This is a genomic window from Pseudomonas sp. AU11447 (assembly GCF_001672555.2).
Classification (GTDB): domain Bacteria; phylum Pseudomonadota; class Gammaproteobacteria; order Pseudomonadales; family Pseudomonadaceae; genus Pseudomonas; species Pseudomonas nitroreducens.
Genome location: NZ_LZDG02000062.1, coordinates 1 through 57,521, shown reverse-complemented (window position 1 = coordinate 57,521; position 57,521 = coordinate 1). Strand labels below are relative to the sequence as shown.

General features: G+C 63.0%; 53 protein-coding genes and 3 pseudogenes (1 of these 56 running past the window's edge). 41 read left to right on the top strand and 15 right to left on the bottom strand.

All coding sequences use genetic code 11. The annotated features are described in order from the left end of the window. From prpC to prpF, 3 genes are all read left to right on the top strand, one after another. Positions 1-1,095: the 3' portion of a 2-methylcitrate synthase gene (gene prpC / locus A6723_RS23065; protein WP_054908357.1), read on the top strand. Its footprint begins 66 nt before the window's first position; 1,095 of the gene's 1,161 nt are visible here — the last part of the coding sequence; its start codon lies beyond the left edge, outside the window; the stop codon is at positions 1,093-1,095. Positions 1,096-1,097: 2 nt separating this feature from the next. Continuing rightward, on the top strand, positions 1,098-3,707 hold the full coding sequence (acnD, locus tag A6723_RS23060) for a Fe/S-dependent 2-methylisocitrate dehydratase AcnD (protein ID WP_054908356.1): 2,610 nt from the start codon (positions 1,098-1,100) through the stop codon (positions 3,705-3,707). 147 nt (positions 3,708-3,854) lie between these two features. Continuing rightward, a complete protein-coding gene (gene prpF / locus A6723_RS23055) occupies positions 3,855-5,042 on the top strand; it encodes a 2-methylaconitate cis-trans isomerase PrpF (RefSeq protein ID WP_054908355.1) in 1,188 nt (395 codons plus the stop codon). Positions 5,043-5,288: 246 nt separating this feature from the next. On the opposite strand, the gene A6723_RS23050 is transcribed toward prpF, so the two are convergent. From A6723_RS23050 to A6723_RS23040, 3 genes are all read right to left on the bottom strand, one after another. Next, the gene (locus A6723_RS23050) at positions 5,289-5,879 is read right to left on the bottom strand and encodes an LON peptidase substrate-binding domain-containing protein (RefSeq protein ID WP_054908354.1); all 591 of its coding nucleotides are present in this window, start codon (positions 5,877-5,879) and stop codon (positions 5,289-5,291) included. A gap of 159 nt (positions 5,880-6,038) precedes the next feature. Next, positions 6,039-6,752, bottom strand: a complete 714-nt coding sequence (locus A6723_RS23045) for an LrgB family protein (protein ID WP_082450618.1) — start codon at positions 6,750-6,752, stop codon at positions 6,039-6,041. Next, complete coding sequence (locus A6723_RS23040) at positions 6,752-7,114, bottom strand: CidA/LrgA family protein (RefSeq protein WP_045217069.1); 363 nt, start codon at positions 7,112-7,114, stop codon at positions 6,752-6,754. The genes A6723_RS23045 and A6723_RS23040 overlap by 1 nt, the downstream gene beginning before the upstream one ends. A 168-nt stretch (positions 7,115-7,282) precedes the next feature. Here A6723_RS23040 and A6723_RS23035 point away from each other — a divergent pair, with 168 nt between their 5' ends. From A6723_RS23035 to A6723_RS23025, 3 genes are all read left to right on the top strand, one after another. After that, positions 7,283-7,738 (top strand): MaoC family dehydratase, encoded by a 456-nt coding sequence (locus A6723_RS23035; RefSeq protein WP_017521697.1) that lies wholly within the window; start codon positions 7,283-7,285, stop codon positions 7,736-7,738. 93 nt (positions 7,739-7,831) lie between these two features. Further along, positions 7,832-9,562: a C13 family peptidase gene (locus A6723_RS23030; protein ID WP_054908352.1), complete on the top strand. Its 1,731-nt coding sequence runs from the start codon at positions 7,832-7,834 to the stop codon at positions 9,560-9,562. 30 nt (positions 9,563-9,592) lie between these two features. Next, positions 9,593-10,234 (top strand): oxidoreductase, encoded by a 642-nt coding sequence (locus tag A6723_RS23025; protein ID WP_054908351.1) that lies wholly within the window; start codon positions 9,593-9,595, stop codon positions 10,232-10,234. 206 nt (positions 10,235-10,440) lie between these two features. Here the strand turns inward: A6723_RS23025 and A6723_RS23020 are convergent, their stop codons facing one another. From A6723_RS23020 to A6723_RS23005, 4 genes are all read right to left on the bottom strand, one after another. Beyond that, positions 10,441-10,728 (bottom strand): YceK/YidQ family lipoprotein, encoded by a 288-nt coding sequence (locus tag A6723_RS23020; protein ID WP_024764688.1) that lies wholly within the window; start codon positions 10,726-10,728, stop codon positions 10,441-10,443. Next, on the bottom strand, positions 10,718-11,347 hold the full coding sequence (gene ubiX, locus A6723_RS23015; protein ID WP_017521701.1) for a flavin prenyltransferase UbiX: 630 nt from the start codon (positions 11,345-11,347) through the stop codon (positions 10,718-10,720). Before ubiX ends, A6723_RS23020 begins: the two co-directional genes overlap by 11 nt. Before the next feature lie 2 nt (positions 11,348-11,349). Beyond that, on the bottom strand, positions 11,350-12,702 hold the full coding sequence (gene mpl / locus A6723_RS23010; RefSeq protein ID WP_054908350.1) for a UDP-N-acetylmuramate:L-alanyl-gamma-D-glutamyl-meso-diaminopimelate ligase: 1,353 nt from the start codon (positions 12,700-12,702) through the stop codon (positions 11,350-11,352). 321 nt (positions 12,703-13,023) lie between these two features. Then, positions 13,024-14,943, bottom strand: a complete 1,920-nt coding sequence (locus A6723_RS23005; RefSeq protein ID WP_054908349.1) for a sigma-54-dependent Fis family transcriptional regulator — start codon at positions 14,941-14,943, stop codon at positions 13,024-13,026. Between the two features lie 323 nt (positions 14,944-15,266). Between A6723_RS23005 and A6723_RS23000 the strand changes: the two genes are divergently transcribed. Continuing rightward, the gene (locus tag A6723_RS23000) at positions 15,267-16,787 is read left to right on the top strand and encodes an aldehyde dehydrogenase family protein (protein ID WP_045217053.1); all 1,521 of its coding nucleotides are present in this window, start codon (positions 15,267-15,269) and stop codon (positions 16,785-16,787) included. Positions 16,788-17,008: 221 nt separating this feature from the next. Here A6723_RS23000 and A6723_RS22995 read toward each other — a convergent pair whose 3' ends face one another. After that, entirely contained in the window at positions 17,009-18,061 is a 1,053-nt protein-coding gene (locus A6723_RS22995; protein WP_054908348.1) for an AraC family transcriptional regulator, read from the bottom strand. Between the two features lie 360 nt (positions 18,062-18,421). Between A6723_RS22995 and eat the strand changes: the two genes are divergently transcribed. From eat to A6723_RS22875, 27 genes are all read left to right on the top strand, one after another. After that, the gene (eat, locus tag A6723_RS22990; protein WP_054908347.1) at positions 18,422-19,786 is read left to right on the top strand and encodes an ethanolamine permease; all 1,365 of its coding nucleotides are present in this window, start codon (positions 18,422-18,424) and stop codon (positions 19,784-19,786) included. Positions 19,787-19,797: 11 nt separating this feature from the next. After that, positions 19,798-21,192 (top strand): ethanolamine ammonia-lyase subunit EutB, encoded by a 1,395-nt coding sequence (locus A6723_RS22985; RefSeq protein WP_054908346.1) that lies wholly within the window; start codon positions 19,798-19,800, stop codon positions 21,190-21,192. A gap of 25 nt (positions 21,193-21,217) precedes the next feature. After that, positions 21,218-22,024, top strand: a complete 807-nt coding sequence (gene eutC / locus A6723_RS22980) for an ethanolamine ammonia-lyase subunit EutC (protein ID WP_054908345.1) — start codon at positions 21,218-21,220, stop codon at positions 22,022-22,024. A 168-nt stretch (positions 22,025-22,192) separates the two neighbouring features. Continuing rightward, entirely contained in the window at positions 22,193-22,705 is a 513-nt protein-coding gene (locus A6723_RS22975; RefSeq protein ID WP_054908344.1) for a GspH/FimT family pseudopilin, read from the top strand. After that, entirely contained in the window at positions 22,702-23,295 is a 594-nt protein-coding gene (pilV, locus tag A6723_RS22970; RefSeq protein ID WP_064979864.1) for a type IV pilus modification protein PilV, read from the top strand. The genes A6723_RS22975 and pilV overlap by 4 nt, the downstream gene beginning before the upstream one ends. Continuing rightward, the gene (locus A6723_RS22965; RefSeq protein ID WP_054908342.1) at positions 23,292-24,035 is read left to right on the top strand and encodes a PilW family protein; all 744 of its coding nucleotides are present in this window, start codon (positions 23,292-23,294) and stop codon (positions 24,033-24,035) included. Before pilV ends, A6723_RS22965 begins: the two co-directional genes overlap by 4 nt. Beyond that, on the top strand, positions 24,032-24,577 hold the full coding sequence (locus A6723_RS22960) for a hypothetical protein (RefSeq protein WP_054908341.1): 546 nt from the start codon (positions 24,032-24,034) through the stop codon (positions 24,575-24,577). The genes A6723_RS22965 and A6723_RS22960 overlap by 4 nt, the downstream gene beginning before the upstream one ends. Then, entirely contained in the window at positions 24,564-27,986 is a 3,423-nt protein-coding gene (locus tag A6723_RS22955; RefSeq protein ID WP_054908340.1) for a pilus assembly protein, read from the top strand. The genes A6723_RS22960 and A6723_RS22955 overlap by 14 nt, the downstream gene beginning before the upstream one ends. After that, the gene (locus tag A6723_RS22950) at positions 27,986-28,429 is read left to right on the top strand and encodes a type IV pilin protein (RefSeq protein WP_054908339.1); all 444 of its coding nucleotides are present in this window, start codon (positions 27,986-27,988) and stop codon (positions 28,427-28,429) included. The genes A6723_RS22955 and A6723_RS22950 overlap by 1 nt, the downstream gene beginning before the upstream one ends. A gap of 122 nt (positions 28,430-28,551) precedes the next feature. Continuing rightward, positions 28,552-29,016 carry an N-acetyltransferase gene (locus tag A6723_RS22945; protein ID WP_024764674.1) on the top strand — a complete coding sequence of 155 codons (465 nt, stop codon included), beginning with the start codon at positions 28,552-28,554 and terminating at the stop codon, positions 29,014-29,016. Positions 29,017-29,104: 88 nt separating this feature from the next. Continuing rightward, on the top strand, positions 29,105-29,989 hold the full coding sequence (locus tag A6723_RS22940; protein ID WP_054908338.1) for an ABC transporter substrate-binding protein: 885 nt from the start codon (positions 29,105-29,107) through the stop codon (positions 29,987-29,989). A gap of 194 nt (positions 29,990-30,183) precedes the next feature. Continuing rightward, positions 30,184-30,843 (top strand): DedA family protein, encoded by a 660-nt coding sequence (locus A6723_RS22935; RefSeq protein WP_054908337.1) that lies wholly within the window; start codon positions 30,184-30,186, stop codon positions 30,841-30,843. 7 nt (positions 30,844-30,850) lie between these two features. Then, positions 30,851-31,669, top strand: a complete 819-nt coding sequence (locus A6723_RS22930; RefSeq protein ID WP_054908336.1) for a zinc-dependent peptidase — start codon at positions 30,851-30,853, stop codon at positions 31,667-31,669. Between the two features lie 80 nt (positions 31,670-31,749). Next, a complete protein-coding gene (gene ppa / locus A6723_RS22925; RefSeq protein WP_054908335.1) occupies positions 31,750-32,280 on the top strand; it encodes an inorganic diphosphatase in 531 nt (176 codons plus the stop codon). Between the two features lie 347 nt (positions 32,281-32,627). Next, a complete protein-coding gene (locus A6723_RS22920) occupies positions 32,628-33,842 on the top strand; it encodes an integrase arm-type DNA-binding domain-containing protein (protein WP_064979863.1) in 1,215 nt (404 codons plus the stop codon). A gap of 535 nt (positions 33,843-34,377) precedes the next feature. Beyond that, a complete protein-coding gene (locus tag A6723_RS22915) occupies positions 34,378-35,658 on the top strand; it encodes an ABC-three component system protein (RefSeq protein WP_223677436.1) in 1,281 nt (426 codons plus the stop codon). Beyond that, complete coding sequence (locus A6723_RS22910) at positions 35,655-36,143, top strand: three component ABC system middle component (RefSeq protein WP_023124088.1); 489 nt, start codon at positions 35,655-35,657, stop codon at positions 36,141-36,143. The genes A6723_RS22915 and A6723_RS22910 overlap by 4 nt, the downstream gene beginning before the upstream one ends. Continuing rightward, positions 36,140-38,095 carry a DUF3732 domain-containing protein gene (locus A6723_RS22905; RefSeq protein ID WP_023124087.1) on the top strand — a complete coding sequence of 652 codons (1,956 nt, stop codon included), beginning with the start codon at positions 36,140-36,142 and terminating at the stop codon, positions 38,093-38,095. The genes A6723_RS22910 and A6723_RS22905 overlap by 4 nt, the downstream gene beginning before the upstream one ends. Before the next feature lie 274 nt (positions 38,096-38,369). Continuing rightward, the gene (locus A6723_RS31845; protein ID WP_023124086.1) at positions 38,370-39,140 is read left to right on the top strand and encodes a hypothetical protein; all 771 of its coding nucleotides are present in this window, start codon (positions 38,370-38,372) and stop codon (positions 39,138-39,140) included. Between the two features lie 92 nt (positions 39,141-39,232). After that, the gene (locus tag A6723_RS31455) at positions 39,233-39,982 is read left to right on the top strand and encodes a DUF2971 domain-containing protein (protein ID WP_023124085.1); all 750 of its coding nucleotides are present in this window, start codon (positions 39,233-39,235) and stop codon (positions 39,980-39,982) included. 252 nt (positions 39,983-40,234) lie between these two features. Next, complete coding sequence (locus A6723_RS31840) at positions 40,235-40,681, top strand: hypothetical protein (RefSeq protein WP_023124084.1); 447 nt, start codon at positions 40,235-40,237, stop codon at positions 40,679-40,681. Positions 40,682-40,903: 222 nt separating this feature from the next. Then, on the top strand, positions 40,904-41,176 hold the full coding sequence (locus A6723_RS22900) for a hypothetical protein (protein ID WP_023910465.1): 273 nt from the start codon (positions 40,904-40,906) through the stop codon (positions 41,174-41,176). Between the two features lie 101 nt (positions 41,177-41,277). Beyond that, the gene (locus tag A6723_RS22895; protein ID WP_023124082.1) at positions 41,278-42,246 is read left to right on the top strand and encodes a DUF932 domain-containing protein; all 969 of its coding nucleotides are present in this window, start codon (positions 41,278-41,280) and stop codon (positions 42,244-42,246) included. 154 nt (positions 42,247-42,400) lie between these two features. Beyond that, complete coding sequence (locus A6723_RS22890) at positions 42,401-42,802, top strand: hypothetical protein (protein ID WP_023124081.1); 402 nt, start codon at positions 42,401-42,403, stop codon at positions 42,800-42,802. Between the two features lie 127 nt (positions 42,803-42,929). Next, entirely contained in the window at positions 42,930-43,934 is a 1,005-nt protein-coding gene (locus tag A6723_RS22885; protein WP_023124080.1) for a YqaJ viral recombinase family protein, read from the top strand. Positions 43,935-44,013: 79 nt separating this feature from the next. Continuing rightward, positions 44,014-44,934 (top strand): hypothetical protein, encoded by a 921-nt coding sequence (locus A6723_RS22880; protein ID WP_023124079.1) that lies wholly within the window; start codon positions 44,014-44,016, stop codon positions 44,932-44,934. A gap of 46 nt (positions 44,935-44,980) precedes the next feature. Continuing rightward, positions 44,981-45,160, top strand: coding sequence for a hypothetical protein (locus tag A6723_RS22875; protein ID WP_023124078.1), 180 nt, complete (start codon positions 44,981-44,983; stop codon positions 45,158-45,160). Positions 45,161-45,196: 36 nt separating this feature from the next. Here A6723_RS22875 and A6723_RS22870 read toward each other — a convergent pair whose 3' ends face one another. Then, entirely contained in the window at positions 45,197-45,475 is a 279-nt protein-coding gene (locus tag A6723_RS22870) for a helix-turn-helix domain-containing protein (protein ID WP_023910463.1), read from the bottom strand. 251 nt (positions 45,476-45,726) lie between these two features. Here A6723_RS22870 and A6723_RS22865 point away from each other — a divergent pair, with 251 nt between their 5' ends. From A6723_RS22865 to A6723_RS22845, 6 genes and pseudogenes are all read left to right on the top strand, one after another. Next, positions 45,727-46,179, top strand: a complete 453-nt coding sequence (locus A6723_RS22865; protein WP_042170625.1) for a hypothetical protein — start codon at positions 45,727-45,729, stop codon at positions 46,177-46,179. Positions 46,180-46,208: 29 nt separating this feature from the next. Next, a complete protein-coding gene (locus tag A6723_RS22860; RefSeq protein ID WP_023124076.1) occupies positions 46,209-46,526 on the top strand; it encodes a hypothetical protein in 318 nt (105 codons plus the stop codon). Positions 46,527-46,696: 170 nt separating this feature from the next. Next, on the top strand, positions 46,697-49,252 hold the full coding sequence (locus tag A6723_RS22855) for an autotransporter outer membrane beta-barrel domain-containing protein (protein ID WP_023124075.1): 2,556 nt from the start codon (positions 46,697-46,699) through the stop codon (positions 49,250-49,252). Next, positions 49,252-50,106 carry a hypothetical protein gene (locus A6723_RS22850; RefSeq protein WP_023124074.1) on the top strand — a complete coding sequence of 285 codons (855 nt, stop codon included), beginning with the start codon at positions 49,252-49,254 and terminating at the stop codon, positions 50,104-50,106. The genes A6723_RS22855 and A6723_RS22850 overlap by 1 nt, the downstream gene beginning before the upstream one ends. Positions 50,107-50,276: 170 nt before the next feature. Beyond that, positions 50,277-50,534: pseudogene (locus tag A6723_RS31450) on the top strand (transposase); the annotation flags it as partial. A gap of 124 nt (positions 50,535-50,658) precedes the next feature. Further along, positions 50,659-51,450, top strand: coding sequence for an NYN domain-containing protein (locus A6723_RS22845; protein ID WP_023124072.1), 792 nt, complete (start codon positions 50,659-50,661; stop codon positions 51,448-51,450). Between the two features lie 342 nt (positions 51,451-51,792). Here A6723_RS22845 and A6723_RS22840 read toward each other — a convergent pair. The 5 genes and pseudogenes from A6723_RS22840 to A6723_RS22820 form a co-directional block, all read right to left on the bottom strand. Beyond that, a pseudogene (locus A6723_RS22840) lies at positions 51,793-52,074 on the bottom strand (LysE family transporter); the annotation flags it as partial. Positions 52,075-52,111: 37 nt separating this feature from the next. Then, positions 52,112-52,864 (bottom strand): SDR family oxidoreductase, encoded by a 753-nt coding sequence (locus A6723_RS22835; protein WP_023124070.1) that lies wholly within the window; start codon positions 52,862-52,864, stop codon positions 52,112-52,114. Positions 52,865-53,280: 416 nt separating this feature from the next. Continuing rightward, the gene (locus tag A6723_RS22830) at positions 53,281-53,691 is read right to left on the bottom strand and encodes a MerR family transcriptional regulator (protein WP_023124069.1); all 411 of its coding nucleotides are present in this window, start codon (positions 53,689-53,691) and stop codon (positions 53,281-53,283) included. 112 nt (positions 53,692-53,803) lie between these two features. Beyond that, positions 53,804-54,754, bottom strand: a complete 951-nt coding sequence (locus A6723_RS22825; protein WP_023124068.1) for an MBL fold metallo-hydrolase — start codon at positions 54,752-54,754, stop codon at positions 53,804-53,806. Positions 54,755-54,789: 35 nt separating this feature from the next. Continuing rightward, positions 54,790-55,944, bottom strand: coding sequence for an NADH:flavin oxidoreductase/NADH oxidase family protein (locus tag A6723_RS22820; protein WP_254919829.1), 1,155 nt, complete (start codon positions 55,942-55,944; stop codon positions 54,790-54,792). Between the two features lie 215 nt (positions 55,945-56,159). On the opposite strand from A6723_RS22820, the gene A6723_RS22815 reads away from it, so the two are divergent. After that, positions 56,160-56,339 (top strand): hypothetical protein, encoded by a 180-nt coding sequence (locus A6723_RS22815; RefSeq protein WP_023124066.1) that lies wholly within the window; start codon positions 56,160-56,162, stop codon positions 56,337-56,339. A 224-nt stretch (positions 56,340-56,563) separates the two neighbouring features. Here the strand turns inward: A6723_RS22815 and A6723_RS22810 are convergent. Further along, a pseudogene (locus tag A6723_RS22810) lies at positions 56,564-57,521 on the bottom strand (IS1182 family transposase); the annotation flags it as partial.

Genomic DNA, 57,521 nt, shown 5'->3' with positions numbered 1-57,521 from the left:
GCCGCTGGCAACACCGCCCTGTGCACCGTTGGCCGTACCGGCAACGACCTGCACTACCGCGGCTATGACGTCCTGGATTTCGCCAACCGTTGCGACTTCGAGGAAATCGCCCACCTGCTGGTCCACGGCAAGCTGCCCAACGTCGCCGAACTGGCTGGCTACAAGGCCAAGCTCAAGGCCCTGCGCGGCCTGCCGGCCGGCGTGAAAGCCGCCCTGGAAACCCTGCCGCCGTCGGCCCACCCGATGGACGTGATGCGCACTGCCGTATCCGTGCTCGGCTGCCTGTCGCCGGAGAAGGACGACCACAACCATCCGGGCGCCCGTGACATCGCCGACAAGTTGATGGCTTCGCTCGGTTCCGCGCTGCTCTACTGGTACCACTTCAGCCACAACGGCAAGCGCATCGACGTCGAGACCGACGACGACTCCATCGGAGGCCACTTCCTGCACCTGCTGCACGGGCAGAAGCCGCGCGAGTCCTGGGTGCGTGCCATGCACACCTCGCTGAACCTGTACGCCGAGCATGAGTTCAACGCCTCGACCTTCACCTCCCGCGTGATCGCCGGCACCGGTTCGGACATCTACTCCTGCGTCGCCGGCGCCATCGGCGCGCTGCGCGGCCCGAAACACGGCGGTGCCAACGAAGTGGCGTTCGAGATCCAGAAGCGCTACGACAACCCGGATGAAGCCGAGGCTGACATCCGTGCCCGCGTCGAGCGCAAGGAAGTGGTGATCGGCTTCGGTCACCCGGTCTACACCGTGTCCGACCCGCGCAACAAGGTGATCAAGGAAGTCGCCCACCAGCTGTCGAACGAGCAGTCGAATACCAAGATGTACGACATCGCCGAGCGCCTGGAAACTATCATGTGGGACATCAAGAAGATGTTCCCCAACCTCGATTGGTTCAGCGCCGTGAGCTACCACATGATGGGCGTGCCCACCGCGATGTTCACCCCGCTGTTCGTCATCGCCCGCACCGCCGGCTGGTCCGCCCACGTCATCGAGCAACGCATCGACGGCAAGATCATCCGCCCGAGCGCCAACTACACAGGCCCTGAAGACCTGAAGTTCGTGCCGCTCAAGGACCGTAAATAACTATGAATACCAACTACCGTAAACGCCTGCCCGGCACCGCACTGGATTACTTCGACGCCCGCGAGGCGGTCGAGGCGATCCAGGCCGGCGCCTGGGACAAACTCCCCTACACCTCCCGCGTACTGGCCGAACAGCTGGTGCGCCGCTGCGACCCACAGGACCTGACGGCTTCGCTGGAGCAGCTGGTCTACCGCAAGCGCGACCTCGACTTCCCCTGGTACCCGGCGCGCGTGGTCTGCCACGACATCCTCGGCCAGACCGCACTGGTCGACCTTGCCGGCCTGCGTGACGCCATCGCCGAGAAAGGCGGCGACCCGTCCAAGGTCAACCCGGTGGTGCCGACCCAGCTGATCGTCGACCACTCGCTGGCCGTGGAAGCCGCCGGCTTCGACCCGGACGCGTTCGAGAAGAACCGCGCCATCGAAGACCGCCGCAACGAAGATCGCTTCCACTTCATCGACTGGACCAAGACTGCGTTCAAGAACGTCGACGTGATCCCGGCCGGCAACGGCATCATGCACCAGATCAACCTGGAAAAGATGAGCCCGGTGATCCAGGCACGCGGCGGCATCGCGTTCCCTGACACCTGCGTCGGCACCGACTCGCACACTCCGCACGTGGACGCCCTCGGCGTGATCGCCATCGGCGTCGGCGGCCTCGAAGCCGAGACCGTGATGCTCGGCCACCCGTCGATGATGCGCCTGCCCGACATCGTCGGCGTCGAGCTGACCGGCAAGCGCAAACCCGGCATCACCGCCACCGACATCGTGCTGGCGATCACCGAGTTCCTGCGCAAGGAACGCGTGGTCGGCGCCTACGTCGAGTTCTTCGGCGAAGGTGCGGACAGCCTGTCCATCGGCGACCGTGCGACCATCTCCAACATGTGCCCGGAATACGGCGCCACCGCCTCGATGTTCTACATCGACGGCCAGACCATCGACTACCTCAAGCTCACCGGCCGCGAGCCCGAGCAGGTGGAGCTGGTTGAGAACTACGCGAAGACGCTCGGCCTGTGGAGCGATGCGCTGAAGACCGCCGAGTACGAGCGCGTGCTGAGCTTCGATCTGGGCAGCGTGGTACGCAACATGGCCGGCCCGTCCAACCCGCACCGCCGCCTGCCGACTTCGGCACTGGCCGAGCGCGGCATCGCCGACGAAGCCAAGCTGGAGTCCGGCCGGGTCGAGGAAGCCGAAGGCCTGATGCCCGATGGCGCGGTGATCATCGCTGCCATCACCAGTTGCACCAACACCTCCAACCCGCGCAACGTCATCGCCGCCGGCCTGGTAGCGAAGAAGGCCAACGCGCTGGGCATGGTCCGCAAGCCGTGGGTGAAGACGTCGTTCGCTCCTGGGTCGAAAGTCGCCAAGCTGTACCTGGAAGAAGCCGGCCTGCTGCCGGAGCTGGAGAAGCTCGGCTTCGGCATCGTCGCCTATGCCTGCACCACCTGTAACGGCATGTCCGGCGCGCTGGACCCGGTGATCCAGAAAGAGATCATCGACCGCGACCTGTACGCCACCGCCGTGCTCTCGGGCAACCGCAACTTCGACGGCCGTATCCACCCCTACGCCAAGCAGGCCTTCCTCGCCTCGCCGCCGCTGGTGGTCGCGTACGCCATCGCCGGCACCGTGCGCTTCGACATCGAGCAGGACCCGCTGGGCACCGACAGTCAAGGCAACCCGGTCACCCTGAAAGACCTCTGGCCGTCCGACGAAGAGATCGACGCCATCGTCGCCTCCAGCGTCAAGCCCGAGCAGTTCAAGCAGGTCTACATCCCGATGTTCGACCTGGGCAGCGTGCAGGAAGCCGAGAGCCCGCTGTACGACTGGCGCCCGATGTCCACCTACATCCGCCGCCCGCCGTATTGGGAAGGCGCGCTGGCCGGCGAACGCACGCTCAAGGGCATGCTGCCGCTGGCGATTCTGCCGGACAACATCACCACCGATCACCTGTCGCCGTCCAACGCCATCCTGCTGGACAGCGCGGCCGGTGAATACCTGGCGAAAATGGGCCTGCCGGAAGAGGACTTCAACTCCTACGCCACCCACCGCGGCGACCACCTGACCGCCCAGCGCGCCACCTTCGCCAACCCGCAGCTGGTCAACGAAATGGCCGTGGTCAACGGTGAAGTGAAGAAAGGCTCGCTGGCCCGCGTGGAACCGGAAGGCAAGGTGATGCGCATGTGGGAAGCCATCGAAACCTACATGAACCGCAAGCAGAACCTGATCATCGTCGCCGGCGCCGACTACGGCCAGGGCTCGTCCCGCGACTGGGCAGCCAAGGGCGTGCGCCTGGCCGGTGTGGAAGTGATCGTCGCCGAAGGCTTCGAGCGCATCCACCGTACCAACCTGGTGGGCATGGGCGTACTGCCGGTGGAGTTCAAGCCGGGCACCACGCGCCTGACCCTGGGCCTGGACGGCACCGAGACCTACGACATCAAGGGCGACGTTTCGCCGCGCTGCGACCTGACCCTGGTGGTCAATCGCCGCAACGGCGAAGTCGTAGAAGTCCCGGTCACCTGCCGCCTGGACACCGCCGCCGAGGTAAAGGTGTACAAGGCGGGTGGCGTACTGCAGCGCTTCGCCAAGGACTTCCTGGAAGGCGCGGTAGCGTGATGCAACAGCCGGCCCGCCTGCACGGCGGGTCGGTCCCCATCCTGTAGGAGCGAGCTTGCTCGCGAACTGCCCCCGCCGCGGGGATCGGTTCGCGAGCAAGGGCTAGGCGCCCCTCGTTCCTACAACAAGCACTCAGGATCGAATCCCATGCCCCACGTACCCCAAGTGAAGATCCCCGCCACCTACATCCGTGGCGGCACCAGCAAGGGCGTGTTCTTCCGCCTGCAGGACCTGCCCGAGCGTTGTCAGGTGCCCGGCGCGGCCCGTGACCAGCTGTTCATGCGCGTGATCGGCAGCCCCGATCCGTACAGCGCGCACATCGACGGCATGGGCGGCGCGACCTCCAGCACCAGCAAGTGCGTGATCCTGTCGAAAAGCACCCAGCCCGATCACGACGTCGACTACCTCTACGGGCAAATTTCCATCGACAAGGCCTTCGTCGACTGGAGCGGCAACTGCGGCAACCTCTCCACCGCTGCCGGCTCCTTCGCCATCCATGCCGGCCTGGTCGATCCGTCGCGCATCCCGGACAACGGCACCTGCGTGGTGCGTATCTGGCAGGCGAATATCCAGAAGACCATCATCGCCCACGTGCCGATCACCAACGGCCAGGTCCAGGAAACCGGCGACTTCGAGCTGGACGGCGTAACCTTCCCCGCCGCCGAGATCGTGTTGGAGTTTCTCGATCCGTCCGACGATGGCGACGAAGGCGGCTCGATGTTCCCCACCGGCAACCTGGTGGACGACCTGGAAGTCCCCGGCATCGGCACCTTCAAGGCGACCATGATCACCGCCGGCATCCCGACCATCTTCGTCAATGCCCAGGACATCGGCTACACCGGTGCCGAGCTGCGCGAAGCGATCAATGGCGACCCGGAGCAACTGGCACGCTTCGAGAAATTCCGCATCGCCGGCGCCCTGCGCATGGGCCTGATCAAGACCCCGGAAGAAGCCGCCACCCGCCAGCACACGCCGAAGATTGCCTTCGTTGCGCCGGCGAAAAACTACGTCACCTCCAGCGGCAAGGAAGTCCAGGCCGGCGACATCGACCTGCTGGTCCGCGCGCTATCCATGGGCAAGCTGCACCACGCCATGATGGGCACCGCAGCCGTGGCCATCGGCACCGCCGCCGCCATTCCCGGCACCCTGGTGAACCTCGCCGCCGGCGGTGGCGAACGCAGCGCCGTACGCTTCGGCCACCCCTCCGGCACCCTGCGCGTGGGCGCCGAGGCGAAGCAGGTGAACGGCGAGTGGACCGTGACCAAGGCCATCATGAGCCGCAGCTCGCGCATCCTCATGGAAGGCTGGGTAAGGGTGCCGGGCGATTCGTTCTGACTCTTCGCCAAACCCGTGAATGCACAAGGCCCGCACATGCGGGCCTTGTCGTTTCAGGTCACGTCGGAGCGGATTCATCCGCAATGGTTTTTGCGCGGCGGCGGGGCAGATCCCGGACGCCCCACCGCACGGCGATTTCTGTAGGAGCGAGCTTGCTCGCGAACAGAGTTAACCGGCGGTGACGGCGCTGGGCGGGTTCGCGAGCAAGGGCTAGGCGCCCCCCTCGATCCTACAAAAGCTGCTGCGTCAGGCGACGAAATCGCCCTGGAGTTGTTCCAGCAATACCTGGATACGCGCCAGGCGCACGGTGGGATCGTCCATCTCCAGCAACACCTGCTTCTGGTCGCGTTCGAAGGGCAGCAGGTAGGCGAGCTGGCAGGCCAGCTCCTGTTGGCCATTGACCTCGCCGCCCATCTCCAGCGCCGACACCATGGGGTGCATGGACAGCGCTTCGAGCAGCGCGGCAAGGTCGTCGTGTTCCTTGGTCAGCGGCTGGTTCGGCTGCTCGTCCAGCCATTCAACTTCAGCCACCGTCAGCTGGTCCGTCTGCACGTTTGCGGAGAGCACGCGGAAGCGCCGACCTCCTTCGACCCGAATGCCCAGCAAGCCGTTGGACTGCTGTTGCCAGTCGCAGATACGCGCCTCGCAGCCGACCAGGCTGTAGCGCTCCGGCGCATCGCCGACTTCCTCGCCCTCGACGATGGCCACCACGCCGAACCCGCCGTTCTGCTTCATGCAGCGGCCGATCATGTCCAGGTAGCGCGCCTCGAAGATCTGCAGGTCGAGGCGGCAGCCGGGGAACAGCACGGTATTGAGGGGGAAGAGCGGAAAACTCATGGGTACTCCCATTTTCGATCAGAGCCTGTTTACGATCGTGCGAGCTAGAGCCGTAGTAGGCGGCAGTGCCTGAAGAGCGGAGTTTACTGCTGTAAATGAGCATCTGAGGGCGTTTGCCAATGCCCTACGGCCGACGCGCAGCAGATCGTCAACAGGCTCTCAGGCGATCAGCGCTACCGCCAACGGTAGCAGCACAGCGGTGGCCACGCCCATCAGGCTCATCGCCAGGGCGGCGAAGGCGCCGCATTCCTCGCCCTCCTGCAAGGCGCGGGAGGTACCCACAGCGTGGGCGGTCATGCCCAGCGCCATGCCTTGCGCAGCCGGATGGTGGACGCCGAAGCGGCGCAGCAGTTCCGGGCCGAGGATGGCGCCGAGCACGCCGGTGATCAGCACGAACACCGCCGCCAGCGCCGCCACGCCGCCGATCTGGCTGGCCACCAGCATGGCGATGGGCGAGGTCACCGACTTGGGCGCCAGGCTCATCAGCAATTCGTGGTCGACGCCGAACAGCCAGCCCAGGCCGATGCCCAGCGCGGTGGCGAACAGGCCGCCGACCAGCAAGGTAATCAGCGTCGGCCAGAACAGCTGGCGGATGCGCTTGAGGTTGAGAAACAGCGGCACCGCGAGGGCGACGGTCGCGGGGCCGAGGAGGATGGTCAGCACCTTGGCGCTGTTGCTGTACTCGCTGTAGTCGATGCCGCACGCCAGCAGCACCGCGATGACGATCAGCATCGACACCAGCACCGGCTGCAGGAATACCCAGCGCGTACGCTCATAGGCGGCCAACGCCAACTGATAAGCGCCCAGGGTGACGCCAACGCAGAACAGCGGGTGGTGGATGACGGAATTCACCGCGCCTTGCCAGTCGAACATCACGCACCCTCCTTCTGCTTGCGCTGGCGGTCGATGAGCTTCTGCATCAGCCAGCCGGCGAACACGAAGGACACCAGCAGCGACAGCGCCAGCGCGCCGGCGATCGCCCAGAAGTCCGCGGCGATCTGCTTCGCGTAGGCCATAACACCGACCGCCGCCGGCACCAGCAACAGCGGCAGGTAGCGCAGCAGCGAGGCGGCCGCCTCGTTGACCGGCTTGCTCACCTCGCCGTTCCACACCAGGAAGGCGAACAGCAGCACCAGCCCAATGATCGGGCCGGGGATCATGTGCAGGATGAGAGCATTCAGGCCCGTGCCGAGCAGTTGGAACAGCACCAGCCAGGTCAGGCCGCGTAGCAACATCAGAAACATCTCCAGCGCAATATGCCGACATTATGCCCGCCCGGCGCCCGCTATGGCGCGGCATTCGCCCAAAGCATGAATGCTTGACCGCTCCAGGGCGCCATGCTGATCTACAGGCGGATTTCACGTAGGCCGTACTAGAAGAACAACGCATTCCCCGGAGGAAACATGGCATTCGTACCCGTAAGCGCACTGAAGGACTACATCGGCAAGGACCTGGGCCATTCGCAGTGGATCACCATCGATCAACAGCGCATCAACCAGTTCGCCGAGTGCACCGAGGACCACCAGTTCATCCACGTCGACCCGGAAAAGGCGAAGAAGACGCCCTTCGGCGGTACCATCGCCCACGGCTTCCTGTCGCTGTCGCTGATCCCGAAACTCTGCGAGGGCCTGCTGGTCCTGCCGGAGAACCCCAAGATGGTGGTCAACTACGGCCTGGACAGCGTGCGTTTCATTCAGCCGGTGCCGGTGGATTCGCGCGTGCGCCTGCAGGTGACCATCACCGACATCACCGAGAAGAACCCCGGCCAGTGGTTGATCAAGGCGCGCTGCACCCTGGAGATCGAAGGCCTGCCCAAGCCGGCCTACATCGCCGAATCGCTGAGCCTGTGCTTCGTCTGACGGCCCGCTCGCAGCGATGAGAAAAAAGCCCGCGACCGCGGGCTTTTTTGCGTCACACTGCCAGTGCGCCCCTCCGCCGATTCGAGCCTCCCGATGCCACGCCACCTCCTTCCCCTGAGCCTCGTCCTGTTCCTCGCTGCCTGCGGCGAGGGCGAACCACTGACGCCACCGGACGCCCGCCTGCCCGACGGCGCGCGCTACCGCGGCGAGCTGGTGAACGGTCAATTGCAGGGGCCGGGGCGGCTCGATTACAGCAACGGCGCCTGGTACGAGGGCGGCTTCGACAAGGGCCTGCAGAGCGGCCAGGGCAAGTGGAGCGACGGCAACGGTACACGCTACGAAGGTGAGTTCCGCAACGGAATATTCGAAGGGCGCGGCCGCCTGCAATATGCCGACGGCAGCGTCTACGAGGGCCAGTTCAAGCGCGGCGAGTTCGACGGCGAAGGCCGCCTCTCCCAGGGCGGCACCACCTACAGCGGCGGTTTCCGCAAGGGTCGCTACGAAGGCCTGGGCAGCCTCGAACAGGCCGACGGCACCCGCCACCAGGGTGCCTTCGCCAAGGGCGAGGCCAACGGCGAAGGCGCCCGTCGGGACAGCCTCGGCAACCAGTACAGCGGCACCTTCAGGAACGGCGTGCTGGAGGGCAAGGGCATCTTCCGCGACGACGCGGGCGACCAATACAGCGGCGAGTTCCGCAACGACCAGTTCGAGGGGACCGGGCGCTTCCAGAATGCCGACGGCGATGTCTGGTTCGGCCGCTTCAAGGCTGGCGCGCTGAGTGGGCCGGGCGAGTTCATCGGCACCGACGGCAGCCGTTACCAGGGCGAGTTCCGCTTCTGGCGCTTCGACGGCAAGGGCACGCTGACGCGCTCCGATGGCCAGGTCTACAGCGGCGGCTTCGCCCGCGGCGAGTACTCGGGCGAAGGCACCCTCACCCGCAGCGACGGCAGCCTGCAGAAAGGCGTCTGGAATGCCGGACAACTGCGCCAGGACGCCACCGGCAAGCGGCTGCCCAATCCACTGGAAGTCGGTTTGCTGGAACAGGGCGCGTTGCTGGAGAAGGAACTGGCCGCCATCCCGCCATCCACCCCGGCGATCGAACTCTATGGCGTCAGCCTCGGCGGCGACGGCAAGCAGAGCGTGTTCCTGCGCGAGGCCGACTACGTCGCCAACCTGCTCGGCGAACGCTTCGGCGCGCGCGGCGTGGTACGCCTGGTGAACCATCGCGACCACCTCGCCGACCGCCCCATGGCCACCCGCGAAACCCTGGCTCGCACCCTGCGCACCATCGCCGAACGCAGCGGCCCGGAAGACCTGGTGTTCATCTACCTGACCAGCCATGGCTCCCACGACCACCAGTTGGTGCTGGACATGCCGGGGCTCAAGCTCGACGACCTACCGGCCAGCGAACTGGCCAACCTGCTCGCCCCACTCAAGGACCGCTACAAGGTGCTGGTGATTTCCGCCTGCTACAGCGGTGGCTTCATCCCCGCGCTCAAGGACGACAAGACCCTGATCATGACCGCCGCACGCAGCGACCGGGTGTCCTTCGGCTGTTCCGAGGAGGCCGACTTCACCTACTTCGGCGACGCGCTCTTTGCCAAGGCCCTCCAGCAGACCGACGACCTCAAGCAGGCCTTCACACTGGCCAGTGCTACCGTGGCCAAGCGCGAGAAAGAGGAAGAATTCGAACCATCGGAGCCGCAACTCTGGGCGCCGAAGGCGGTCATTACTCGCTGGCAGGCCCTGCGCGCGCAGCAGTCGCACGGAGAGTTGGCGCTCGGCAATATCGATGCGCAGGCAAAACGACAGGGTGGCAACTAAGCTGGAAAGTGTGTCAGAGGGGAAACACAGATGTACTCGAAACCAACGAATATCCTGCTAGCTGGCGCCACCGGCCTGACCGGTGAACATCTGCTCGACCGCATACTCAACGAGCCCACGGTCAAGCGCGTCATCGCTCCGGCCCGAAGGAAGCTGGCGGAGCACTCGCGCCTGGAAAACCCCATCGGCCCGCTGGCCGAGCTCATCCCGCACCTGGTCCAGCCGGTGGACACGGTGTTCTGCTGCCTGGGCACCACGCTCAAGGAAGCCGGCTCCGAGGAGGCCTTCCGCAGTGTCGACTTCGACCTGCCGCTGGCCCTGGGCGAGCGCGGCCTGGCACTCGGCGCGCGGCACTACATCGTGGTCAGCGCACTGGGCGCGGACAGCAAGTCGTCGATCTTCTACAGCCGGGTCAAGGGCGAGCTGGAGGATGCCCTGCGTCAGCAAGGCTGGCCGCAGCTGACCATCGCACGGCCATCGCTGCTACTGGGTCAGCGTGAGGAAATCCGCCTCGCCGAACTGCTTGCCGCGCCCTTCGCGCGCATCCTGCCGGGCAAGCTGCACGGCATCGAAGCCATCGCCCTGGCCCGCGCGCTCTGGCGCCTGGCGCTGGAAACCGGCAAGGGTAGCCGCGTCGTCGAATCGGACGAGTTGCGCAAGCTGGGCAAGTAACCCCACAACCGCAGGGCGTAAAACGCTTTTGTAGGATGGGTGGAGCGGAGCGATACCCATGCAGCCGTCATCGTGATTGATGGGTATCGCTTCGCTCCACCCATCCTACGAGGTCTCTCTCTGAACGCTCATCACGGCAGCCAGGTCTGTCGGACGGATAGCCTGGACCAGGTTATCCGCCACTCCTCGCCCCTACCTGAACGGACTCAGTTCCCGCCCCACACCTGCAGGCCAACCCCCAGTTCCGCGGCGATCGACAGCGGCAGCAGCAAGGTGTCCAGCAGCGCGCTGCCCGGCAGGTCGAGGCCGGGATAGGCCGGTGCGTCGGTGCCGAAATGATCCTTCGGGCAGCAGCCGCCATTCAGCGAATACCAGTCCAGCCGGGTGCCGGCGTAGATCAGCGGGTCGCCGGGACGGCTGTCGTTGAGGGTCTTCACGGTGGCGCAACCGCCCAGTTGCAACAGCAGCAGGGCGGCGAGGAGCTTATTCGTCACTGACAAGATGGTGTTCGCCCCAGCGCGGCAGCATGTCCTGGGGGATGCCCAGTTGATTGAGGATGCGCGCGACGACGAAGTCGATCAGGTCGTCCACCGTCTGCGGCTGGTGATAGAAGCCCGGAGCGGCCGGCAGGATCACCGCGCCCATATTGGACAGCTTGAGCATGTTCTCCAGGTGGATGCTGGAGAACGGTGCCTCGCGCGGCACCAGGATCAGTTGGCGGCGCTCCTTCAGCGCCACGTCGGCGGCGCGTTCGATCAGGTTGTTGCAGGCGCCGGTGGCGATGGCCGAGAGCGTCCCCGTCGAGCAGGGCACCACCACCATCGCGCTGGGCGCGCCGGAGCCGGAAGCCACCGGGGCCATCCAGTCTTCCTTGCCGTAGACGCGAATCTGCCCCGGCGCGGCGCCGGTGTACTCGCTGAGGAAGGCCTGCATCGCCTGCGGCTTGCTCGGCAGGGTCACGTCGGTCTCGGTGGCCACCACCAGTTGCGCGGCCTTGGAGATGAGGAAGTGCACCTCGCGGTCTTCCTGCACCAGGCAGTCGAGCAGGCGCAGGCCGTACTGGGCGCCGGAGGCGCCGGTCATGGCAAGAGTGACGCGTTCGGCTCCCGCCATGCTCAGCCCTCCAGCGCCTGGGCCAGCTTGCCGTGCAGGCCGCCGAAACCGCCGTTGCTCATGACCACCACCTGGGTGCCCGGCGTGGCGATGGCCTTCACACCCTCGATGATGGCGTCCAGCGAATCGCACACTTGCGTGGGCACGGTGGAGCCGGCCACGGTGGCGGCCAGGTCCCAGCCGAGGTTCGGCGGCGCGTACCAGAACACGTTGTCAGCCTGCACCACGGACTCCGGCAGGCCGTCGCGGTGGGCGCCAAGCTTCATGGAATTGGAGCGCGGCTCGACCACGGCAATGACCTTCGCATCACCGACGCGCTTGCGCAGGCCATCGAGAGTAGTGGCGATGGCGGTCGGGTGGTGGGCGAAGTCGTCGTAGATGGTCACGCCTTTGACCTCGGCGACCTTCTCCATGCGCCGCTTGACGCTCTTGAAGGCCGACAGCGCGGCGCAGCCCAGCTCCGGCACCACACCGACATGACGGGCCGCCGCGAGGCAGGCCAGGGCGTTGGCGACGTTGTGCTGGCCGGTCAGTTCCCAGTCCACGGTGCCCTGGGGTTTGCCGTCGAAGAGGACCTCGAAGTGCGAACCGTCTTCGCTGAGCAGGCGCGCCTGCCACTGGCCGCCTTCGCCGGTGGTTTGTACCGGCGTCCAGCAACCCATGTCGATCACGCGCTTGAGCGCGGTTTCGGAGGTGGGGTGGATGACCAGGCCTTCACCGGGAATGGTCCGCACCAGGTGGTGGAACTGCCGCTCGATGGCGGCGAGGTCGGGGAAGATGTCCGCGTGGTCGAATTCCAGGTTGTTGAGGATCGCCGTGCGCGGGTGGTAGTGAACGAACTTCGAGCGCTTGTCGAAGAAGGCGCTGTCGTACTCGTCGGCCTCGACCACGAAGAACGGCGTGCCGCCCAGGCGCGCGGAGACGCCGAAGTTCTGCGGCACACCGCCGATCAGGAAGCCCGGGCTCATGCCGGCATGTTCCAGCACCCAGGCCAGCATGCTGCTGGTGGTGGTCTTGCCGTGGGTGCCGGCGGCCGCCAGGACCCAGCGGCCCTGCAGCACGTGGTCGGCCAGCCACTGCGGGCCGGAAACGTAGGGCAGGCCCTTGTTCAGGACGTATTCCACGGCAGGGTTGCCGCGCGACAGCGCGTTGCCGACTACCACCAGGTCCGGGGCCGGCTCCAGGTGCGCGGGGTCGTAGCCCTGCATCAGCTCGATGCCCTGGGCTTGCAGCTGGGTGCTCATGGGCGGGTAGACGTTGGCGTCGGAACCGGTCACGCGGTGGCCCAGCTCCTTGGCCAGGACGGCCAGCGAGCCCATGAAGGTGCCGCAGATGCCGAGGATGTGGATATGCATGCAGACTCCTGCAATCAAGCCTTTCCAGGCGCTTCGAATGGCCGGCAGAGTAGCACAGCGCGCCCCCGCGCGGCCCGCCGCCGGGGCATCAGACGACGAGGTGGGGAGGCGGTTCCCGGTGGGTGGTGAAGCGAGTCACTTTCCGATATCGAGGGGCGCAGATCAAAGGATGAGGAAAAGCAGCAGTCATTTCCCGGGATAGCCGTTCCCGTGCATCCCCCTCACCCCAGCCCTCTCCCTCAGGGAGAGGGAGCTGGCCGCGCCGGCTGACACCACAGTTTCATCCTGCACCGAACGGTCCCCTCTCCCTCGGGGAGAGGGCTAGGGTGAGGGGCTCCTGCGGCTCAGGCCATGGCGATTGAGCTTGCGGTACAGCGTGTTGCGGCTGATGCCGAGCTGCTGCGCGGCGCGGCTGACGTGCCAGCGCTGCGCTTCCAGCACCGCCAGCAGTGCGTCGCGCTCGGCGGCGCCGAGGGTGTCGCCGCCGTCCTCGCTCACCGGTACCGCGACAAGAACGGGAACCGAAGTACGGCGCAGGTCCGGCGGCAGGTCCGCCATCTGGATGCGTCCGCCCTCGCACAGCGCACAGAGCGTGCGCAACACGTTGCGCAGCTGGCGCACGTTGCCCGGCCAGGGGAAGTCCAGCAGGTGCCGGCGCACGTCGTCGTCCAGCCGTACCGAGCGGCCCTTGCTCTCCTCAGCCAGCAAATGATCGAGCAACGCACCGCGGTCTTCGCGCTCGCGCAGCGGCGGCAATGCGACGACCAAACCATTGAGGCGATAGTAGAGGTCTTCACGGAACTGCCCAGCGGCCACCAGCGCTTCCAGGTCACGGTGGCTGGCGCTGATCAGGCGGATATCGACGTCCTGCGGCTCGCCGCCGATGGGCACTACCTGGCGCTCCTCCAGCACGCGCAGCAGGCGTGTCTGCAACGCCAGCGGCATGTCGCCGATCTCGTCGAGGAACAGCGTGCCGCCGTCGGCCTGCTGCAACTTGCCGCGCATGCCTTCCTTGCGCGCGCCGGTGAAGCTGCCGCCGCGGTAGCCGAACAACTCGCTCTCGATCAGGGTCTCGGGGATCGCCGCGCAGTTCAGCGCGACGAAAGCCTTGCCGGCACGTTCGCCACCCAGGTGTACGGCGCGGGCGAAAGCTTCCTTGCCGGTGCCGGTCTCGCCCTGCAGCAGCAGCGGCACGTCGTGGGCATAGACCTTCAGCGCCCGGCGGAAATCATGGGCCAGTTGCGGATCGTCGATGCACAGCCCTTTCGCCAGCGGCGCACGCGGCAGCACCGGCGCGGCGGCGATGGGACGCTGGCCGCGCAGCAGCGCATAGAGAGTGCGGCCAGCGTGGGTGCGCAGCGGCCAACTGGCATTGGGCTGCGGGTCGGCGCGGCTGAACAGGTCGTCCAGCCGGCAATCGAAGAATTGCTCCAGGGAGCGGCCAATGAGACTGTCACGGCGGCTGCCGAGCAGGTTGATCGCGCTCTGGTTTGCCGCGCGGATTCGCCCGTCAGCGCCGAAGGCCAGCAGGCCTTCGCTGAACAGGCCGAGGCCGTCCGGCTGCAGGTGGAAGCGCAGCAGCCACTGGTCCTCGAAATGCCGCAGGAAGTAGCAGCTCTCGATGGCCTTGGCCGACAGGTTGACCAGCGCCATGGTGTGGAACTGGCTCTGCCGCGACACGTCGCGGCGCGCGGAAGAAACGTCGAGCACCGCCAGCAACTCGCCCTGCGGGTCGAACACCGGGCTGGCCGAGCAGGTCAGCCCGGTGTGGCGGCTGCGGAAATGTTCGTCCTGGTGAATGGTCAGCGCCTGGCGCTCCACCAGGCAGGTGCCTATACCGTTGGTGCCCTCGCGCGCCTCGCTCCAGTCGGCGCCGAGCCACAGCCCGGCCTGCTCGAAGGTGCGGCGCTCGGCGGCTTCACTCACGCAATTGAGAATGACGCCACGGGAGTCCGTGAGCAGCACCGCATGGCCGGCGCCGGAGAGCTGCTGGTGCAGGCTGTTCATCTCGCCGCTGGCGATTTCCAGCACCTGGCGATGGTGCTCGCGGACTTCGAGCATGCGCGCATGTTCCAGCACCGTCGGCGCCATGGGTTGCGCCGGGTCGAGGTGGTACTGCTCCAGGCAGCGCATCCAGGAGCGGGCGATGGACGGGTCCGCACCGGGCGCTCCGGCGTGGGCCTTGCCCTCGGCCACGGTCATGACCTGGCGGGCGTGGCGGCTCAAATCGTTGGCGCGCATTCTTGTTGTTCTCCGCTTGGGGGACGGGGAGGCAGCCCCGGATTCCTGCGACTGTTTGTCAGACAATTCGTCGGAATGCAGGACAGCATCCCCCACGCGCCCAACCAATGCAACGCTTGTCCGACCGTCAGGTCACGACTGTCACGAATACGGGACAAAGTGTCACCCAGCCCTGTGCCAGGGGCGTTACAGGGCGATTTCCGGCGCCCGGCTCGATTCGCCGCAACCCAAGCGGCGCGGGGCTTTCACTGGCATGGCCCGGCCCTTGCTCTACGCTTGTTCAACGTCCTCCCCAACAAGCACAAGACCCAGGAGATCCGACCATGCGTTATGCCCATCCCGGTAGCGAAGGCGCCATCGTTTCGTTCAAGGCGCGCTACGGCAACTACATCGGCGGCGAGTTCGTCCCGCCGGTGAAGGGTCAGTACTTCACCAACACCTCGCCGGTGAATGGCCAGCCCATCGCCGAATTCCCCCGCTCCACCGCCGAAGACATCGACAAGGCGCTGGACGCCGCCCATGCCGCCGCCGACGCCTGGGGCCGCACCTCGGTGCAGGACCGCTCGCTGGTGCTGCTGAAGATCGCCGACCGCATCGAACAGAACCTGGAACTGCTGGCTGTCACCGAAACCTGGGACAACGGCAAGCCGGTGCGCGAAACCCTCAACGCCGACATCCCGCTGGCTGCGGACCACTTCCGCTACTTCGCCGGCTGCATCCGCGCACAGGAAGGCAGCGCCGCCGAGATCAACGACAGCACCGTCGCGTACCACATCCATGAACCGCTGGGCGTGGTCGGGCAGATCATCCCGTGGAACTTCCCGCTACTGATGGCCGCGTGGAAACTCGCCCCGGCGCTGGCCGCCGGCAACTGCATCGTGCTCAAGCCGGCCGAGCAGACCCCGCTGGGCATCTGCGTGCTGATGGAGCTGATCGGCGACCTGCTGCCCAAGGGCGTACTCAACGTCGTCCAGGGCTTCGGCAAGGAGGCAGGTGAAGCGCTGGCCACCAGCAAGCGCATCGCCAAGATCGCCTTCACCGGCTCGACCCCGGTGGGCTCGCACATCCTCAAGTGCGCCGCCGAGAACATCATTCCGTCCACCGTGGAGTTGGGCGGCAAGAGCCCGAACATCTACTTCGAAGACATCATGCAGGCCGAGCCGACCTTCATCGAGAAGGCCGCCGAAGGCCTGGTGCTGGCCTTCTTCAACCAGGGCGAGGTGTGCACCTGCCCGTCCCGCGCACTGGTGCAGGAGTCCATCTACCCGCAGTTCATGGACGTGGTGATGAAGAAGGTGAAGGCGATCAAGCGCGGCGACCCGCTGGACACCGACACCATGGTCGGCGCCCAGGCCTCGCAGCAGCAGTACGAGAAGATTCTTTCCTACCTCGATATCGCCCAGCAGGAAGGCGCTCAGATCCTGGTCGGCGGCTCGGTCGAGAAGCTCGACGGCAACCTGTCCACCGGCTATTACATCCAGCCGACGCTGCTCAAGGGCAGCAACAAGATGCGCGTGTTCCAGGAGGAAATCTTCGGGCCGGTGGTCGGTGTGACCACCTTCAAGGACGAAGCCGAAGCACTGGCGATTGCCAACGACACCGAGTACGGCCTGGGCGCCGGCGTCTGGACCCGCGACATCAACCGCGCGTATCGCATGGGCCGCGGCATCAAGGCCGGCCGCGTATGGACCAACTGCTACCACCTGTACCCGGCGCACGCCGCCTTCGGTGGCTACAAGAAATCCGGCGTGGGCCGCGAGACCCACAAGATGATGCTCGACCACTACCAGCAGACCAAGAACCTGCTGGTGAGCTACGACATCAACCCGCTGGGCTTCTTCTGATTGCGCGCAGCTGATTGACCCCGCCCGGCTCGCCGGGCGGCCTCCCCCGAATCGATCTTTGCGCGGCCCACGGGCCGCGCTTTTTTATGCCTGAAAAGCGCGCCGGACGAATGCTTTTCGTAGGAGCGAGCTTGCTCGCGAACCCGCCCGGCACCTGAGCCGCCGGACAATCCGTTCGCGAGCAAGAGCTAGGCGCCCCCCTCGCTCCTACAAGGAAAAGGTCAGCTTGCGTCACTTCGCCACTGCCGCGGGCTCACGCCAAACCAGCGGCGGAAGGCGCGGGAGAAGGCGCTGGTCTCGGAGTAGCCGAGCAACGGCGCCAGCTCGGAAATCGGCCGTTGCGGCTGGCGCAGGTAGTGCAGTGCCAGTTCGCGGCGGGTGTTTTCCACCAGTTGGCTGAAGCTCAGCCCAGCCTCGCGCAGGCGCCGCTGCAGGCCCGCGGTGGTGAGCTCCAGCTGCTCGGCGATCAGTTCCAGCGAGGGCTCGCCGTCACTGAGAGCCAGGCGAATCTGCGTGCCGGCGTCTTCCACCAGATTGGGCGCGCCGCCCTGCTCGCCCAGTCGGCGGATCACGTCCTGCACCAGGAACAGCAGGTTGGCGTCGCGCTCGGGCATCTGCCGGCCATAGAGGTCGCGCTTGGGAATCAGCATCGAGTTGCAGCCGCGCTGGAACAGCACCGGCGCGTCGAACACCCGGCCATGCTCCTGCCAGCCTTCGGGCCGTGCATGCTCGAAGCTCACCGCACGCGGCGCCCATTCGGCGCCGAGCGCATGGCGCATCAGGTTCAGCGCCATGCCCAGGGTCAGCTCGGCGTCCTGGCGGCGGTCGAGGATCGCGCCGTGGCGGACCTGGTAGTCGAAGCGATAGCACTCGCCGCAATCCACCAGGCGGATCAGCGTGTCGTGCTGGTGATAGGGGAAGGCGGCGGCGAAGTTCTTCAGCGCGTCTTCCAGCGTCTCCGAGCACAGCCCGACGTAGCCCAGCAGGCCCAGTTCGCGCGGGCGGAACTGCTCGCCGTAGCGCAGCCCGAAGTTGTCACAGCCCGACTGCCGCGCTGCTTCTTCCAGCACCTGGCAATAGTTGGTCAGCGCCAGGCTCAGGGTGGGATGCAGCAGGCGCTCGGGGTCGATGCCGGCGCGGCCGAAGACGCGGTCGATGTCCCCGCCCTGGTCGCCGATGAAACGACCCAGGCCGCTGGCGGCAGCAGACAGCACGCCGATATTGCTGGCCAGGGGCAGGCTAAGGCCGGACGGAGAAAACAGAGGCTGGCTCATGTCGGTTACCGATCTTGTTTTGAGACGCGCAAGGCACATGGCTCCCGGAAAGAAGGGAACGAATAAACAAAGCAATTCCCGTGCCTCGCCATGCATTACCGATCAGCCGGACACGGCGCCACGCCTGGCCTGCAGCTGCCACAGCAGAGGGCAGATGCGAGGAATTGGGCACCAGAAACGGGCACCGGGCGCCGTGTGGGGCAATGGGTAACAGCCAGTTGACCCTGCGCGGCGAAAGCCGGTTCCAGCGGTCAAGTCTTGCGCGGCAGTGCGCCACTACCATCGAGGCTCAGGTATCCGTCCACGCCCCTGCGGCCCGCCATCTGCGGCCTACCCCTTGCGGAGAGAGGAATAACAACAATGAGCGCATCACAACTCAAACCAACGCTGGGCACCCTGCACCTCTGGGGGCTCGCCGTGGGCCTGGTGATCTCCGGCGAGTACTTCGGCTGGAGCTACGGCTGGGCCGCCGCCGGCACCCTGGGCTTCCTCGTCACCACGCTGATTGTCGCGGTGATGTACACCTGCTTCATCTTCAGTTACACCGAGCTGACCACCGCCATTCCCCATGCCGGCGGCCCCTTCGCCTATAGCCTGCGGGCGTTCGGCAAGACCGGCGGGATGATCGCCGGCATCGCCACACTGATCGAGTTCGTCTTCGCCCCGCCGGCCATCGCCATGGCCATCGGCGCCTACCTCAACGTGCAGTTCCCCGGCCTCGATCCGAAGTGGGCCGCCACCGGCGCCTACGTGATCTTCATGACCCTGAACATCCTCGGCGTGAGCATCGCCGCCACCTTCGAACTGGTGGTGACGGTGCTGGCGGTAGCCGAGCTGCTGGTGTTCATGGGCGTGGTGGCGCCGGGCTTCAGCTTCAGCAACTTCGTGCTCAATGGCTGGGCCGGCTCGGACGTGTTCGGCGCCCCGGCCATGGCCGGCATCTTCGCCGCCATTCCGTTCGCCATCTGGTTCTTCCTCGCCATCGAGGGCGCAGCCATGGCCGCCGAGGAAGCGAAGGACCCGAAACGCACCATCCCGCGCGCCTACATCGCCGGCATCCTGACCCTGGTGACGCTGGCCATCGGCGTGATGATCTTCGCCGGCGGCGTGGGCGACTGGCGCGCACTGTCGAACATCAACGACCCGCTGCCGCAGGCGATGAAAGCCGTGGTCGGCAACAACTCCACCTGGATGCACATGCTGGTGTGGATCGGCCTGTTCGGCCTGGTGGCGAGCTTCCACGGGATCATCCTTGGCTACTCGCGGCAGTTCTTCGCCCTCGCCCGTGCCGGCTTCCTGCCCCGCGGGCTGGCCAAGCTGTCGCGCTTCCAGACGCCGCACCGCGCCATCCTCGCCGGCGGCGCCGTGGGCATCGCGGCGATCTTCAGCGACAGCCTGATCAGCCTGCAGGGCATGACCCTGACCGCGGCGATGATCACCATGAGCGTGTTCGGCGCCATCGTCATGTACATCATGAGCATGTTCAGCCTGTTCAAGCTGCGCCGCAGCGAGCCGGACCTGGAGCGCAGCTTCCGCGCACCGGGCTACCCGGTGGTGCCGGCCATCGCGCTGGTGCTGGCGCTGGTCTGCCTAGCCGCGATGCTCTGGTTCAACAGCGTCATCGCCTCGGTGTTCCTGGTGCTGATGATCGGCGGCTGCTCCTGCTGCAGCATCGTCATCAGCCTCAATCGCGGCACCGACGCGTCGTTCGCCAGCCAGGGTTGAGAGAGGTCGGCATGTCCGGATTCGCCCACAGTATCGGTGGCCAGACCTGGCGCTTCGACAGCCTGCGCGAGGTGATGGCCAAGGCCAGCCCGGCGCGCTCCGGCGACCGCCTCGCCGGGGTCGCCGCGGGCAGCGACGCCGAGCGCGTCGCTGCGCAGATGGCGCTGGCCGACATCCCGCTCAAGCACTTCCTCGACGAAGCGCTGATCCCCTACGAGAGCGACGAAGTCACCCGGCTGATCATCGATACCCATGATCGTGAAGCCTTCGCCCCGGTCAGCCACCTCACGGTGGGTGGCCTGCGCGACTGGCTGCTCGGCGATGCCGCCGACGAAGCCAGCCTGCGTGCCCTGGCGCCGGGGCTGACGCCGGAAATGGCGGCGGCAGTGTCGAAGATCATGCGCGTGCAGGACCTGGTGCTGGTCGCGCAGAAGGTCCGCGTGGTCACCCGCTTCCGCAACACCATGGGCTTGCGTGGGCGCATGTCCACGCGGCTGCAACCCAACCACCCCACGGACGACCCGGCCGGCATCGCCGCCAGCGTGCTCGATGGCCTGCTCTACGGCAACGGTGACGCCATGCTCGGCATCAACCCGGCCACCGACAGCCTGCAATCGATCTGCACGCTGCTGGAGATGCTCGACGCGATCATCCAGCGCTACGAGATTCCCACCCAGTCCTGCGTGCTCACCCACGTCACCAGCTCCATCGAGGCGATCAACCGCGGCGCGCCGCTGGACCTGGTGTTCCAGTCCATCGCCGGTACCGAAGCGGCCAACGCCAGCTTCGGCGTGAGCCTGTCGATCCTGAAGGAAGGCTACGAGGCCGGGCTGTCGCAGAAACGCGGCACCCTGGGCGACAACCTCATGTACTTCGAGACCGGCCAGGGCAGCGCGCTGTCCGCCAACGCCCACCACGGCGTCGACCAGCAGACCTGCGAGACCCGCGCCTACGCGGTGGCGCGGCACTTCAAGCCGTTCCTGGTGAACACCGTGGTCGGCTTCATCGGCCCGGAGTACCTGTACAACGGCAAGCAGATCATCCGCGCCGGGCTGGAGGATCATTTCTGCGCCAAGCTGCTCGGCGTGCCCATGGGCTGCGACATCTGCTACACCAACCACGCCGAGGCCGACCAGGACGACATGGACATGCTCCTGACCCTGCTGGGCGTGGCCGGCATCAACTTCATCATGGGCATCCCCGGCTCCGACGACGTGATGCTCAACTACCAGACCACCTCCTTCCACGACGCGCTCTATGCGCGCCAGACGCTGGGCCTGAGGCCGGCGCCGGAGTTCGAGGCGTGGCTTGCGCGCATGGAAATCCTCCGCCAGCAGGACGGCCGCGTGCACATGGCCAACCAGCTTCCCGGCGCCTTCCGCCACGCGCTTGCGCAACTGTCCTGAGGGCCGCTCGCCTGAGGAGTTTTCGATGAGCGACAGCTTCACCCCCAACCCCTGGCAGGAGCTGCGCCGGCTGACCTCCGCGCGCATCGCCCTGGGCCGCGCCGGCACCAGCCTGCCGACCGGCGCGCAGCTGGATTTCCAGTTCGCCCACGCCCAGGCGCGCGACGCCGTGCACCTGCCCTTCGACCGCGATGGCCTTGCCGCGCAACTGGCCGAACGCGGCCGCGAGACGTTGCTGCTGCACAGCGCCGCCGCCGACCGCGACACCTATCTGCAACGCCCCGATCTCGGCCGCCGCCTGAACGAAGATTCGGTAGATATCCTGCGCCGCCATGCCGACCGCCATCCGCAAGGCTACGACCTCGCCGTGGTGATCGCCGACGGCCTTTCCTCGCTGGCCGTGCAGCGCCACAGCCTGCCCTTCCTCGAACGCATGGAGGAACAGGCGCGCAACGAAGGCTGGAGCCTGTCGCCGATCGCACTGGTGCAACAGGGCCGCGTCGCCGTCGCGGATGAAGTGGCCGAGTTGCTGCGGGCGAAGATGGTGGTGATCCTGATCGGCGAGCGCCCCGGCCTGTCATCACCGGACAGCCTCGGCCTGTACTTCACCTGGGCACCAAAGGTCGGCCTGAACGACGCCTACCGCAACTGCATCTCCAACGTGCGCCTGGAGGGATTGAGCTACGGCCTGGCCACACACCGCCTGCTCTACCTGATGCGCGAGGCGTGCCGCCGGCAGCTGTCGGGAGTGAACCTGAAGGACGAGGCGCAGCTGCCCGCGCTGGAAGGAGACGACGCGCCGTCACGGGGTAATTTCCTGCTCGGTGGCTGAGCAGGAAGGCTCTGCCGTGAACGCGACCACATGCCGCGCAGGTGATCGCCGTCTTTAAGAATCGTCTTAAATCGCCCCTCCCGCTCATCGCGATAAAAACCTCGCCATCAAGGACCGTGCACTGGCACGGAAGGCTGCGCCCGGCGCACCCCAGTCGATGGCGAGAACATGGATTCACCCCGTAGTGCTACCTTCACCCGGCTTGCGAGCCAACGCGGCATCACCCTGGTCGAGACCCTGGTGACCATCGCGATCCTGGCGATCCTGCTGGGTATCGCAGTGCCCTCCTTCGACCTGCTGATCAATCGCAACCGCGCCCAGAGCGGCGGCAAGCAACTGATCGCCCTGCTGCAATATGCCCGCGCGCAGGCGCAGATCAGCCACCAGGAAATCAGCGTCACACCGCAAGCGAGTGGCGACTGGACTTCGATGCTGGTGGTGTCCCAGCGACGTGGCGGCGACCTGGCTGGCAGCCAGGCCATCGAACTGCGGCGCGCCCAGCTGGACGACTCGGCCAAGGTGCAGGTCCAGACCAGCACCAGCGCCGCGCGGGTGGTCTTCGACGGCAACGGCATCGCCGAATCCGGCCTCGACTACCCGCTGGTCTTCACCCTTGCTTCCGGCAGCTACAGCAGCAAGGTCTGCCTGCAACGCAGCGGGGCAGTCTGGGTATGCGAATGAAGCCAGTGCGCGGCGAACGGGGCTTCTACCTGATCGAGGTCATGGTCGCGGTGATGCTCACCAGCGTGGCGCTGCTGGGCATGCTGGCCCTGCAGGCGCGCAGCATCAGCTACGCCCACGACAGCCAGCAGCGGCAGAACGCGATCCTCCTCGCTGCCGATCTCGCCCGCAGCATGCAGGCCAATCGCGAAGGGCTGGTCCGCAACGGCAAGCTCAAGGGCGATGCGGCATTCCTGGTAGCCAAGGGCAGCGCCTTCCCCAGCCTGGGCAGCGGCGAATCCTGCGTCACCAGCGGGCTCGGCACGAGCGACAGGATTCGTCGCGAGCTGGCCTGCTGGACGGCGCAGGTGCAGCGCCGGCTCGTCACCGACGACGAACTGCTCAAGGACTCCACCTTCATCTGCGCCACCCGCGACGGCAAATCCTGCGCCAGCGGCGCCGAACAACCGCTGCTGCTGATCCAGCTCGCCTGGCACAGCCGCAACTGCCGCAGCGGCAGCCCGACCGTTGCCGAGGACGCCGACTCCGCCTGCCTGAGCGCGGACGCTGACGGTGGCGTCGAGCGCTATCGACTGAGTTTCCAGCCATGAACGCCAGCACACAGAAAGGCCTGTCACTGATCGAGCTCATGGTGGCGCTGGCGCTCGGCACCCTGGTGCTGTTCACCGTGCTGCAGATCTACCTGTCGGGCAGCGACCACGCCGCCTTCAACAATGCCCAGCAGCAGAACCAGAGCCGCGCGCGCTTCATCCTCGACCTGCTGCAGAACGAGGCCGGGCATGCCGGTTACGTCGCCTGGCAACGCCATGCCGTGGCGCAGGACGCCACGCAATTCGACTTCATCCTCGATCGCGACGGCCCCTTCCCTTCGCTGACCGACAGCCGTACCGGCTGCAGCTTTGGCACTGGCAAGGCCAGCAGCGTCGACGCCGACGGCAAGGGTCTGTGCCTGCGCTACCAGCGCTCGCAGCGGGTCGATGCGCAGTTCCTGCAGGATTGCAGCGGTGGCGCGCTCTACAGCGATGCCGATAGCGGCACGCCGCAGGTACTGGTGAGTCACCTGCACTTCTCCGGCGGCGAACTGCGCTGCAAGACCAACAACAGCGCTTCGGCCGGCGAGGTAGTACTCGCCACGGGCATCCACGACCTGCGTTTCGTCGACGCCTCGCTCAACCAGGTCCGTGTCGGCCTGGTGCTGACCTCGACCCGCCCGCTGCTGCCGGAGAACTGCAGCTATCCGGACCCGCTCGGCGACCAGCAGAAAGACACCGGCACGCGCGGGCTGTGCAGTGCCTTCGCGCAGACGCTCTACCTGAGGAACCAGCCATGAACCGGCAACGCGGCCAGACCCTGCTGATCGCCCTGATCCTGCTGCTCGGCCTGAGCATCCTGACCCTGGGCAACCTGCGCAGCGGCCTGCTGCTGGACAACAGCCTCGCCGACGCCCGCGACTACCAGGCAGCGCTGGGCGGCGCCACCTCGGCCGTCAACGAGGCGCTGTACCGTAGCCGCCACAGCCCAAGCATGGCGGTGGGCACGCTCGACGACTGCATCGATACCGCGCAGGACCAGCAGCAGGTGCTGCTCTGCGACCGTCTCTGGCTGAACCCTTCCGACTCGGCCAGCAGCGCCCTCATCACCAAGGCACGCACCTACCGCGGCAACGACCTCGCCAGCCCGGACGAGCTGGACGAACTCAGCCGCGCGCCACGCTGGTACGTGGCCGCCCAGTGCGAAAGCCGCTCCTCCAGCGCCATGGCCGACTGCCTGGCCGGCAGCGGCACCCTGCTGCTGCAGGTGAACGCCCTTGCCACCGGCATTACCGACCAGGCCCAGGTGCGCCTGCAGGAGTACGCCCGTGTGCAGCGCTGAGAACCTCCTGCGCGGCGCACTGCTGGGCGCCGCCCTGCTCGCCGCCGCCAACGCGCTGGCGGCCACCCCGAGCCAGGCGCCGCTGTTCCTGGTCGAGGGCGTCTCGCCGAACCTGATCGTCACCCTCGACGACTCCGGCAGCATGACCAGTGCCTACACGCCCGACGGCATGAGCTCCTACACCATCGCCAACCGCTCCTCGTCGTACAACCCGATGTACTACAACCCGGCGATCACCTACGACGCGCCCTGGAAAGTCACCTTCAGTGGTGGGCGCCTCACCAGCGAGCGCTACACCACCAGTTTCGACAAGGCCTTCTACGACGGTTTCCTCACCATCCAGACCAACACGCTGGACCTGAACAGGAACACCGGCAACGGCTACAGCCAGAACGCCACGCAGGCGGTCAACAGCACCGATGCCTACCAGCGCTACGCCCACTACTACCAGTTCGACACCGCCTGCCCGCACGCGCGCAACGTGGCGACCAGCACCCTGAGCGCGGTGCAGAACTGCGCGGCCGACTCCTCCTACACCAGCGCCAGCGCCTGCACGCGGACCTGCTTCACCCCCAAATGGGTGACCAGCACCGCCGAGCAGCAGAACTACGCCAACTGGTTTTCCTTCTACCGTACCCGCCAGCTCGCCACGCGCACCGCGGCGAACCTGGCCCTGTTCGATCTGCCCGAGCATATCCGGGTCACCTGGCAGGGCCTGAACAACTGCTACAGCAGCAGCTTCAACCTGAATTCCACCGCCTGTGGCAACCAGACCCTCGCCTCCTTCACCGGCCAGCACAAGGCCGAATTCTTCAATTTCTCCGCGCGCCTGGCAGCCAGTGGCGGCACGCCGCTGGGTACGGCGCAGAACCGGGTCAACAGCTACCTCTCCAGCACGACGGCCTACAACCCCTATGCCCGCGTGCCGGGCGCCACGCGCGACGTGAAGACCGAGTACGCCTGTCGTCCCACCTACCACCTGCTGATGACCGATGGCTTCGGCGACGGCTCCGGCGGCAGCAATGCCGACGGCACCCCGCGCACCCTGCCCGACGGCAAGGCCTTCGCCGGCACCGCGCCTTATTACGACAAGTGGTCCAACACCCTCGCCGACAACATCTTCCTCGGCTGGGCAACCGATGCGCGCACCGACCTGGACAACAAGGTCCCGCCGCGCTATCGCGACGGCAACGATTACTGGAACCCGAAGAACGATCCGGCCACCTGGCAGCACGTCACCACCTATACCGTCGGCCTGGGGCTCGGCCCGACGCTGAAATACCTGCAATGGGGCGGCGATACCTACTCGGGCTCCTACCCGCAGTTGCTCGACGGCAGCAAGAGCTGGCCGAACCCAAGCGGCAGCACCAGCATCGATGGCATGACAGTGACCGCCAACGAAGGCAAGGTGGCGGCGCTGTGGCACGGTGCGCTGAACTCCCGCGGCGAATTCTTCAGCGCCGACTCCACCAGCGAACTGGTGCAGGCCTTCCAGGCCATCGTCAGCAGCATCTCCACCAACCAGCTGGCGGTCGCCGCGGCAGGGGCCAGCTCGACCTCGCTGAGCACCGACACCCACCTCTACCGCGCCAGCTACCAGCCCACCGACTGGAGCGGCGACATCCTGCAATACCGCCTCGACGCCGACGGCAACGCCCAGGCCAATACCGCGCTGTCCTTCCGCAACCAGCTCGACCAGCGCTCCCCCGCCAGCCGCAGCCTCTACATCAACACGCGCCCCGATCGCCCGAGTGGAAACCTCCAGGCCTTTGCCTGGGGCAACCTCGCGGCCTCCCAGCAGGAGCAGCTGGACAGGGCGCCCGGCACCCAGACCCGAGACAACCTCGGGGCACGCCGCGTTGCCTGGCTGAGCGGCGACCGCAGCGACGAAGACGCCACCTTCCGTGCACGCAACCACCTGCTGGGCGACATCATCTACTCCTCACCGGTGGTCGTCGGTGCGCCCGCCAGTGTCACCTACTACCTGGAGAAGGCCACGGGCGCCAGCGGCTACGACGCCTTCCGCCAGGACCACGCCGACCGCGAACGGCGCATCTACGTCGGCGCCAACGACGGCATGCTACACGCCTTCGACGAGACCGGCCGGGAGCGCTGGGCGTTCATCCCCGCGGCAGTGGTCGACAAGCTCAACTACCTGCCGGCGAAGAACTACGCAGGACGCTCGGAAGAGGAAAACACCAACAACCTGCATCGCTTCTTCGTCGACGGCAGTGCCGTCACCCAGGACGTCTACTTCGACGGTGCCTGGCACAGCGTGCTGGTCATGGCGCCCGGGCGGGGCGGGCGCGGCCTGTTCGCCCTGGACATCACCGATCCGGACACCCCCAGGCTGCTCTGGGAGCACAGCGCCAGCGCCGCCAGCCGCGACGGCAAGACCATCGACTTCGGCTACCTGCTGGAGCGCCCGGTCATCACCCACTCCGACGGCGAGCCCTACGTGCTCACCGGCAATGGCTACGACGCGGGCAAGGGCTATTCGCTGTCGATCCGCCTGGCCGACGGCCGGATCGATGCCGCCAGCCACGCCTCCGGCGGCGACGGTGACGTCGCCAGCACGGTCGCCTGGACCCAGGCCGCCAGCCCCGGAGAACTCGCCCAGCGCTATTACGGCAGCCTTCAGGGCAACCTGTATCGCCAAGGCGGCATCGATGCCAAGGCAAGCCTGCTGGCCAGCCTCGCCAGCGCACGGGGCCAGGCTGTGAGCGCGGCGCCGGAAGTCACCCAGCACCCACGCGGCGGGCAGCTGGTGCTGGCCGGCACGGGCAAGTACTTCGAAGGCAGCGACAAGGAAGGCCCGGCCACCGCGCAATCGCTCTATGGGTTCTGGGACCAGACCGACTACCTCGCCCACGTCGATGGCGCCGGCGATCCTGCCACCCTGACCAGACTGGGCGACCTGCAGAAGCAGACGCTCACCGAGGAAACCGTCAGCCACAGCGGCGGCAGCACTCTGGTCCGGCAACTGAGCAGCGCCAGCGTGAGCTGGGACAGCAGCGGTAAACGTGGTGTCGGCATCCGTGGCTGGTACTTCGATCTGGCCGACAGCGAGATGATCCTCGACCAGCCCTTCATGCTCGGCGACGTACTCTTCGTCACCGTCAGCAAGCCCAATGCCGACCCCTGCAGCGCCGGGATCACCTACTGGTTGCTGGCAGTCGACCCGAAGACCGGCGGCGCGCTGGACTTCAATGTCTTCGACCTGGCCGGCGACGGCTCCTTCAGTGAGCGTGCCAGCGGCATCCGGATCGACGGTCCGGTGACGCGCGTCGGCGGCAACCTCTACACCCCCGACGGCAGCCGTCTGCCCGTGCAGCTCTTCGACCCGGTCAACCAGGGCCGCTTCAACTGGCAGATCCTGAATTTCAACCTGCCCACGGGGTATCCCTGATGTCCGCACGCACGCTCGCAAGCCGCGCGCGAGGCTTCACGCTGATCGAGCTGATGGTGGTGGTCTGCATCCTCGCGCTGCTGGCCGGCATCGCCATCCCCAACTATCGCCAGTACGTCCTGCGCGCCAATCGCAGCGAGGCCCAGACACTGCTGCGCGACGCCGCCGCACAGCAGGAGCGCTACCTGGCGCAATACAGCAAGTACACCGATGCCGCGACCCGGCTGGCCTTCGGTTACCCGCTGGTCGATGGCAAACGCCTGTCGCCGCACCAGCTTTATGAACTGCAGGCCGAGTTCATCGACGGCAACACCCGCAGCTACCGCCTGACTGCCCTGCGCCGGGGCGCCCAGGCCGGTGACAGCGAATGCGGCGACTTCACCCTCGACCACCAGGGCCAGCGCGGCACCAGCGCCGGCAGCGTGGATAGCTGCTGGCGCTGATCAAACGCTCGCTTGGATTGCGCTTTCCACAAATTCTGGTGCAGCATCGGACCAATGGCTATTCGCTGGCATAGCCCCTGCATTGCCATACCAGCCCACCCACCTCCCGCCGAGGCCCGCTTATGCGCATCGTGCAAGCCACGCTCGACCACCTCGATCTGCTCGCTCCGTTGTTCGTCAAATACCGCGAGTTCTACGGCATGCTCCCCTACCCCGAGTCCTCGCGGAAATTCCTCGAGAAGCGCCTGCGCCGCAAGGAATCGGTGATCTACCTGGCCCTGCCGGACGACGACGACAACAAGCTGCTGGGCTTCTGCCAGCTCTACCCGAGCTTCTCCTCGCTGTCGCTCAAGCGCGTGTGGATCCTCAACGACATCTACGTCGCCGAAGAGGCGCGCCGCCAGCTGGTCGCCGACCACCTGCTGCAGACCGCCCGGCAGATGGCCCGCGAGACCCAGGCCGTGCGCATGCGCGTGTCCACCAGCGTCAACAACGAAGTGGCGCAGAAGGTCTACGAGTCCATCGGCTTCCGCGAGGACAGCGAGTTCAAGAACTACATCCTGCCGATCAGCGACGACCTCAACTGAGGCACGCAACGGCCCGCTGGCGGCGGCGGGCCCGGCACACTAAAGTGCCATCATCGGAATTGCCGCGGCCTCCGCATGAAGGGATCCCATGCGTATTTCCCTGCTCGTTCTGCGCACCGCCTGCTTCTGCCTGGGCCTTGCGGGCGCCATCGCCCAGGCCCAGACGTTGCGTGTCGCCACCCTGGAGTGGGCGCCCTACGTCGGTAGCGACCTGCCGGGCAATGGGCTGGCCAGCCGCATCCTCAACGAAGCCCTGGCGCTCAATGGTGACAAGGCCGAACTGGTGTTCCTGCCCTGGCAGCGGGCGCTCAACGAAACCCGCGAGGGCCGCTTCGACGCGCTGATGCCGGCGTACCTGTCGCCCGACCGCAGCCAGGATTTCTACACCTCGATGCCGCTGCTGGACTCCCAGCTCGGCTTCTTCCGCCGTCGCGACCGCGCCCTGCCGATCAACCCCCGCGACCTCGACACCCTGCGCCCCTACCGCATCGGCGTGGTGCGCGGCTACGTCAACCAGGAGAGCTTCGACAGCGCCGACTTCCTCAACAAGGACGTGGTCAGCAGCGACTGGCAGAACCTGGAAAAACTCCTGCGCGGGCGTATCGACCTGGCCGTGGTGGACCGCTACACCGGCTACCAGTTGCTCAGCCAGAACGCCCCGGCGCTGCGCGAGCAGCTGGAGTTCGTCGACCCGCCGCTGGAGGTCAAGCCGCTCTACGTGCTGGTGCCGAAAAAGCGCGCCGAAGGCGAAGCCCTCGCCGCCAGCCTCGACCGCGGCCTGCGCACCCTGCGCCGCAGCGGGCGCCTGCAGCAGCTGATTGCCGAGGCACGCCTGGAAACCGCGATGAACACCCGTGAAGTCGCCGTACACCCGCTGGCCGAGCAATTGCCAGCCGCCGGCGAGCAGAACGGCGCGGCGTTGACACCCCGGGCGGCGCCCGCCCTGTTGAGCTGGCAGGCAAGCCTGCTCTGACGCAGTGTCCAGCGCTCCCGCGGTATTTGTCACAAGGCGTTGCGGCGCCTGCAGCGACAGGATTTTCACGCAGAAGCTGTAATATCCTCCCGCGGGTCTCCGTCGCAGGATTCGACAGAGAGCGCCCCCGGCAGCCAGGTCGCGCCTTATAATGGTCGGCCCGGCCGTTCACCTCGTTGTCAAACAGGCTTCTCATGGAATTCAACCCGATCGACCTGATTCTCCACCTCGACAGCTACCTGTCGCTGGCGGTAGCCAACTATGGCACCTGGATCTACGCCATCCTCTTCCTGGTGATCTTCTGCGAGACCGGCCTGGTGGTGACGCCCTTCCTGCCGGGCGACTCGCTGCTGTTCATCGCTGGCGCCATCTGCGCCGCTGGCGGCATGGACCCGTGGCTGCTCGGCGGCCTGCTGCTGCTCGCGGCAATCAGCGGCGACAGCACCAACTACGTGATCGGTCGAACACTGGGCAAGCGCCTGTTCAGCAACCCGAACTCGAAGGTCTTCCGCCGCGACTACCTGGACCAGACCCACGCCTTCTACGAGCGCCACGGCGGCAAGACCGTGACCCTGGCGCGCTTCCTGCCCATCGTGCGCACCTTCGCGCCCTTCGTCGCCGGCATGGCCTACATGCCCTACGCGCGCTTCCTGTTCTTCAGCGTGGCCGGCAGCATCGCCTGGGTCGGCGGCCTGGTGACCCTGGGCTTCTTCTTCGGCAACGTGCCCTTCATCAAGCAGAACCTCTCGGTGATGATCATCGCCATCATCGCCTTCTCCCTGGTGCCCATGCTGATCGGCTTCATCCGCCACAAGATGCGCCCATCGGCCAAGGCCCAGCCAGGCGAGCACTGATCCGCCCATGTGGTCGTTCAGCGCCTGGCGCCGCCGGCGCTTCCTCGCCCGCTATCCGCTCGACGCCCAGCTCTGGGAGCAGGTGCGGCGGCAGTTGCCGATCCTCGACGGCCTGAGCGAAGAGGAACTGCGCCGGCTCGGCGAGCGGGCGCTGCTGTTCCTGCGCGACAAGCGCCTCTCGCCGCTACCCGGCATCGAACTGGACGACTACCGCCGCCTGCTGCTCGCCACCCAGGCCGAGCTGCCGCTGCTGCACCTGCCGGACCTGAACTGGTACAGCGGCTTCCATGAACTGGTGCTCTACCCCGACGACTTCGTCAGCCCACAGAAACACCGCGACCCCGCTGGCGTCATGCACGAATTCGACGACGAGCGTGCCGGCGAAACCTCCCTGCAAGGCCCGGTGATCCTCGCCTGGCCCGGCGTGGAGAGCGGCGGTGGCTGGGACGCCTACAACCTGGTGATCCACGAACTGGCGCACAAGCTCGATATGCTCAACGGCGACGCCAACGGCCTGCCGCCACTGCACCGTGACATGCGCGTCACCGACTGGGCCGCCGCCATGCAGGCCGCCTACGACGACATGAACCGCCAGCTCGACCGCGATCCGCAGGCGCACACCGCCATCGACCCATACGCGGCCGAGAATCCTGCCGAGTTCTTCGCCGTCACCAGCGAGTACTTCTTTACCGCTCCGGACCTCCTTCAGGCTGCCTATCCCAAAGTCTATGAACAGCTTTCGCTGTTCTACCGGCAAGATCCGCTCTCGCGCCTGCACCGGCTGCAAGCCGAGCACCCCGAATATCAGGAAACTCGGGCGCACTAGGCGATGTCTGTGGCTTGGACACGGCAATCTGCCTATAATCCGCCGCACTTTTTCGGCCCGACCACTATCTGGAGTCGTCCATGAGCTACAGCAGCATCCCGGCTGGCAAAGACCTGCCGAACGACATTTACGTCGCCATCGAGATCCCGGCCAACCACGCGCCGATCAAGTACGAAATCGACAAGGACACCGACTGCCTGTTCGTCGACCGTTTCATGGCCACCCCGATGTTCTACCCGGCCAACTACGGCTTCATCCCGAACACCCTGGCCGACGACAGTGACCCCCTGGACGTGCTGGTCGTGACCCCGTATCCGGTCGCTCCGGGCTCCGTCATTCGCGCCCGTCCGGTTGGCGTGCTGAACATGAGCGACGAAGCCGGCGGCGACGCCAAGCTGATCGCCGTACCGCACGACAAGCTGACCGTCCTGTACAAGGACGTGAAGGAATACACCGACCTGCCGGCCCTGCTGCTGGAGCAGATCAAGCACTTCTTCGAGAACTACAAGGATCTCGAGAAGGGCAAGTGGGTGAAGGTCGAAGGCTGGGGCGACGCCGCCCAGGCCCACGACTACATCACCAAGGCCGTCGCCGCCTTCCAGGCCAAGTGATGGTCGCGGGGTAGCCCCCGCCGCGAAGAAGCCCCGCCACTGCGGGGCTTTTTTGTGACCGGGATTAGGCTTTTCGTCCCGACTTTGCTACCATGCGCGCCCCGCACGCAGTCCCCTGCGTTGCCACAGAATCAAGGCGGCCCGCCCTACCAGAAGTAAGGTTGGACCACCCCCTGAAAGCCGGCCACAAGCCGGCTTTTTTAATGCCCGCAGAAATCCACCAATGTCCGTCAAGCCCTAGAAAATCAAGGGCTTTAGACGTACCATCTATCTCTCAACGTCCACCAATAATCGATAGAATCTCCCGCCAAAGTGTGGGTGAGAGTGTGGGTAGATAGGGAGTCTGTATGGGTAAGCTAACGACCAAGACCATCGAATCCTTGGCTAGGACTGCAGAACCTGGAAAAACCAACGATGGCGATGGGCTCTACTTCCAGGTAGCCAAAGGCGGCTCTTCGAGCTGGATCTTTCGTTACAAGCTGGACGGGCGAAGCCGTGAAATGGGACTCGGCCCCTTCCCGGTCATTACCCTCAGCCAAGCGCGGCAACTCGCAGCGGATCAGCGAAAACTTCTCGCAACCGGGATCGATCCCCTAGCCGCCCGAGATGCAGAACGAGAAGCGAAGCGAGAGGCTGAGCGCCAAGCTGCAGCGCGTCGTACCACGTTCGAAGATCTTGCCCGCGATCATCAACAGGCCCATGGAGCCACCTGGTCTGAGAAATGGCGTAAGGGCTGGCTGCGGAAGCTGGAGCTATACGCATTCCCCATCATCGGGAAGCTATCGGCTGACGACATCCAAACCGATCACATGCTGAGCGTCTTGCGGCCGATTTGGTCGACAAAAACACGCACCGCCGATGAAGTGCGCGGACAAATTGAGCAAGTGCTAGATGCAGCAAAGGCCCGCCGCCTTCGCGGCGGTGACAATCCCGCCCGCTGGCGCGGCCATCTGGAAAACCTCCTCAGCAAAGCTGAAAAGAAGAAAGCTCGGCAACGCCAACACTTCCCAGCCATGCATTGGCGTGACTTGCCGAAGCTGATGAGCAAGTTGGCTCAAGACTCCAGTCGGGATGCGGTAGTCGCACGCCTGCTGATCCTAACTGGGGCTCGCTCCCACATGATCCGCTTTGCGCAATGGCCCGAGATGGACTTTGCAGCTGGGACATGGGCGCTTCCGGCCGAACGCATGAAGATGAGAAAGCCATTCGTCATTCCCTTACCTTCTCAGGCTGCGGATATGCTGCAAAGCCTACCTCGTACGAATTCGCCGTATCTGTTCCCAGGGAAAGGCAAGAGCGGTGCCATACATGCCAATGCCATACGCAACCTCCTGCATAAGCTAGGGCACGCAGACATTACTCGGCATGGCTTTCGCTCCACATTCCGCGACTGGGCCAACGAGAACACTCACTACCCGCGAGAGGTATGCGAGTTCGCGCTCGCTCATGACGAACGGGATCAGACCGAAGCCGCTTACTCTCGCTCAGACTTTCTAGAGAAACGCAGGGCACTAATGGCTGATTGGGCCGAATTCTGTACAAGCCACAAGCTGCAGGCATAACTACCAAACGTCACCGGCAGCAATCGGTAAATTTCACATCCGAGATTATGAGTCAACCGGCAGGGCTGTTGCAGCGCATCGCGCCGGGCGTAGGCTCGGAAATGGTCGGCCAGCTTGTCACACGCGATGGCCTGTGCCCCTTGGCGGTCAGCAGCTGCTCGACGTAGAGGATCTGACGAGCGCTGTACCCCCTTGACCTCTGCACTAGGTGACAGCGCAGGAACGCCCACAGTTCGAGCCAAGAGCATAGAGGAACTCACCGATAGGCCGTAGCGCCGCCGACCATGCCACACAACAGCGAGTACGCCTCGACGGCTACAAGTGGGGAAAGCACAAAACTAGTGCTGCCCACCAGTTGCGGCCTGCCGCTGGCTGTCAGCGCCCATAACTTCCTTTGCGATGCCGTGCATTACCTCGACTGACTTGTCGGGGCATTTTGCTATTATTCGGTAACGGACAGGCGCAGGGCATCGGGTCTGCTGCCGTACTCACTGGGAGTCGGAACTAGAGGGCATGGGGCATAAGAAGCAATGCCATGGCCCGCCACAATGCCAGGTACGCTCCCGACAATTTGCACAAAAAGGAATTTGGCATGGCCGGGACATCTACCGACAAATTTTCGGCCGGTGAGCAGGGGCTGGGATACATCTACCAGGCGCGTCTTGCTCTTCTACAACTGCTCCAATTGCCGGAAGACACCGCCATCTTCCTGGAAAAGGACGATGATCTTGATTTCGTCGACGGCCAGGGTGGGAAGTCCTTGGCCTCACTTAAGCACAAAGCGATCGGGGACAGACTGACCGACTTGTCGGCTGACTTCTGGAAGTCCGTCAACATCTGGTTAGTGCGATATAAACGTGACGGCCGCGTTGCATCGAACCTGCAGTTCTTCCTCTTCACCACCGGCGAGGTGTCGACTGACTCATTCCTGTCCCGTCTTCTCCCCAGTCAGCTCACCACCCCCGACGATGACGAAACTCTGACCGAACTAGCCCAAAAGGCACTTTCGGCATCGAAATCGAAACTCATCACGCCGATTGCCGCGGCGTTCGAGGAGCTGAATGATGCCGAGAAGCAGGATTTCCTCGAACGTATCCTGATCCTCGATAGCAGCCCGCGCATCGGCGACATTCCCGTGCTCATAAGGGACAAGTACATGCGAAGCATCCGGCGTGAGTACCGCGAGTTCGTCTTCGAGCGACTGGAAGGTTGGTGGACCGATGTCGTGATCAAGCATCTCACCGGTGATAGGCCTGAAGGAATTTTTGGCTACGAAGTATCTGACAAGCTCTCGAACTTCGCCGAGGAGTACAAGGCAGATAACCTGCCTATCACCTTCCGCGGAAAACTCCCTTCCGAAGACATCGACATTGATACTGATCCGCGCCTATTCGTGGCACAACTGCGCGAGATAGGCATTTCCGCTAATCGAATCAGGAATGCAATTTTGGATTATTACCGGGCGTTCGAACAACGATCGGCCTGGGCACGCGAGAGCCTGCTTGTGTTGGGAGAGGTCGAGGAATACGAAGATCGCTTGGCCGATGAGTGGGACCGCTACAAGGATGTCATTTTCGAGAGCCTGGAAGACGACAGTGCCGAGGATGCGCTTCGCCAAGCCGGCGCTGAACTTTACAACTGGGCGGAATTTGAAACCGCAAAGATCGACTCCCTGCGCATTCGTGCACGGGTCACGGAACCCTACGTCCTTCGTGGAAGCTTCCACATTCTCGCCGACAGCACTCCCCAACCCAGAGTCTACTGGCACCCCAGATTCCTCGACCGTCTCGGCGACGTACTGGAGGCGGCATCGTGAAGCGATGGGATCAGCGCCCTTTCGAGGTTCGAAACCTGTTCAACCCTGCATTCTGTGGCTTAGTCATGTTTCGCGCCTTGGCTGGCTACGAAGAAGAGGACGACCGCGGCATGCCCTTCTCGCTGTCGCTTCTCGTGCTGCCCCTAAGCCTGCACAAGGACTCGCGAGAGGTGATCGCTAGCAGCCCACGCAGCTATCTGCTCAAGACCACAGAGAAGAACCAGCAAATCATGGTGGGATTTGCCGACCGGGTCACGCAGATGCTTCCCTACGCCTTCGAGGGGTTCGGTCTATTGATGGAAAGGGGCTGCATCGCCGTCGCGAATGACGGACGCATTCAGACCATCCCCAAGAAGGTGCGCAAGGTCGTCGATGGAACTGCCGAAACTGTCGCCTGCCAAAAAGTGGCGCGCGTCGTAGGAAAGGAATTCGCACGTATCGCTGACCGGGCGACCGTTTACACGACTTTCGGGATTCGCCCATGAAGATCAGATCCATCCACATTTACAGCCATGATGGCCAACGTCGTGACCTCACATTCAAGGTGGACGGACTCAACGTCATCACCGGTCGCTCCTCCACTGGCAAATCTGCGCTTTCAGAGATCATCGAATACTGCATGGGACGATCTTCGTTCAACGTCCCCGAGGGTATCATTCGCGACAAGGTGGCCTGGTTCGCCGTTATCTACCAGTTCGAGAAGGAGCAGTTGCTGGTTGCCAAACCAACCCCTTCTGGCAGCGGCGCAAGTTGCAGTACGGCGATGCTGCGCAGAGGTGTGCAATTGCAAGCACCTGAGTTCAAGGACTTGGCGGTCAACACCGACGACGAAAGCATCGTCGAATTGTTGTCGCGCCTGCTCGGAATTCCCGAGAACCGTACCGAAGTCGCGCTGGAGCATAGTCGCAACAGCTACGACGCTAACGTTAAGCACACGTTCTATTACCTGTTCCAGAAACAGGGGTTGGTCGCCAACAAAGACCAACTTTTCTACCGGCAGAACGAGCAGTTCCAACCGCAGGCCATCCGTGACACGTTACCGATCCTGCTCGGAGTCTCTTCCAGCGACCGCTACGAACTGGAGTCCAAGTTGCGCTTGGCGCAACGGGATCTGAGGGTTAACCAGAAGAAACTGGAACTGGCACGCGATGCCGTCGACACATCGCATGTGCAGGCGATCGGCCTCTACTCGGAAGCCAAAACAGTCGGGGTCCTCGGCACTACAGATGAGATTCTCAATGCAGACGGGATCATAGAGGTATTGAGGTCTGCGTTGTCATGGAAGCCCGAAACGATACCTGACGACGACAGCAGCCGGGTTTCGATTCTGGAAGAGAAGCTCGTTCAGTTGCGCCGTAATCGCCGGGATGCCCAGGGGAGGATCGATGCAGCTCGGCAGTTCGCCAAACGCTCAGGCGGCTACGAAAACGAGGCCGCCGAACAGATAGACCGCCTGGCGTCGATCAAAGCCCTGCCGAAGAATCCAGACAGCGGCGAATGGCAATGGCCATTCAGCGAACAAAATCTGGCACTAGAATCCCCGGTTGCCGTTGTCCTGCTCAACGAACTGGAATCGCTCGACAAGGAGTTGCGCGTCGCAACCGGCCAACGTCCTAAGCTTGATGCCTACTTGACCGAACTGGCCGGTACCGTGGACGAGATAAAGGATGAGATCAAGCAGACGGAGGCGGAGCTGTCCGCGGCGATCTCGGCTAACGAATTTCTCGCCAAGATGGGCTCGCGCAACAATGCCGCTGCACGCGTGGTCGGCCGTATCAGCCTGTTCTTGGAAACGCTTCTCCCAAATGAGGATCTTGCCAATCTGGAAGCCGAGAGTCGCCGCCTCAGCAACAAGGTCAAGCAGCTTGAGGAGCAAATCGGGGCGGATGACAGCAACGAGCGCCTGACATCGATCCTCAACAACATCTCCGCACAGATGTCACGATACATCCAGAAGTTCGACGCCGAGTTCGGTCCTTATCCCGCGCGGCTATATCTACCTCAATTGACAATCATCTTTGATCGGCCCGAGCGCCCAGTGCCAATGGGCAGGACCGGCGGTGGCGAAAACCATCTCGCGTACCATCTGTCGGCGCTACTCGCCCTGCATCTATTCGCGGCGCAGAACAATCGACCAATCCCGCGCTTCCTACTGATCGACCAACCAACACAGGTTTACTTCCCCTCTGAGCAGGTTTACCAAGATGCCGATGGTTCAGTGCAGAAGACGGAAGCCGACGCCGACCTTGATGCGGTACGCCGTCTATTCGAACTGTTGCTGAAGTTCACCCAAGAAGAGGTTCCCGGCTTCCAACTAATTGTTACTGAGCATGCGAACCTGCGCGAACAGTGGTTCCAGGACGCGTTGGTTGAAGAACCATGGACTAAGCCACCCGCACTAGTTCCCGAAAATTGGCCGTCAGAACCGGTGAATTGATCTAGCAAGCATCATACGACTAGAGGTGTAGGAGGTGTAAGTAGATGTGTTTTATCGACTACTGGTACCAACTTCTGCTCGGTTCTAACCGATAGGTATTCGCCGATAGTGATCGTCCGTGAGCAGCAGCCCCGACCAGGCAGTGTAAAACCAAGTTCCCGAATCGATGGGTTCAAGGAATCATGTATGACAGGGAAAGTTATACAACAGAAGTGGCTGAAGCATTCCGCCACTTCTGCAGCCTATTTATAGTTAACATTCAGAAGGAGCTGCAATGCCTCAACTTGTACGAAATGCTCGCGCCTACCTACTTTCTCTAGAGGTCTCCGATGCTCAGATTGACTCTCAACTTACACATTGGAAGGAACTACGGCAGGACTCCCTAGAGGGCATTTATCGGTCACTTCTAGCCCACGCCAAAAACAGGCGGGGAATGCCTAATACGATAGGAGACATCTCACGTCTGAAGGGCATATTTTTCAACTTCGATCCACTTAAGGTAATTTCACACTACAGCAGTCATACGGACATACTTAACGAAATAATCAAGAAGAAAATCCCAACTTCTGGCACCATAGATATCCAAAACAACAAAAGCCACTGGGTAGTTTATGCAAAGTCCGCATTGGCATCCGGAAAATTTCTTAGCCGCTTCCAAACCGCTCAAGACTTTCATGACTTCGTCCAATCATTTTATGTCAACGAATACTCCCGCCTGGCACTACCACTACTTCTAAAAGAGGAAATCTTTGGCTTTGGGTTCGCACTGGCCTGTGACTTCCTTAAAGAAAGTGGGCATAGCGGCTTCATCAAACCTGACACTCATGTCAATGACATCTGTCGAGCAGCCAATATAACATGCTCCCCAACAGATTTTGGTGTATTCAAGGACGCAATTAAATACTGCGAGAAGCACGACCTCGTCCCGTACGAATTTGATAAGTTAATTTGGCTTGTCGGCAGCGGAAATTTTTACCTCCATAACTTAAAGGTACCTGCAAGCAAGAGCGAGTTCATATCAAAATGGCTTCAGCGTAAAGCTTAATAATGCGCCACTGCCGTTTACTCCGTTAGCTGGACAGACAAAACCTGCGTTTTTGCCCGCCAGTTTAATTTTTATGCTTGCGAGAAAATTCATTGAAACACCCAGAAATCAAAAGCCTCTACAAATACAGAGCATTTAATGAGTTCTCTCTCCAGATGCTTATCACTGAGACCGCCTGGTTTGCAAAGCCAAGTTCATTCAATGACCCCTTCGACTGCGGAATACTCATTGATGAAGAGAGAATGGAGGAAAGCATACAGACTGCAATCACAGAGGCATATGCAAGAAATGGAGTGAGAGAAGAGGAGATCCCTCGACACGAGCTAGAGATTAAGCAAGAAGACAAAGAAGCTTTCTATAGTTATAGAAACTCTGTAAATATTACAATACAGAACACAGGCATATTTAGCCTAAGCGAAGTAAATAACGATGTTCTAATGTGGGCTCACTACGCCGATAGCCACAAGGGATTTTGCATTGAGTACTCGAGATCTCCTGATAATATTTTAGGAAAAACAGCAGAGCCGGTACTTTACCAGGAGGAACTACCTTCACTATCCGCATCCGCTGTAACAAGCCGCAACGGAAGTGGCATTAACAGCTTATGGCTCACAAAGTCCTCCCACTGGCGCTATGAAAGAGAATGGAGAATATTAAGCCACAAGGGCGGAAATTCACACGAATTCCCATGCAGAATAGCCTCTATAATTTTGGGCTTAAACATGAACAGAGAAAATAGATACACAATACGTCGAATCATGAAAAACAGAGGAGTTATATTTAAAGAAGCACTGAGAGAGAAGAGCAAATTCGGCCTAATAATTTCTGAAGCACAAACATAAATAATGTACTTTCTCTCCGAACAGCCAAAAGCTGCGTATTTGTCTGCCAGTTAGATTGGTTGCTAGTGACTTCCTCTAGCCGGACTCTTCTTTTCACAACAAGCCGAAACGAGCCGACAGTGGTAGTTTGTCATCCTCAGCTAAGCGCCCCGGCGCAACACTGCTTTTGGCTACTACATGCACACAAAGAAATTATAAAATAGTTAGAAGTAAAAATATCACTCAACCGCAGGCATTGCTAAGGAGTCGCCCATGAGCCTTGATGATTTCTTCTTAAGAGTCGATGAAAAGCTTGAAACAGCCAAGAAAAATGAAACCTTGCTAAAAGCATCCATAGATAAGAATCTTAAAACACTCAAAGAAGCTGTGACTCGAGTCGGCCCCTTGGCAGAAAATTACGCAGCCAGGCTGCAAGAGCGCGGACTTAAAGCCGACATCCAAAAGTCAGATGAAAGCATAACACTCAGCTTAACCTACAGAAATGGCAGCTATCAAACTATCACTCTTGGTGGATCTTCAAGAGAGAACCTCATCGGAATAACTGTCAAACACGTCGATAACAACGGAGAGATTGCCATATCACTAGATGACTCTCGCTCCTACGACTCAGAGAACTGGGAAGATGGAATTTACGAAAAACAATTAAGAAAATTCATCGAAGACTTTATCTCCTACGCAGAGAGTCATGGTGGATTTTAATCGCTTGGACATCTCAAACCATTCAAAATGTAAACACAAGGCGGGCTAAAACCCGCCCCTTACCCGAAATCTACAACGGGTTGTCTACATCACAGCAATTCGATTCGAAAAAACCTCAGTCCTACATCACTGCCATGACATACCCACCATGGAGGCCATCCAGCCATGTCATTGCAGTGTCCTCGTTGTAACTCGCCCAAAATCGCCTCGCTGCATCCCGCCATGAAGATCGGAGCCTTGGTCGGCACGGTCGGTGGAGCCGCACGTGGAGCATCCGCGGCCCTTGCCGGCGGTCAGGCCGGCGCGGCAGTGGGCGCCCTCGCCGGCCCGCTGGGCATCACCCTCGGCTCGTTGTCCGGCGCCATTCTCGGTGGCCTTGCCGGTGGTGTCGGCGGTTGTGCGCTCGGCGCCCAGCTCGGCGACCAGTTGGATCGCCACGTGCTCGCCAACAACCTCTGCCTGATCTGCGGGCATCGCTTCAACCTGCCGACCTGATCGGTTTCGCGCGTCTTCTCCCCCTTCCCTTTTCAACCCTTTCGCCGGTGCTGCGCCTCGCGCAGCGCTTTATGCCGGCTATTGCTCACAGGAAACTCATCATGGCTCATCTCATCGAACGTATGGCCTATGTCGGCGAAGCCCCCTGGCATGGTCTGGGCAGCCGACTCTCCCCGAAACAGCCGCTGGAAGTCTGGCAGCGGGAAGCCGGCATGGACTGGCAGATCCAGGAAAGCCCCGTCCACTTCAAAGCCGACGCGGTCGGCCATCTGGGCAGCATTCACTCCTTCCCCGAACAGAAAGTGCTCTACCGCTCCGATACCAAGGCACCACTCTCGGTGGTGTCCCAGCGCTACCAGGTGGTGCAGCCGCGGGAGGTGCTGGAGTTCTACCGCGACCTCACTCAGGTCTCCGGCTACGAGCTGGAAACCGCCGGCGTACTCAAAGGTGGCCGCAAGTTCTGGGCACTGGCGCGTACCGGGCAGAATACCTCGCTGAAAGGCAACGACCTGGTCAATGGCTACCTGCTGTTGGCCACCTCCTGCGACGGCACCCTGGCCACTACAGCGACGCCAACCACCGTGCGGGTGGTATGCAACAACACCCTGACCATCGCTGTCGATGGTGCTACCCGGGCAATCAAGGTGCCGCACAGCACGCGCTTCGACGCCCAGGCGGTCAAGAAGCACCTGGGTATCGCCGTCTCGCAATGGGACGAGTTCATGCACCGCATGCGTCATCTGGCGGAGCGCAAGGTGCAGTGGCACGAGGCGATGGGCTATTTCATGCAGGTGCTCTGCGATGCCCAACCCAACAATCCGTTGCCAGATGCCCTGCCGAACGAACGCGCGCTGCGTCGGGTACAAAGCCTGTACGAAGGCCGCGGTCGTGGCTCGCAGTTGGAAGCCGCCAACGGTACTGCCTGGGGCCTGCTCAATGCCGTCACCGAGTACGTCGACCACGAACGCCGTGCCCGTAGCAACGAGTACCGCATGGACTCGGCCTGGTTCGGCCAGGGGGCCGTGATCAAGCAACGCGCCCTGGATACGGCCCTGCAGTTGGTGGCCTGACGGCCGTTCCCTCCTCTCGTTATCTCTCTTTGCCCAAGCGGCTCTGCGACGACAGCGGTAGCTCGCTGGTACCGCGGCCCTGGGCGTTCTCTTCCACCCGCCGGGGTTCCGCTCCTGTGGAGTGGGCTCCGGTATTTCATTGGAGGCCTCTCTCATGGGCTGGCTGTTCTCATCCCGTACCCGGGCAGAGCTGATCCGGGACCTGACTCAACCTGAAGACCAAGTTCGCGCCCACGTTCGCGTTATTGCCCACACCCTGCAGGGCAATATGCTGTGGTCGGTCACCGAAGTGACAGCGAAAACTGAAGGCGTTTACCCAGACCTCGCTCCCGGCGAGTCCATGCGCTACATCCGCTGTGATCTGCTGCAACGCCGTGGCGGTGAGTGGGGGTACAAAGCCATGGACGAGTCCATGGCGCCGTACTACTACAGCTGCCCACTGCGCTATCTCGATATGGCCAAGGAACTCTCGCCCGCCTGGCGCGAGAAGGTTCGTGCTCATCACGCACAGCGATGTCAGTTGGCGACCGCCCTGGCGGGTGGTGCAGCCCGATAAGTGGGCGTGATCGCAGCGCCGCCTGGATGCGGTCCTCCCGTTGATGGCCTGACGGCCACCTACTCCCTCACCCGATGCCCGACTGGCTTTGCCGGCCGGGCATTTTTTATGTCCGGAGAAAAACTTCATGACACACACCCATCCCGCGCCCAACAGGGCACGGCAGCGCCCGGCCCTGCGCCTGGTCGGCACCAAGGAGCTGTCCCGTGATGACTGGCTGGCCGTGCGCAAGCACGGTATCGGCAGTTCGGACGCCGCGGCTGCGGTTGGCCTCAACCCCTACAAGTCGCAGTTGGAGCTGTGGCTGGAAAAGACCGGCCGCGATGCCGGGTTGCCCAAAATCGATTCAAACGACGAGGAAAGCCCGACCTACTGGGGCAACATCCTCGAGCCCATCGTCGCCAGCCACTATGCCCGGCGCACTGGCAACCGGGTGCGGCGGATCAATGCCGTGCTGCAGCACCCTGATTCCAAGTTGGACTGGATGCTGGCCAACATCGACCGTGAGGTGATCGGCGCCAGCGACGTACAGATCCTCGAATGCAAGACCGCCGGCATCAATGGCGCCCGTCTCTGGAAGGAAGGTGTGCCGGTGTACGTGCAGTTGCAGGTGATGCACCAGTTGGCGGTCACCGGCAAGCAGGCGGCTGACGTAGCCGTGCTGCTCGGTGGCCAGCACCTGGAGATCCATCGCATCGAGCGCGACGAGGAGCTCATCGGCCGACTGATCGATCTGGAGCGCGACTTCTGGGGCTACGTGCAACGCGATACGCCACCGCCGCCGGATGGTTCCGACTCGGCGGAGCAAGCCCTGCGCTGCCTGTACCCTGAGGACCAGGGTCACACCCTGGACTTCACCCAGGATCCGCTGTTGTCGGCCGCCTTCGATGAGCTGCAGACGGTACGCGCCAGCCTGGAGCTGCAGAGCAAGCGCGAAGCCGAACTGAAGCAGCAACTGCAGCAGGCCATGGGCGATGCCAGCCGGGCCTTGTTCACCAACGGCACGGTGTCCTGGCGCAAGGCCAAGGACAGCATGGTGCTCGATGTGCCGCGGCTGCTCAAGGAAAAGCCCTACCTGCTGGTGCGCTACCCCACCACCAAGCTCGGCAGCCGGCGCTTCCTGATCACCTGATTTCGATTCCTCCCTTGACCACCTCGGCGTCTCCCCTGCGCCGGGGTGGTCTTTTTTATTCATCTACTGGAGAACCACCATGCTCAAAGGCTTGGCCATTACCCCGCCGGTGCTCGGAAGGATTTCCATCGGCAAGGTCGTCGAGAAGAACGGCAAGCGCCTGCCGGAGAAAGACGATCAATTCACCATCACCTCGCAGGTGCAACTACGCGATGGCTGGGTGGCCCATCCCATCAACGAGGAATTGCGCAAAGCCCAGGAGGGCAAGATTCGGCGCATTCCGATCCGCCTGCTGTTCAACGCACCGGAGCTGAACTTTCGCGCGGAGTATTGCTTGTTCGATCGACAGACTGGGCGACCGGTCTGCGTCGGCAATGGGGAGACCTGCAAGCGTCGAGGCCAGGACGGTATCGCGTCGTTGCCGTGCCCATCACCGGATGCCTGCCCACTGGCCAAGGGCGGCGCGTGCAAACCCTACGGGCGCCTCAATGTCGCCATTGGCGATGAGGATCCGCTAGGGAGCTTCGTGTTCCGTACCACCGGCTTCAACAGCATCCGCACCCTCGCGGCCCGGTTGCAGTACCTGCAGGCGATTTCCGGCAACCGCCTGGCGTGCCTGCCGCTGGAACTGCGCCTACGTGGCAAGTCCACCCGGCAAAGCCATGGCTCGCCAATCTTCTATGTCGACATCACGGTGCGTAGCGGGTTGTCGATGGAAGAAGCGCTGCTGCAAGCCCGGGAGCTCGATGAAGCACGTCAGGCCTCTGGCTTCGACCAGGTGGCGCTGGACGCCACGGCGCGGCTGGGCTTTGCCAATGGCGCTTTCGAGGACAGTGACGAAGAAACGGGGGCCATCGCTGAAGAGTTCTTCCCGGAGCCTGCTCCTGAATCGCCCCCTTCAACTGCTCCTGCAGCAGAACCGCTCACCACGCCGAAACCCACCCTGTCGACGCTGCTGAAGGCCCGTGCCGAAGCTCAGGCCCAACACGCCGCGGAGTGACATCCGCGGCATCCCCCACCACTCAACCTACGAGGAGCATCGCGCCATGAACCTGGTGCGCTTCATTGGTTTGCTGTTCGTGTTCATCGGCGTGCTGGCCAGCTGTGCGGTAGCTGTTGCGCTGCTGGTACTCATGCTGCGTTTCTGGCCAGTGCTCATCACGCTTGGACTAACCGTACTGCTGCTTCAACGCTTCATTCGCAGGACCGGAATTTCACCTGATTGAAACAACATGACAGGAGCCGAAAAACCACTTACCCGGTCAGTCCTTTCTCGAATCCTTTCTTTTCATATCTGTCGCAACAGCTCGTAAAAGCTGAACCGGGTCTTGACCCGACTGGATGGCGACGACGCGGGCAAAGAGCTCAATCGATGACATGCCTAGTGCATCTGCCATCTGCTCGAACGTCGTCAGCGTCGCCTCTTGCTTGCCTGACTCCAAGCGGCTGACGTGTGCCTGATGTCCCAAATCGACTTGAGCCAGATACCTCTGACTCCTCAATTCTTTCAGACATAAGGCGAAAGCGACCTTCAGCTCCATCGCGGATCTCTTCGCTTAAAGATGAAGATAATCCTTGAAGAGCTCGAAAGTGGTATGATCACATAGTCATGTCACTCGAGAATAAATCTCAAAAACAGATTAACCCAATAACCCTCCTTCGCTAATCAGACATTACGCAAGGAAGCTGTATGCGAGACGCACACGCCACGAAAGCACGTAGTTCTACGAAGAGATCAGCACCAACACTCATCAGGCCTAAATCTCATTCACGAGAGACCTCCGTCATGAAAATGATCAGAGCGCTAGCCCTGCTGTTTGCCTTTGCCATCAACGCCATGGCCACCTGTATTGCACATGCGGGCACGGCCGAATGGACCTCCAGCTACACCCAGGGCGTGGAGGAGCACTTGGTCGACGACGGCCACGGCAACCAGTTGAACATCACCTGCCCGGACGATGACGAAAGCCCCGTCTCCGCCTACGCCACCCTCGCCGGCAAGCGCTACTCCTCCGAAAAAGATGGCTTCGACGTCATCGTCGACGGCACCACCTTCAGCAATCCCTTCTACACCGACTGCGAAGCCTGCAGCTCCAGCTTCCTGGGTTTCTGGGCCGCGCTGCGCAAGGCCCGCACCCTGCAGCTCAGTGCCGGTGGCCAGACGGTGACGCTTCCGACCCAGAACCTTCCCCAGGTTCTCCAGCCCCTGACCAGCAAGAAAAACCTCTGCCGCTCCGCCTGGTAATCACCAGCTCTTTCACAGGAATCCGTTCAATGAAGAAGTACATCCCCCTACTGCTTATGGCTGTGGCGCTGTCCGGCTGCGGCGCGGAACCACCCATCACCGTGGAGCTGGGGCACAACCCCTATTGGGGATCGCCTCAGTTGCAGATCACCGCCAAGAAAGACGCCGTCACGATCAACAGCGTGACCATCAACCGTGGCAACTGCAAAGCCAACGCCTATGAAGTCCTGCCCTACCAGGTGCCGTTCGGTGACGTCCTGAAGGTCGACTCGCGCTACTGCCAGAAGATCATTGAGGCGTCGATCTCCACCAGCGAGGGTGATTACGACTTCAGCTTCGGCAACTAGTCCCACCCTCCGCTAACCCCACTCGGAATACCCAACTCCGCCCACGGCCATCACTTGGCCGTGGGCGGAGCAGGGACCCTTTTGTTTTTTGAAAACCCAGGAGCTGCCCATCGAGACACACCCCAAAAGAACAAAGCACCACGGCCATACACACTCAAGGATCTGAACTCATGACACCGACGTACCGCAAAACCCTTCTCGCCCTGGCCATTTCCGCCAGTGCCCTGCCCCTAGCGGCGCACGCTTTGACGCTGACCAACAGCGGCCTGGACAGTGAAGGCAACACCTACACCGACAGCACCGAGGTGACCGGGGCCTTCACGGGCAGCGACCAGCCTCTTCGTTTCTACAGCGATACCTTCAACCACGACCTGGTGCTCAATGCGCAGGTGCAGGCCACCGGCGATGACCTCAATGGCGTCGACCTGTCCTACGCGGGTGACGACGACAATCCCTCGTCCATCGGCGCGCCAACCGAGGTGTTCAGCAACCTGCAGAACAAGGGCAGCATCACGGTGAAGGGCGCTGGCGTCACTGGCCTGCTGATCGATCCGGCCATCATCCACGGCAACCTGGTCAATGAAGGCACCCTGCAGGTGACCGGCGGTGTGCTCGAGGGCGATGGCATTCGCGGCCTCAAGTTCGCCGGCCAGTCGGTGTTGCAGGGCGACCTGATCAACGCCGCCAGCGGCAAGATCCTCGCCGATGGCGACGAGGCCACCGGCATCCAGCTCAAGGGCGGCACCATCGGCGGCAAGCTGATCAACAACGGCCTGATCCAGGTCAGCGGTACCGAATCGACGGGCGTTCTCGCCACCTATGACGACGACATGGGTGGTCCGGATCGCGTGGACCTCGGCAGGATCGAGAACCACGGTAGCATCGTGGCCAGCGGCGATGATGCAACCGCGTTGCGTCTCGACGGTGTGAACTTTGCCAGCGCGCCGGTTCAGGTTCTCAACACCGGCACTATTCAGGCTGACGATGCTGCCATCGAGGTCGGTGCCTTCGACATCGACGGCGCGAATGCCAGCAATACCCTGGTCATCCAGAACAACGGCAACCTGATTTCCAAGGACGAAGCCATCGATGCCTCCCAGGCCAGTGGCGGCGTGCACCTGGTGTGGAATGCCGGCAGCATCACTGGCAACCTGATCGACCTGTCCCACATCGACGTGAATGGCGACGTGACCTTCAATGGCACCGACGCCAGCACCGATGGTGCGAACATCCGCCTGAAGGACGCCGGTTGGCTGGATGTCGGGAGTGGCAGCACACCGGCACACCTGGAATTCGGTCAGCCGCACACCACGATCCAGGGCAACCTGGACGTGGCCGGCAACTCGTCGCTGGGGCTCAACCTGAGTTCGGCCACGGATCCGAACAAGGCCGTGGTTGCGGTCTCCGGCAGGGCGGAATTCGCCAAGGGCTCGCAGATCCAGCTGGCGGCCCAGGGCAGCGACTTCAAAGCCCAGGGCACGACCTACACCCTGGTCCAGGCCGGCACCCTGCAAGATGACGGCGTCAGCGTAACCAGCCGTTCGGCCCTGCTGAACGTCGACACTGTCAGCAGTGGCGATAACCAGATCCTGGCCAAGGTCAGCACCAAGGACCAGGACGAAGTCGGCGACGTGATCGGCCAGATCGGTGGCTCGGCCAACGCCCAACGTGCGGGCGCGGCCTTCAGCCAAGTGGTGACCGGGCTGGCGCAGAGCAATCCCAACGATCCGGTGTTCCAAGCCTACGTGAATGCCTCGCAGGATCCGGTGACGCTGAAGCAGTTGACGGAGCAGTTGGCCCCCGAGGTGAACGGTGGTGCGACCCAGGCGGCCACCAGTGGGCAAACGCTGATGAGCAACGTCACCGGCAATCGCACCAGCAGCCTACGCGGTGCATCCTCGGGCGATGTGCTGCAGAACACCGGTATCTGGGCCCAGGCGTTGTACAGCGATGCCAACCAGGACCTGCGTGACGGCCTGGCCGGCTTCAACGCCTACAGCCGCGGCATCGCTCTCGGCGCCGATGGCAAGCTCACCGACCAGTTGACCCTGGGCGTGGCCTACAGTTTCCTGCATACCAGCGTGAACAGCGACAACGGCAACACCACCGATGTGGATGGCAATGCGTTGACCTTGTACAGCGGTTTCGAACAGGGCAACTACTTCGTCGACGCAAACCTGAGCTATGGCTTCAACGACAACGAGAGCAAGCGCCGTATCGCCGGCACTACGGCCAAGGGCGATTACGACAGCCAGGTGCTGGGGGCCAATGTGGTGGGGGGCTACACCTACCACCTGAACGAGCAGTTCCTGGTCGAGCCGCGCCTGGCCGCCCGCTACGCCCGCGTCGATATCGATGGCTACCACGAGAAAGGCTCGTCGGCAGCGCTCAAGGTGGATAGCCAACGCTACGAAGTGGCGGAACTCGGTGCTGGTGTGCGTGTAGCCGGTGATTTCCCGGTCGGCAACGGCAGCCTGCAGCCGCAGGCCAAGCTGATGGCCTACCATGACTTCGCCGCGGACGAAGCCCAGAGCACCTCGACCTTCGTACTGGGTGGCACGCCCTTCGTGAGCCAAGGCGCCAAGGCCGTGCGCAACAGCTACGAAGCCGGCATCGGTGCGGACTACCATCTGGGTGCGGTCACGGTTGGTGTCAGCTACGACTACACCGGCAAGACCGACTTCAATGCCGACACCTTCACCGCCAAGGTCCGTTACGACTTCTGATGAACCTCTACCTTTCCGGCCCACCTCTGTGGGTCGGTTTTCTTCGAGTACTGCCGGCGCTGCTGCTCAGCGCCCTCCTCGCCGGCTGCCAGTCACCCCGCGAAGCGCTGCAGCAGTTGGCTGATGAGCATGGGCGGAAACTAGAGATCCTGCCGGGGCAACCGTTCCCGCTCGCCATACTGGTACCGCAGGGCACAGCGAAAACAGCTCGCCTGCGCGTTTACTTGGAAGGCGATGGCCATGCCTGGGCCACAGCAACACAGCCCAGCCGGGATCCGAGTCCGCACAATCTGCTGGTGGCGCGGCTGGCCGTGGACGATCCGACGCCAAATGCCTACCTGGCGCGGTCTTGCCAGTTCGCCACCGCACCGGCCTGTGAACCCTCGCTCTGGACCAATAGGCGGTTTTCCCAGGAGGTCGTCACCAGCCTCAGCCAGGCCCTGGACCAGTTGAAGCAGCGTTACGGCAACCGAGAGTTCGAGCTAGTGGGGTATTCGGGAGGTGCAGCGCTGGCGCTGCTGCTGGCAGCCCTGCGGGAGGATGTGGCGCAGGTACAGACCGTTGCTGGCAACATCAGCCCACGGCTTTGGGCGCAAATGAAAGAGCTTTCGCCCCTCAACGGTTCGCTGGATCCGTTGGACTATCGGGATCAACTGGCAGCAATACCGCAGCGACATCTGGTAGGCGAGGCAGATGACGTAATCCCAGCATCGCTAGCCACAACCTACCTAGTACGACTACTTCCATACGCCTGTAGCCAAGTTGTAGTCTCCTCGGCTACAGATCATCAGCAAGGCTGGGAGACCGCTTGGAGAAAATGGCGGGGTGAGCCGCTACATTGCAATAGTAATTGATCCCACAGCCACAAGCCGCCTGTGACTAGGGGGTCCCCCCTAGCAGACGAACAATGGTCAACATAACCAGAAGCGGCCTGTCGAGACAGGCTGAAATCGGCCCAGGCTGTGTAAAAACGTGGCCAGCGCCCTTGCTATGCTGCCGGTGGTTTTCGTAGCGGGGGCACTCCATGAAGCGTTTCATCCAGGGCGAATGTCGAGGTCAAACCACGCTACTGCCCGAGAGCCTGGATGACTACGTCGCGGACACCAACCCGGTTCGAGTAGTCGATGTGTTCGTCGATGAACTAGAACTCGGCCGTTTGGGCTTTGGTGGTGTGGTTCCCGCCGAAACTGGCCGCCCTGCGTACCACCCTGCCGTCCTGCTGAAGATCTATATCTACGGCTACCTCAATCGCATCCAATCCAGTCGTCGGCTTGAGCGCGAGCCGTTCTGAGCTAGGCATGAGCACTCCGGACGTTGCCCGGGGGCTCGCTCATGTGGTTCAGTGCCTAGGTCGTCAGCGCTAACGGTCAGATGGCTTAGCGACCTTAGAAGAAGAGGAGACAGGGATGAATTCAGGTCACGGAGATGTGGATGCGAGGGTCGCGGTGCTCGTGGATTGCGACAACGTATCTCCAGACATCTTGGAGCACGCTTTGCGCGTAGCAGCGCAGTATGGCCGCGTCGTATTGCGACGTGGTTATGGTAACCAAGCGACTCTCGGAAGCCGATGGCAGGACGCTCTCGTTCAGCAGGCTTTCACGCCTTGTTTGCAGTATCAGTATGCCGCGGGCAAGAACACGTCAGACATCGCGCTAGCCCTGGATGCCATGGAGGCACTCTTTGATGAGCGCGCGGACACGTTCTGCTTGGTTACGAGCGACTCCGACTTCGCTTACCTGTGCCGCAAACTGAGAGAAAGGGGGGCGGTCGTTTGCGTTGTTGGGGAATTGAAAACGCCGGCTGCCTTGCGCAATGCTAGCGACCATTTCTCCCAATGGAACCGCCCGGAGCAAGCGCAGGATGCCTCGAATGATGCGGTTGTCGCAGCGGCGGCACCGAAAAAGGCAGAGCCTCCAAAATCTCCCGTGAAGCTTCGGCCTAGGTTTGTCGTTGAGGCTGTGTCGCTGATGGCGAGCAATACGAGTGATGGCAAGGTCTCGATGGGCTCGTTAGGTAGTTACCTGAAGCGGACGGACTCGGCGTTTTCCCCGAAGACGTATGGGCACTCTGGCCTGCTGGATATGATCAAGACCTATGACTTGCTGGTATCAATTCAGGAGCCAGGTGGGCACTACTCTGTGATGCTTGCGCCGAAGGCAGAGCCGCAGAGTGAGGAGCACGAGGCGACGGGAAGCTAGCTCTTTGGCCGCCGGTAAGCACCCGGGGCCTTCACACTAACGCTTCGTACAGACGCGCCCTTGCTTGGGTGCGTCCTAGAATTCATCTGCCATTACGAGCCGGTACGGCGGGGAATAGGCTCGTTGTTCAACGTAGCGGGCGGCCATATTCAGCATGTCTTCAAAGTCGATTCCTTTCGCTGTTTCGAGGGCTTCGCGAAATCAACCGCTAGCGGCCAGCGGTGAATTCTCAGCAGCGAAACCAGCCAGGAAAACGAAAGGGCCGGCCAACCCGAACCGGCCCCTCACCGACAGATGCTTGCATCAGGTTTACCAGATGCCGGTATGCCCGCTAGCGTGCACCTAGCGCATTGCCGCCAGCTTGATGCCAAATCCCAGCCGGCAAGCTCCAGCCCAACGCTCCAGCAAATTGGCGGCACGCGGATTGGCCCGCATGCGCTCGGTCAGTTTGTGGGTCAGCAGAACGGCCGCCAGGCCATAGAGGAAGGTCACCACCGCCACAGTCACCGCCATGAACGCAAAGGTCACCAAGCCCTGGTGCCTCACCGGTTCAATGAACAGCGGCAAAAATGCCATGTAGAACAGGATCGCCTTGGGGTTCAGTAGCGTGATCACCATGGTCTTGGGGCAGGTCCAAATACCTCGAACACGCCCATAAGACTCAGTTCATCCTGGCAACCCACCACAGCGGCAGAACCTTCATAACGATCGCCATCGCCGTCCACGGCCAGGCAGGCACGCAAGCACTGCTCGGTGCCCGCTCAATGGTCTTTGCCAACGCCTTGCAATCGACTTCCTCGCTGACAGCGAAAGGCAGCGACCTCGCTCCAGCATTCAGCTCCGTGCGGATGTAACCGGGGAACAGCGTGCTCACCTTGATCGGCGTGCCAAGGAGCTCGGCGCGAATCCCCTCGCCCAAATGAGCGAGCGCGGCCTTGCTGGCGGCATAGGTTGTCAGGTGCTTGGGCAGACCACGCATGGCACTCATGGACGAGATAAGCACCAGATGGCCCGCATTCTGCCGGCGAAATATCTCGACGGCAGCCTCGCATTGCGCCAGGGCGGCAATGAAGTTGGTTTCGGCGGTACGCCTGTTGGCCTCGAAATGGCCGGTACCGATGCGCTTGCCCTCCCCCACGCCAGCATTGACGACGATGCGATCGAGACCGCCGAATCGCTCGGCGAAGTGACGGAACACCCGGAACACCTCTGGATGGTCGTTGACGTCCAGCGCCTCGACCTCGACTCGCACGCCGAATGTCTTCGTCAGTTCGTCCGCCAGTTCGAGCAGCCGCTCGGTCCGTCGGGCGCACAGGGCCAGACTGTAGCCACGAGCGGCGAACTCCCGTGCCATACCGGCGCCCAGACCGGAACTGGCGCCGGTGATCAGTACGATCTTGGATGGTTTCTGCATATTCCCCTCTGTATCTGTCGAGTCACGCCGAATCACTTTCACGCCCGGCTTTTGCTGCTGCAGCCGATCAGTTGCAGGCAGCGCCAATAAGGGAGCAACCAGGTAGCACAGCCCTCGTGCCTTTCGTCAACAGGCTGCCGATCGCACTCCGATAAATCATTTCCGCCCCCCTGCACTCTGTTAATCGGCGCAACAAAGGTAAGCGAGCGCACGGCCTACGACCTGGTAGGCACCAGAGCGCCCGACCACATCGCCTTCCTAACCAGCAACTAGCCGGAGATCCGCGCACGCTGCCGACAACACGGGGGACCAGCGAGCTCGTGGTGCCCGAATTGGGGTTGCTACAAGTATTCCTGGTCATCCCTTCAGGTCTGACCGTCAAACTCAACTTCCCGGCCAGCGAGGCCAACCGCTGACTAGGCGGATCGCCGCAACGTGTCCATCACTTGCTCGGCATTGGCCGAACAGGGCCGGTCGGCAGGCTTGCTCTCCGTGTGCCGGATCACCGTCAGTAACCGTGCCCGGTTCTGCCGCAGTTTGCGTTGCAGCGCCTCGATCTCCGCCACCTTGTGGCGAAGGGTCGAGAGCAGCTCCTCGCGGTTCCAGTTGGCGAAATCGGGTGTCGGCAGCAGGTGGCGGATCTCGCCGAGGGAAAAACCGGACTGCTGGGCGCTGGTGATGATCTCCAGCAACTGCACCGCCTGTGCCGGGTAGTCCCGATAGCCGTTGCCCTGACGCCTGACCTGGCGGATCAGCCCCTGGGCCTCGTAGAAGCGAATCTTCGATGGCGTCAGGCCGGTGCGGCGCGACAGTTCACCGATTCTCATGGGCTGTCATCTCCAGTAGGCAGTGCAGCACGGGCCCGTGCTGCGATTTCCGAAAAATACGCCGGCCACCACGGATCAGGAGGCCCCCAGCGGTCGAAGGACGCAGGGCCTATCAAGGCTGCGTGGATACCTCGGCGGACGTCGTCGAAACAGCAAGGAACCTAGGCAGGGTCGAGGTCACGCGGCGATCGTGCGAGGGCACTATCACCAGGCGCGGATTTGCCGCCTGCAACTGATGCAGCTTGCCGAGGTTGGCGCGTACCGTCTCCGGGTCCTCGTCGACCATGCGCCGAGACAGCCAGGGGCGTTCCGCCGGGATGTCCACGCCCTCGTGCTGCCAGGCCTGGTCGCCGATCAGGGCGTAGTCATGCTGCGCGGTGCGCACGAAGGCCACCACCGAACCCGGCGTGTGGCCGGCGATCGGCACTATCACCACCGAGCCGTCACCGAACACATCGTGGCTGGCCGGGAAACCGGCGTAGGCAGGCCCGTCGAAGTCGTACACCTGGTAGTTCAGCGGCTCAAAGCTGCGCATCAGCGCGGTCGCCTCGCCGCCGTTGGCGATGAACTCCCGCTCGGTACGGTTGACGAAGACCGGTACGCCCTTGAGGTCCTCGACGGCGCCGATGTGGTCCCAGTGGTTATGGGTGATGAACAGCCCGAGGAGCTGGCCGGGCGTGATCCCCGCAGCCTGCAGCTGGTCGGCGAGCGGCGTCTGCGCATGCACCTTGGCCAAGGTGCGCATCAGCCAGGGCACGGTCTTCATATGCTCGGCCAGGTTCCGGCCGAAACCGCCCTCGAACACGATGATCCCCCTGGGATGGCGGATGACGAAGCAGTCCATGCCGAACGGCAGCTGCTTGATCTCGCCGCCGCGATAGGCCAGTAGCGCGTTCGAATCCATGGTGCCGGTCTCCGCCACCGAAATGTCGACCGTGGTGGCGGGCACGGGCGGCAGCAGCGCACCGGCCTGCGCAGGCAGCGGAAGCTTCTGCGGGGTGAAGGTCCAGCCCAGGGCAAGCAAGGCGACGACCAAGGCCGCCAGCAATGTCTTCTTGATCATGCAGTTCTCTACCTTGTTGTTGTGATTGCTTGGATCTAGCCGCGCGCCATCCACTTGCGGTACTGGCGGGTGCGTCGGGCGACGTCCAGGCGCTCCAGGACCAGCGCCAGCAATGGCGATACCGAGGGTTTCGGCGAACGGCCCAGGCTGATGGCACGCATCTGGTACTTGATACTGGCCATGTAGGCGCGGGCCGCCAGCAGCTTGTGCTTCCAGCGGATCGGCGGCAGCTGCGCCTCGACCTCCTGGACGCGCTGCCAGCTCAACGGCAACCGCGGCGCCAGCGCCAGCGCCGAAGCCATGCCGGCCATGGCCATGCCGCCAGCAAGCACCCGCTCCGCCACCTCGCGCCGGTGGATGCCGCCGGTGACCATCAGCGGCATGCGCGCCGAAGACACCATTTCCCTGGCGAACTCCAGGAAGTACGCCTCGCGCGCCAGGGTCCGACCGTCCCGCGAGTCGCCCTGCATGGCCGGCGCCTCGTAGCTGCCACCGGACAACTCCACCAAGTCCACTGGCAGCTCGTTGAGCATCTGCAGTACCTGGCGCGCATCGCGAACGTCGAACCCGCCACGCTGGAAGTCGGCGGAGTTCAGCTTCACCGCGACGCAGAACTGCGGCGACACCTGCGCGCGCACCGAGCGGATCACCTCCAGTAGCAGGCGAGCACGGTTCTCCTGGGAACCGCCCCAGCGATCCTTGCGGCGGTTGCTCAGCGGCGAGAGGAATTGGCTGAGCAGGTAGCCGTGCGCGGCGTGGATCTGCACACCGGTGAAGCCGGCCTGTTCTGCCATCACTGCAGTACGAGTGAAGCGATGCACGACATCGTCTATATCCGCCTCGCTCATCTCCCGCGGCATCTGGAACATTCGCGACAAGGCACCGAGTTCCAGCGCAACCGCCGACGGCGCCATGGTCGGCTGGCCCATGCTGGCCAGCATCTGCCGGCCGGGATGGTTGATCTGCAGCCAGAATTGCGCCCCTCGGCTACGCCCCGAACTGGCCCACTGACGGAACCGCTCCAATTGCCGGTCGTTTTCCAATACCACACCGCCGGGACCAGTCAGTGCGCGGCGATCGATCATGACGTTGCCACTGAGGATCAGGCCTACACCGCCATCGGCCCAGGTTTGGTACAGACGCAGCAGTTCATCTGAACCCATGTTTTCCCCCTGCTCCACCGCGCAGATGTAGCCTGTCTCGTGCTGGAAAACCGGATCGTATTCCCGAGCCCGGATCAACCTATCCAGGTCCTCGAATACCTCCTCTACCGTCAAGCGAGCACGTGCTGCCTCCCGGTAGTACAGATCCGCCCCACATCACGGTGCATCGTGACGAGGTCTATCAGCGCATCCAAGCAAGCCCCCAGCAATCTTCCTGATTGCCATCTCAAAGGAGCTCCACCATGGGCCTGCTGAGATTTCTGGGTCTGTTGTATGTGCTGCTTAGCATCTTCGCCGGCAGCGCCGCCGTAGTTGCGTTGGGGATTCTTGCGGTGCGCTTTTGGCCGCTGATGCTGGTAATCGTAACGACTCTCGCCGTGTTTCAGATGGCGTCTAAGCGCCTGCGCGCGTCTCGGCCTTAGGTCGTCATAAGCAGGAGCCCGACGGGCTCCTGCTCCATTTTTTTTTTTTGATCGGCAGGCAGCTTCCGGCCCAGACCGTGTAAAAACGCAGTGGGCAATGGATAGCTGGTTATTGGATTTTTTTAGCGGCGCCCAGAGGCCCCCGTGCGCTTCTGGCGTGTCGATCCGAGTCATTCAGCTGATTTGGGCAAGTGCGGCTTCCGCGATGCTGTACAACGAGGTCATCGGGCCGCCGCTGTCGCCCCCGAAGTCAGTGTCTTGGGTACGAGAACAGTGATTCCAGCTTCCTGGCACGCCAGGATTTCTTCGCCTTTGAAATACCCTCTGTCGGCGACCGCTGAGAGTGCCTCGACACCCATGGCTGCTCGCGCTTGCTTGGCCATCGAGCTCAGTTGGTCTCGATCGACGCCGTCGTTCGTGACCTCGTGGGTCACGATCAGGTGGTGCGTCGCGTCGACTGCTGCCTGCACGTTGTAGCCGACCATTCCCGTGCCACGCGTCTTCATTGAACGGGCGTCGGGATCGGTCAGCGAGAGCTGTTTATCCGGTGTTTCGTTGAGCTGAACCTCGATTTCCTTGAGCTCCTGCATCTTGGCTTTCAAGGTCTCGATCTTGTCGCGGAGGCGTTCGGCTTTGACCTGAGCAACGGCAGGCTCCTGACGATCTGCAGTGTCCAGCGCAGTGAGGTAGCGGCTGATGCTGGACTCGATCTCCTCCATCCGACGTTTCAGCTTGGCACTGGTGAAGTTACGGTCACGATTGTTGACTGCCTTGAACTTGCTGCCGTCGATGGCCACCAGCGCTTCGGCGAACAAACCGAGTTGCTGGCACAGCACCACGAACTGTCGGCAGACGCCGCGGATGGCCTTGCCGTTGTCCTTGCGAAAATTGGCGATGGTCTTGAAGTCCGGTGTCAGACGTCCGATCAGCCACATCAATTCGACGTTGCGCTGAGCCTCACGCTCAAGCCGGCGACTGGATTGGATGCGATTGAGGTAGCCGTAGATATAGAGCTTCAGCAGAACGCTGGGATGGTAAGCGGGGCGACCGGTTTCTGCCGGGACGATACCGTCGAAGCCCAGCCTACCGAGGTCAAGTTCATCGACGAACACATCGACTACTCGAACCGGGTTGGTGTCCGCGACGTAGTCATCCAGGCTCTCGGGCAGTAGCGTGGTTTGA

Coding starts and splice junctions, on each gene's coding strand:
- A6723_RS31840 (WP_023124084.1), top strand. CDS start 40,235: ATGAGCCTTGATGATTTCTTCTTAAGAGTCGATGAAAAGCTTGAAACA.
- A6723_RS31845 (WP_023124086.1), top strand. CDS start 38,370: ATGCCTCAACTTGTACGAAATGCTCGCGCCTACCTACTTTCTCTAGAG.
- A6723_RS22885 (WP_023124080.1), top strand. CDS start 42,930: ATGACACACACCCATCCCGCGCCCAACAGGGCACGGCAGCGCCCGGCC.
- A6723_RS22825 (WP_023124068.1), bottom strand. CDS start 54,754: ATGATCAAGAAGACATTGCTGGCGGCCTTGGTCGTCGCCTTGCTTGCC.
- A6723_RS22815 (WP_023124066.1), top strand. CDS start 56,160: ATGGGCCTGCTGAGATTTCTGGGTCTGTTGTATGTGCTGCTTAGCATC.
- A6723_RS22860 (WP_023124076.1), top strand. CDS start 46,209: ATGAAGAAGTACATCCCCCTACTGCTTATGGCTGTGGCGCTGTCCGGC.
- A6723_RS23000 (WP_045217053.1), top strand. CDS start 15,267: ATGCGTTATGCCCATCCCGGTAGCGAAGGCGCCATCGTTTCGTTCAAG.
- A6723_RS22920 (WP_064979863.1), top strand. CDS start 32,628: ATGGGTAAGCTAACGACCAAGACCATCGAATCCTTGGCTAGGACTGCA.
- prpF (WP_054908355.1), top strand. CDS start 3,855: ATGCCCCACGTACCCCAAGTGAAGATCCCCGCCACCTACATCCGTGGC.
- A6723_RS22830 (WP_023124069.1), bottom strand. CDS start 53,691: ATGAGAATCGGTGAACTGTCGCGCCGCACCGGCCTGACGCCATCGAAG.
- A6723_RS22850 (WP_023124074.1), top strand. CDS start 49,252: ATGAACCTCTACCTTTCCGGCCCACCTCTGTGGGTCGGTTTTCTTCGA.
- A6723_RS23035 (WP_017521697.1), top strand. CDS start 7,283: ATGGCATTCGTACCCGTAAGCGCACTGAAGGACTACATCGGCAAGGAC.
- A6723_RS22930 (WP_054908336.1), top strand. CDS start 30,851: ATGTGGTCGTTCAGCGCCTGGCGCCGCCGGCGCTTCCTCGCCCGCTAT.
- A6723_RS22890 (WP_023124081.1), top strand. CDS start 42,401: ATGGGCTGGCTGTTCTCATCCCGTACCCGGGCAGAGCTGATCCGGGAC.
- A6723_RS22875 (WP_023124078.1), top strand. CDS start 44,981: ATGAACCTGGTGCGCTTCATTGGTTTGCTGTTCGTGTTCATCGGCGTG.
- A6723_RS22915 (WP_223677436.1), top strand. CDS start 34,378: ATGGCCCGCCACAATGCCAGGTACGCTCCCGACAATTTGCACAAAAAG.
- A6723_RS22940 (WP_054908338.1), top strand. CDS start 29,105: ATGCGTATTTCCCTGCTCGTTCTGCGCACCGCCTGCTTCTGCCTGGGC.
- A6723_RS22895 (WP_023124082.1), top strand. CDS start 41,278: ATGGCTCATCTCATCGAACGTATGGCCTATGTCGGCGAAGCCCCCTGG.
- A6723_RS23005 (WP_054908349.1), bottom strand. CDS start 14,943: ATGCGCGCCAACGATTTGAGCCGCCACGCCCGCCAGGTCATGACCGTG.
- A6723_RS22950 (WP_054908339.1), top strand. CDS start 27,986: ATGTCCGCACGCACGCTCGCAAGCCGCGCGCGAGGCTTCACGCTGATC.
- A6723_RS22905 (WP_023124087.1), top strand. CDS start 36,140: ATGAAGATCAGATCCATCCACATTTACAGCCATGATGGCCAACGTCGT.
- A6723_RS23030 (WP_054908352.1), top strand. CDS start 7,832: ATGCCACGCCACCTCCTTCCCCTGAGCCTCGTCCTGTTCCTCGCTGCC.
- A6723_RS22985 (WP_054908346.1), top strand. CDS start 19,798: ATGTCCGGATTCGCCCACAGTATCGGTGGCCAGACCTGGCGCTTCGAC.
- A6723_RS22975 (WP_054908344.1), top strand. CDS start 22,193: ATGGATTCACCCCGTAGTGCTACCTTCACCCGGCTTGCGAGCCAACGC.
- A6723_RS22995 (WP_054908348.1), bottom strand. CDS start 18,061: ATGAGCCAGCCTCTGTTTTCTCCGTCCGGCCTTAGCCTGCCCCTGGCC.
- A6723_RS23025 (WP_054908351.1), top strand. CDS start 9,593: ATGTACTCGAAACCAACGAATATCCTGCTAGCTGGCGCCACCGGCCTG.
- ubiX (WP_017521701.1), bottom strand. CDS start 11,347: ATGGCGGGAGCCGAACGCGTCACTCTTGCCATGACCGGCGCCTCCGGC.
- A6723_RS22960 (WP_054908341.1), top strand. CDS start 24,032: ATGAACCGGCAACGCGGCCAGACCCTGCTGATCGCCCTGATCCTGCTG.
- eutC (WP_054908345.1), top strand. CDS start 21,218: ATGAGCGACAGCTTCACCCCCAACCCCTGGCAGGAGCTGCGCCGGCTG.
- A6723_RS23045 (WP_082450618.1), bottom strand. CDS start 6,752: ATGTTCGACTGGCAAGGCGCGGTGAATTCCGTCATCCACCACCCGCTG.
- A6723_RS22935 (WP_054908337.1), top strand. CDS start 30,184: ATGGAATTCAACCCGATCGACCTGATTCTCCACCTCGACAGCTACCTG.
- ppa (WP_054908335.1), top strand. CDS start 31,750: ATGAGCTACAGCAGCATCCCGGCTGGCAAAGACCTGCCGAACGACATT.
- A6723_RS22900 (WP_023910465.1), top strand. CDS start 40,904: ATGAAGATCGGAGCCTTGGTCGGCACGGTCGGTGGAGCCGCACGTGGA.
- eat (WP_054908347.1), top strand. CDS start 18,422: ATGAGCGCATCACAACTCAAACCAACGCTGGGCACCCTGCACCTCTGG.
- A6723_RS22855 (WP_023124075.1), top strand. CDS start 46,697: ATGACACCGACGTACCGCAAAACCCTTCTCGCCCTGGCCATTTCCGCC.
- acnD (WP_054908356.1), top strand. CDS start 1,098: ATGAATACCAACTACCGTAAACGCCTGCCCGGCACCGCACTGGATTAC.
- mpl (WP_054908350.1), bottom strand. CDS start 12,702: ATGCATATCCACATCCTCGGCATCTGCGGCACCTTCATGGGCTCGCTG.
- A6723_RS22835 (WP_023124070.1), bottom strand. CDS start 52,864: ATGCAGAAACCATCCAAGATCGTACTGATCACCGGCGCCAGTTCCGGT.
- A6723_RS22845 (WP_023124072.1), top strand. CDS start 50,659: ATGAATTCAGGTCACGGAGATGTGGATGCGAGGGTCGCGGTGCTCGTG.
- A6723_RS22870 (WP_023910463.1), bottom strand. CDS start 45,475: ATGGAGCTGAAGGTCGCTTTCGCCTTATGTCTGAAAGAATTGAGGAGT.
- A6723_RS23040 (WP_045217069.1), bottom strand. CDS start 7,114: ATGTTGCTACGCGGCCTGACCTGGCTGGTGCTGTTCCAACTGCTCGGC.
- A6723_RS22965 (WP_054908342.1), top strand. CDS start 23,292: ATGAACGCCAGCACACAGAAAGGCCTGTCACTGATCGAGCTCATGGTG.
- A6723_RS22945 (WP_024764674.1), top strand. CDS start 28,552: ATGCGCATCGTGCAAGCCACGCTCGACCACCTCGATCTGCTCGCTCCG.
- A6723_RS22880 (WP_023124079.1), top strand. CDS start 44,014: ATGCTCAAAGGCTTGGCCATTACCCCGCCGGTGCTCGGAAGGATTTCC.
- pilV (WP_064979864.1), top strand. CDS start 22,702: ATGAAGCCAGTGCGCGGCGAACGGGGCTTCTACCTGATCGAGGTCATG.
- A6723_RS22865 (WP_042170625.1), top strand. CDS start 45,727: ATGATCAGAGCGCTAGCCCTGCTGTTTGCCTTTGCCATCAACGCCATG.
- A6723_RS23050 (WP_054908354.1), bottom strand. CDS start 5,879: ATGAGTTTTCCGCTCTTCCCCCTCAATACCGTGCTGTTCCCCGGCTGC.